The organism is Shewanella sp. YLB-07 (assembly GCF_009377275.1).
Window position 1 is genome coordinate 57672 of record NZ_VOQB01000015.1, and the last position, 57671, is coordinate 115342.

Genomic DNA, 57671 nt, shown 5'->3' on the forward strand with positions numbered 1-57671 from the left:
CTAGCTCAAACATCTTCCACCTTATTCCCTCAGGGTTTAGAGGTAAACGATAGTATTTATAGCGTTGAGAGTCTGGACGCAGCGCATCTTTTATTAGCGACCACCAATGGTCTGTTTGTGGTGAACAAAGCCTCTTTTACGGCCCAAAGGTTTGCACAGTGGACTCATGGCGAGAATTCACTGGAACATAAGATCGTTTATGCCACTTATGATGACCCCTTAATTCAAGGCCGTTGGTGGTTTATGACCTCCACAGGGCTATATTTCTGGGAGCCGGGGCTTTTTAATCCTCAACCCATGCCAGTTTTCATCGGCGGTCTCAACCCGAGAGTGGTAGATATCAAATCGGTTATCAGGGATGAGGCTGGAAAGCTGTGGCTAGGTGGCACCGAGCTATTTGGCTATCTGGATCATGAAGGCGAGTTCCATTCCAAACTCGACAAGTTTAGTGATGGCAGCAGTGAAACGGAAATCAACTATATCGAGCAAGTTGACTCGGATACATTTTGGTTGGGAACATCACCAAAAGGTTTGATCGAATACTCATTGAGTTCGGATGACGCCAGAGAATTAAATAAAGAATGGGAAATTGATTGTTCATCCGTCTATTTCATTCAGGATACTGCCGATCACAGGTTAATTGGCTGCCCAAAGTCGCTGCTGAGATATTCCAAATCGACACGGGATATCATGGTCCTGGGTCATGATGATGGCTTGTTAGGGGGTGAACTCAATGATGGTGCATTCTTCTATGCTCCCGGCGAGGGACTTTATGTCGGCACGCCTGATGGCGCTATGCTGCTCGATGTCGACAGTTTATCTAATCGAATTCAGCGCGACGGTGTATTTCTGGAGGCGGTATCTGTTTTCTATGATGAGGGAGTGCAAATTGATCTTATCCCACAAGATGAAACAATTATAAAACCCGGTGCAAGAATGCTCAGCTTTCAGATAACCAGCCTGGATTATCTCGATGGTACGCCCATGACTCTGCAGTATCGCCTGAAACGAAAAGGAGACATTACCCAAGCTAAATATTTACTTCTCGATGGCCAGTCTCAGCTCAATATCACTGGCTTAGAGTCTGGGAAATATACCTTAGAGATCCTGAGCCAGGAGAATGGGATCTGGTCTGCCAAACCGTATAGTTTTAGTTTTTCAGTGAAGCAATACTGGTGGCAGAGGACCTGGGTTAAGAGTCTGCTGTTAATAACCCTGTTGTGTATCTGCGTCGGAGTTATCTTGTATCGTCAGAGGCAAGTTAAGGCATTTAAACTGATCAACACGGCATTGGTCGAGAGCGAAGAGAGGCTCAGGCAGTCTCTGAAGGGCAGTGATTCTGAACTCTGGGAGTGGCGGCAGGATTCCCAGATGTTTAGCCTGGAGAATCAGCGGGCAGAGAAAGAAGATGATAGAGGCAATAGAATACTTAGGTTAGAGGATTTTCCCATTCATAGGGAAGATAGAGACAAGGTCGTGAATGCATGGGAGAGTATGCTTAAAGGCTCGAATGACCGTTTCGATGTTGAGTATCGCTATCGCCGTGAGGATAAGAGCTGGGGGTGGACCAGAGTCAGGGGGCGACCAGTCGAAGTGGATGCGGAGTCGGGCCGGATATTAAGGGTTGCGGGTATTTATTCAGATATCACCCTACAGCGTCAGCTCGAAGATGATGTAAAACTGCTGGCTCAGGCATTCGGTAACACCTCCGAAGGGGTGCTGATTATGGATGCGGCGGAGCGAATTAAGGTGTCTAATAAAGCCGCTCAAACCATAGTGGGTGCATCGGATAAGCTGCTAAATGGTAAGTTTTTCTCTGAGCTAATCTTAGCTAAAGAGGGGAGAACGGATGAAATTGTTTACCTTTTGCAGCAAGGCGTCACCTGGACAGGTGAGAGAGAGTTTCTATGTGAACAAGGCGGCTCATGCCCGGTCTGGCTTAACGTCTCGGCGATGTTGGGAAGCAAGGGCAACATCACCCACTATGTTGCCGTATTTTCCGACATAACCGAGCGTAAACGCACCGAGGCAGATCTCAGGCGCCTGGCAAATTATGATGTGCTAACGGGTCTTCCAAACCGCTCTCTATTTTCAACTCGGTTGGCTCAGTCGATACATCGTGCAGAGCACAGTGGTGAAAAATTAGCACTGATATTCCTCGACCTGGATAGATTTAAACACGTCAATGACTCATATGGTCATAGCATGGGAGATGCCTTGCTGGTCGAGGCTGCCAATCGTCTACAGTCGTGTATCACTGAAGAGCACACCTTATGTCGTTTTGGCGGCGATGAATTTGTTATCTTATTAAGAGATGCCTCAAATTTAGATACGATAAATCATATCTGTGCTCAATTACTCGAGCAGATCGAGACTCCTTTTGAGCTCTATGGTCGTGAGTTTTTTATATCTACCAGCATAGGGGTGAGCTTATGGCCCGATGATGCCAGACAAGCTGAGGTGCTGATCAAAAATGCCGATCAGGCCATGTATCACGCCAAAGATGAAGGCCGTGGTAACTTTCAGTACTTCTCTTCCGAACGTAATTTAGAGGCCTTGTATCATCTTAGATTAGAAGCCGAGCTTCGTAAGGCAATAGAGAGAGATGAGTTTGAGCTTCATTACCAGCCTCAGGTCGATATTCTCAAGGGAGATAAGTTGATCGGTATGGAGGCGCTATTGAGATGGCGTCACCATAAAGATGGCCTGGTCCGCACCGATATCTTTATCAAGGTGGCAGAGTCTTGTGGCTTGATTGTCGATATCGATCGTTGGGTGTTACATCAGGCCTGCATACAAGGTGCAATCTGGTCCCAGTCCTATGATGAGCCCTTTAAATTATCTGTGAACATCTCGGCGGTCCATTTTCGTCAGCCTGATTTTATCGAAGGTGTTAAAAAAATCTTAAAAGAGACCGGGCTAGATCCACACTTGCTAGGTTTTGAAATTACCGAAGGCGTGTTGATGAAGGAGTTGGATATTGCTAAGGAGCATCTATTAGAGCTCAGAGCGCTTGGGATAGATGTGGCTATCGATGATTTCGGTACAGGTTACTCCTCATTAGCCTATTTACGCCATTTCGATGTGGATACCTTAAAAATTGATCGCTCATTCCTTATCGATATCGCGACCAATGAAGCTGACCAAGCCATAGCCAGCAGTATTATAGAGCTTGCCAGGAACCTAAAGTTAAATGTTGTTGCCGAAGGTGTGGAGACTAAGGAGCAGCTTGAACAGGTCTTTAGTCGCGGTTGCTATGTGATCCAGGGATATTATTTTTCCAAGCCCTTAACTGTGACCGAGATGGAGTCTTATATGGATAACTCGAGCCTATTTTCCGATAAAAACTCATCTGCAGATTGATAGAATTACTAAGCTGAAACGCCTTTGATTTGCACTTAAACTTTTTGCTAAGTTTTTGTTAGAATAACTGCGCCAAGTGTAACCAATAATTAAAGAAAATGAATATGATACGTTTACTCACCTTATTTCTCATGCTCTCTCTAAGTTTTTCGGTATTCTCCGACGAGGTGCGTCCTAAAATTGGCCTGGTTCTCAGTGGTGGAGGGGCTAAAGGTGCCGCACATATTGGTGTACTTAAAATATTGGAAGAGAATCGTATTCCTGTCGACTATATTGCCGGAACCAGCATAGGAGCCTATGTCGCCGGTATGTATGCTCTTGGTTATAGCGCCACAGAAATTGAGAAGATCATGCTCAATGAGACCTGGTCGGATGGTTATTCAGATACCATTCCAAGGCAGTCTTTGAGTTACCGTAACAAGCAGCAGAGAGATAGGTTTAACCTTCCGCTAAACATGGGTTATAGCGATGATGAAGTTAAAGTGCCTAATGGGCTGTTGCGAGGGCAAACCATGTCGCAGTTGTTGCAACGTTCAACTGGCTTAGTGAATCAATTTGGCCATTTCGATGAGCTTGCCATTCCCTATCGCGCCGTGGCGACAGATCTGGAAACAAGCAATGCTGTGGTTATTGCAAATGGCAGCATAGTCAAGGCGATGCAGGCATCGGCGACTGTACCCGGTGCGCTTCAGCCTGTGGAATATGAGGGAAAACTACTAATAGATGGCGGTATTGGCAATAACATGCCCGTGGATGTCGTCAAAGCCATGGGGGCGGACATCATCATTGCCGTGGATATAGGTTCATCCTTGGTGAAGAAAGAGGAGTTAACCAGTACTATTGCCGTGCTCAATCAGCTCTCAACCATGCTGACTAATGCCAGTACCGATAGACAAAAGCTGTTATTGACGCAAGACGATATTCTTATCCGTCCCGATGTTGGGGATATGAGTACCACAGACTTTACCATTATGCCTGAGGCTTTCTCATTAGGTAAACAGGCGGCGCTTGAGCATTTGATAAGTCTACAAGGCTTGAGTATCGGTGAAGAGGAGTTTGAAGCTTATTTAGCCAGAAAGAAGCAGTTGAGCCGTCAATGGCTCGATGATATCGATCATCCCATAGTTAATATTGTGTTCGACAATGAGTCGAAAGTCAGTGAGTCTCTATTGAGAGAGACCTTAGATATTGAAGAGGGAGATGTTGTCACTCAAGAGAGACTGGCAGAGGGAATCGCCGCTATTTACTCGTTGGATAAATTTGAGCGCGTCAATGCAGAGTTTATCGATACCGACCAAGGCAGAGTATTGACCCTCAATACCCATGCTAAATCATGGGGGCCAAATTATTTCCAGTTGGGCTTTAGCTGGGAAGATGATTTTTCTCTGGACTCGGCCGTCTCATTCGATCTGGCTTATACCTTGACCGATTTGACCGATACCGGCGGTGAATGGCGCAATGAACTTAAGTTAGGTTATGAAAAGCTGATCTCAACCGAATTTTATCAACCTCTGGATTACGATCAGGCCTTCTATAGCCGGGCCAAAGTGGGCTATGAGATTAAAGACTGGGAGTTCTTCGATGCCAACTCCAGAATACTGCAACTTAAACAGAAGCAGTACCGCGCCGATATCGGAATTGGGTATAACTATGTCAAAGAGGGCATGATTGAACTTGGGATTACCGGTGAAACAGGTGATTTGGAGAATGGATTATTTTTTGAGGATTTAGAATACAATTCCTATGGTGGGTATTTTAAGTTTGGTTATGACGATTTAGATAGCATCAACTTCCCTACATCGGGTAATCGCTTTACTTTTGATGCCTACTATCGAAAAGAAAATAACCCAAATATTTCCTTTTCGGAGTTAGGTGGACACGAAGAGTATTCTATTCAACTTGAATTGGATTGGCGCGGGGCATTGAGTTTGGGTAACCATGCATTTGTTGGTATTGCTTCACTGGCCACTGTGGATATGGAGCAAGGCTTTAGCCTACATGTGTCTGAACTCGGTGGATTCTTGAATCTTTCCGGTTACCATAAAAATGCCTTGGTTGGACCCCATAAGATTTTCGGTGCATTCGTGTATCAATATGATCTAGGCAGGGATGTGCTGGGCATGACAGATTACCCTCTCTATTTGGGAGCGAGTATCGAGGCGGGTAATGTCTGGAAGTTAAGAGAACATGTGGATCTGGATGACCTCATCTATTCCGGTAGCCTGTATTTTGGAACCGATACCAGCATGGGGCCAGCGGCAATTGGTTTCGGTTGGGCGGATGATGGCGAGAAGGCCATATTCCTGTTTATAGGTAAGAATTGGTAAATAGTGCGTTAATACCAGATTACAAATATTGGCTGTTGCGTTAAATCCTACGATGATAGGGTGTCATGGGATAATTTATAGCAGGCTTGAAGATAGCAGGCCACTATTCTCAAAAGGATAAATCGGGGATGAAAATGAAGAGAGTAAGTAAATTGGCAGTAGGCATAGCCTTAAGCTTAGGCCTGGCAGCATGTAGTAGTAACGAACCTACGACACCTGTAGTACAACAAGCAGCCAAGGTATCAGGTGTAGAGAAGGCAAATTTCGATAGCTCAGTTCGTCATCAAGATGACTTCTACTATAGCGTTAACGGACATTGGCTTGCCAACACTCCTATCCCTGCGGATAAATCCAATTACGGTGCCTTCTCTGTGCTTTATGAGCGGAGCCAAAATGCGTTGAAGAAAATTATCGATGAAACTGCGGCTAAGCCGAATAAAGCCGAAGGCTCCAGTGAGCAGAAAGTCGGTGACTTTTATGCCAGCTACATGAACACCGATGTCATCGAAAAACTAGGGATCAGCCCCCTAAGCAATCAGCTTGGGGATATCGCGCTGGCAAAAGATCATGACGATATCGCCAGCCTGATGGGAAGCTTGCTTGTCAGTGGTGTGCAGATTCCTTTTGGTTTCTACGTTAACAATGATGCTAAAAATTCGACTCAGTATGCGGTCTATTTGTATCAATCGGGTCTGACTCTGCCGGATCGTGATTATTACCTTAAAGATGATGATAAGTTTGTCGCGAATCGAGCCGCCTTGAATGCCTATGTTATAGATATCATGGTCCAAGCTGGTAGCAAAGATGCTGAGCGAGTCGCAGACAGTGTCGCCCAAATTGAGATGTTTATTGCTCAGAGTCAGTGGAGTCGTGTCGAGTCCCGTGATGCCAATAAGAGCTATAACAAGATGGATAGAGCCGAGCTGCAGTCTAAGGTTACTAACTTCGACTTTGTGCAGTTTGCTGCCAGTGCCAATATAGCTAAAGTTACCGAAGTGATCGTGCGTCAGCCTTCCTATTTTGAGAAGTTCGGTGCCGAGTTTACTCATTTCTCAGTGGCCCAGTGGCAGGACTACCTGGCTTTTCATCTGGTAGACAGCTATGCCGAACTACTGAGTAAAAACTTCGTCGATCTTTACTTCGATTTTCATAGTAAAACCCTGATGGGCATCGAAGAGCAGAAGCCGCGCTGGAAGAGGGCTGTGGATGCATCCGATCAAGTGATCGGAGAGCTCGTGGGTAAAGAGTACGTTAAGCAGTACTTTAAGCCTGAAGCTAAACAGAGAATGGAAGGTTTGATTAAAGACTTGATTAAAGGCTTCGAGGTCAGCATCAATGAACTCGAATGGATGTCTCCCGAGACCAAGGTTGCGGCTCAAGAGAAACTCGCTAAGTTTACCTATAAGATAGGTTACCCGGATAAGTGGAAAGACTACACAGATCTCAAGATAAAAGCGGATCAGCTGGTGGGTAACTATCAAGGCTATGCTGAGTTCGAGTATAAGACCATGCTCGATAAACTGGGTAAGCCTATCGATCGCACCGAGTGGCACATGACACCGCAGACGGTAAATGCTTACTATAATCCTGTGATGAATGAGATCGTATTCCCAGCAGCTATCCTACAGCCTCCTTTTTTCAATATGGATGCCGATGATGCGGTGAATTTCGGCGGCATAGGTGCAGTTATCGGTCATGAGATCAGTCATGGTTTCGATGATCAAGGTGCTAAGTATGATGGGGATGGCAATCTGAGAGATTGGTGGACCGATGCCGATCGCGCCGAATTCCAGAAACGTGCTGCCCAACTTTCGGCCCAATATGCGGGTTATGAGGCACTGCCGGGGAAAAACGTAAATGGTGACTTAACTCTGGGTGAGAATATTGGCGATCTGGGTGGTTTGACCGTTGCGGCTCGTGCTTATCATCTGAGCCTAAATGGAAAACCGTCACCGGTTATCGATGGCTTAACTGGCGAGCAGCGCTTATTCATTGGTTGGTCTCAGGTGTGGCGTCGTAACTATCGTGACGAGGAGTTGGGTCGTCGCCTGATGACAGATTCTCACTCACCGAGTCACTTCCGCGCCATGGGCACACCGCGTAACATTCCAGCATTCTATCAGGCCTTCGATGTGAAAGAGGGTGATAAGATGTTCTTAGTACCGGAAGATCGCGTCAAGATCTGGTAATAGATCTGCTACGCACTCTATTGATACCACTTCGTGGTTTGAGAGGGAGCAGAGTCTGAAAATTTTTAGCCCGCCAATTTGGTGGGCTTTTTATTTATACGCTAGGAACTAGCACCTAGGTATTCCGGCAATTCTGTCAGGTCTCTGAGCTGCTGGTGGGCGATGATCCATTTGGGCTCATCTTGTTGTTCTACAGCCGGTATTGCTATGGTCTGCATATTGGCGGCCCTCGCGGCAACCAGGCCATTGAAGGAGTCTTCTATGGCGACACAAGTCATAGGCTCAAGACCTAGGGCCTTGGCACACTTCAGGTACACTTCTGGATGAGGTTTGCCATAGGCAAGATGCTCGGCGGACTCTATAGCATCGAAATAGTGAGCTATGTTGAGCTTGTTTAAAACAGCCTCTATGATTGGGCTCGACGAGGAGGTGGCTAAACCTATCTTATAGTCATTATCCCGGCAATATACGAGTGCACTCTCTACACCTGTCATGGCTTGGCCACTAGTCGTAATCGCGCTCACAACCTGATTGACTATGGTGTTAGCCGTGTGTTTATTGTCATAATTATCCCAGGGGAATCTCTGATACCAGTAGCCGACGACCTGATCGATTCTCAACCCCGTCGTTTGAAGTGTGTCCTCATAACATATAGGTAGCCCTAAGAGTTTCATGGTCTGAAATTCAGCTTCTTGCCAGCTGGGTTCAGAATCGATCAAGATGCCATCCATGTCGAAAATGATGGCTTTTAACTTAGGTGAGGTCATAGTGCTCCAATATATTCGTTATAACTAGCATGAATAGTACCCCTATTTTTCGTCAGTTTCTTGGGAAATCATCTATAATTTATTGAGTGTTTTTTACCTTAAAACCCAATGTGTGGGGAGATAGATACTGTTAGGTCTTTATTTAACCTTATAAGGTTCAATGTGTTAGCTTTTTTGTGTTGGGGCTTACTGATGTTATTCGCGGTATTTATAGATTAACTAAGCTAGTAACCATGGTATGGGCATGGTTATTTGGTTCGGTGATGACTGATAAGAGTGTGATCTGATTCAAACTTTTGCTTAGCTATAGTATAATAATCACCAGAAAAAAGTCGTGAGAAAAAGGTCGAGCCTGCAGGACTGTCAGCTTTCAATATCAGGAAGTGCAGTTTCGTTGTTAGAACGCCAAACAAAGAGGAATGTTGCCGTGCTAGAAGCATATCGTAAACACGTCGCAGAACGTGCTTCAGAGGGCGTAGTCCCTAAGCCATTAGATGCCCATCAAGTGGCCGAGTTAGTTGAAATCTTCAAGAACCCACCTGCGGGAGAAGAGGCATTTATCCTCGACCTGCTTGAGAACAGAATTCCACCGGGAGTAGATGAAGCCGCCTATGTTAAAGCCGGGTTCCTGGATGCTGTGGCCAAAGGTGAAGTTACATCGCCAATTCTGACATCGGCACACGCCGTTGAACTGCTTGGTACCATGCAGGGTGGTTATAACATCGAGCCCTTGATTGATCAGCTAGATGTTGAAGCACTGGCGCCACTTGCTGTTAAAGCTTTATCAAAAACTTTGCTTATGTTTGATTCTTTTCACGATGTGGTTGAGAAGATGCAAGCAGGCAATGAGTTTGCTAAGCAGGTCGTTCATGCATGGGCCGATGCCGATTGGTTCCTGAATCGTCCTAAGCTTGAAGAGAAGATCTCTCTCACCGTGTTTAAAGTCACAGGTGAAACTAACACCGATGACTTGTCTCCGGCCCCGGATGCCTGGTCTCGCCCCGATATTCCTTTGCATGCATTAGCTATGCTAAAGAATGCGCGTGACGGTATCGTACCCGATGAGGCTGGCACTATCGGTCCAATCAAGGAGATCGAACAACTTAAGACTAAAGGTTTCCCACTCGTCTATGTGGGTGATGTTGTCGGTACAGGGTCTTCACGTAAGTCGGCAACTAACTCAGTGCTATGGTTTATGGGTGATGATATCCCTAATGTGCCTAACAAGCGCGCTGGTGGTTTCTGTCTGGGTGGTAAGATTGCTCCTATTTTCTTCAATACCATGGAAGATGCCGGCGCTCTACCGATAGAGCTAGATGTGACCAAGATGGACATGGGCGATGTTATCGATATCTACCCATACCAAGGCCTAGTTAAGCGTCACGATAGCGATGAAGTTATCTCCGAGTTTAGTCTCAAAACTGCTGTCTTGATGGATGAAGTTCGCGCTGGTGGCCGCATTCCATTGATCATCGGACGTGGTCTTACAGCTCGTGCTCGTGAAGTGCTTAAGCTTGAGGACTCAACAGTCTTCGTATTACCAAAAGACGTGGCCGATACGGGCAAAGGTTATACGCTTGCTCAGAAGATGGTTGGTAAAGCCTGTGGTGTTGCCGGTATTCGTCCGGGCCAATACTGTGAGCCTAAGATGACTTCTGTGGGTTCGCAAGATACTACCGGTCCTATGACTCGTGATGAGCTTAAAGATCTGGCTTGTCTTGGTTTCAGTGCCGATCTGACCATGCAGTCTTTCTGTCACACGGCGGCTTATCCTAAGCCTGTCGACGTGAACACTCACCATACGCTTCCTGATTTCATCATGAACCGTGGCGGTGTGTCTCTTCGTCCTGGTGATGGAGTAATTCACTCTTGGTTAAATCGTATGTTGCTGCCTGATACCGTAGGTACAGGTGGTGATTCGCATACTCGCTTCCCAATTGGTATCTCTTTCCCTGCGGGTTCAGGTCTGGTGGCTTTCGCCGCGGCGACAGGCGTTATGCCTCTGGATATGCCTGAGTCCGTCTTAGTTCGTTTCAAAGGTGAAATGCAACCGGGTATCACACTACGTGATCTGGTACACGCAATTCCGCTTAAAGCTATCGATATGGGTCTCTTGACCGTAGAGAAGCAAGGTAAAGTTAACTTCTTCTCCGGCCGAGTGCTTGAGATTGAAGGTCTTGAAAGTTTGAAGGTTGAGCAGGCATTTGAATTGTCTGACGCTTCAGCCGAGCGTAGTGCTGCAGGTTGTAGCATCAAGCTGGACAAAGAGCCTATCATCGAATATCTAAACTCCAACATAGTGATGTTGAAGTGGATGATTGCCGAAGGTTATGGGGATCGTCGTACTATCGAGCGTCGTATTATCGCGATGCAAGATTGGTTAGCTAACCCTGAGTTGCTGGCAGCCGATGCCGATGCCGAATATGCGGCAGTTATCGAAATTGACTTGAGCGACATTAAAGAGCCAATTCTTTGTGCTCCAAACGATCCTGATGATGCGGTACTGCTATCAGACGTTAAGGACACTAAGATTGACGAAGTCTTCGTCGGTTCTTGTATGACCAACATTGGCCACTTCCGTGCTACGGGTAAGATGCTGGATAAGTTTGCCACTACCTTGCCGACACGTCTATGGATTGCGCCACCGACTAAGATGGATCGTGACCAGCTTACCGAAGAGGGCTACTACGCCATCTTCGGTCGTGTAGGCGCTCGCATCGAGATCCCAGGTTGTTCTCTATGTATGGGTAACCAGGCTCGTGTTGCCGAAGGTGCCACAGTTGTTTCGACTTCAACGCGTAACTTCCCTAACCGTCTAGGTACTGGTGCTAATGTTTACCTGGCTTCTGCCGAACTGGCTGCCGTTGCGGCTCTGCTGGGTCGTCTGCCTTCTGCCGATGAATATCAGACTTATGCGAAAGAGTTGGACGCGACTGCGGCCGATACCTATCGTTACCTGAACTTCGATAAGATGCAGTCTTATACTGAAAAAGCGGCTGAAGTCATCTTTCAGTCGGCAGTATAAACTCACCACTGACCTAGTGCTCTTGAGCGCTAGGCTCAGTGAGAGTATTTGGTCCTGCTAAGACCTTTCGCTGCAAGAAATAGTGAAAGCTTAAATAAAAAAGCTAGATTCATTAATATGAATCTAGCTTTTTTATGCGTGTTGTTTTCGACTTAACACTAATTATGATACTTAACTGCCATATCAATTAAGGGCTCACGACTGGCTTTTTCTGCTCTGAGTCTGGCTAGGTATTGTTCCCACAAATCGACCTGATGAGTGGCGAGGTCATATAACACCTTCCAGGAAAATAGGCCTGTGTTATGACCATCGTCGAAGGTTATCTTGACCGCGTAGTTTCCCACGGGATCCAGGGCCTTGATATTGACGTTTTTCTTGTGGGTGACGAGTACCGGATTGCCATGGCCGTGGACTTCGGCTGAGGGAGAATAGACACGTAGCATCTCACAACTTAGCTGATAGATCTTGCCGTCATCGAACGTCACCTCTAACAGGCGAGATTTTCGTTTAAGCTTGAGGGCGGTAACGACCGGATTATAGTCTGGAGAAGTCATAATATTGGCCTGTGGTATAAAAAAAGTCAGGGCCTAGGTTTGAGTGCCTAAGCCCTATAAGCACATTATAGAATAAAGCGGCTTAGATCTTCATCTTGTACCAGCTCATCGAGATGGTCTTTGACGTATTTTTCATCGATCACAGACTCAGTGCCAGACTTATCGGAGGCGCCATAGGATAGCTCTTCCATCAAGCGTTCCATTACAGTATGTAATCGACGAGCACCGATATTCTCTGTGCGTTCGTTGACCTGCCATGCTGCCTGGGCAATAGCATCGATACCGTCTTTGGTAAACTCGATTTTTACGCCTTCGGTTGCCATCAAGGCAACGTATTGCTCAGTCAATGACGCGTGCGGCTCAGTTAAGATACGTTTGAAGTCATCGGCTGTCAGAGCTTGCAGCTCGACACGGATAGGTAAGCGGCCCTGAAGCTCAGGGATCAGATCCGATGGTTTAGACATCTGGAATGCACCAGAGGCGATGAACAAGATATGGTCGGTTTTAACCATGCCGTGTTTAGTGTTAACCGTACAACCTTCTACCAGTGGCAGCAGATCACGTTGAACACCTTCTCGTGAGACATCTGGACCCGAGCTTTCGCCGCGCCTACAGATCTTATCGATCTCATCGAGGAAGACGATGCCGTGCTGCTCAACGAGTTCGATAGCCTGATCTTTCAGATCTTCTTGGTTAACGAGTTTAGCCGCTTCCTCTTCGATCATTAGCTTGTAAGCTTCCTTGATCGGCATCTTGCGACGCTTACTGGCACCGGGCCCCATATTTTGGAACATGCTTTGCAGCTGATTAGTCATCTCTTCCATGCCTGGAGGTGACATTATCTCTATGCCAACCTGAGGTGCGGAAACATCTATCTCTATCTCTTTATCGTCCAGCTGACCTTCACGCAGTTTCTTGCGAAAGATCTGGCGTGTGCCTGAGTCATCTTTAGTTTCACTGTCCCAATCCTCTTTAGGCTTGGGCAGTAAAGCATCCAGAATTCGCTCTTCGGCGGCTTCTTCGGCCCTGAACTTACACTTTTTCATATGTTCTTCACGAGTCAGCTTGATGGCTGAATCGGTGAGATCACGGATAATCTGCTCAACTTCTTTGCCTACGTAGCCCACTTCGGTGAACTTGGTGGCTTCAACCTTGATAAAAGGTGCCTTCGCTAGCTTAGCGAGTCGGCGAGCAATTTCAGTTTTACCGACACCAGTCGGGCCGATCATCAAGATATTTTTTGGGGTCACTTCCTGGCGCAGATCGGCATCGAGTTGCATACGACGCCAGCGGTTACGCAGTGCGATAGCCACGGCGCGCTTGGCATTCTGTTGGCCTATGATGTGACTGTCTAACTCATGGACAATCTCACGTGGAGTCATTTCAGACATATTTTTTCCTCATGCATCTCAGCATTTAATCTGGAGTCGTTACTTGTCATTGGTCATAGAAACTATGCGACTCGAGATCAGTAATTTAATTCTTCGATAGTTTTGAACTGGTTGGTGAACACACAGATACCACCAGCGATAGTGAGTGACTTCTCTGCTATCTCAGTTGCTGTCAGTTCGGTATTTTCAAGTAGAGCTGTGGCCGCCGATTGGGCAAATGGGCCACCCGAGCCGATAGCAATAAGATCATTTTCCGGCTGTATTACATCACCATTACCCGTGATGATCAGCGAGCACTCTGAATCGGCAACGGCCAAAAGAGCCTCTAATTTACGTAGCATCTTATCGCTACGCCAATCTTTTGCCATCTCAACGGCGGCTTTCATCAGATGTCCCTGATGCATCTCTAACTTGGCTTCGAAGCGTTCGAATAGGGTAAAAGCATCGGCGGTACCGCCAGCAAAACCTGCCAGGACTTTGTTATGATAAAGGCGACGAACTTTTCTGGCATTACCTTTCATCACGGTATTACCAAGTGATACTTGGCCATCTCCGGCTATGACGACTTGGTTATTACGGCGAACTGATACGATTGTGGTCACGAATGAATCCTCTTCTCAAACTGATGCTGCTATGGCATCAGCGGGTGATAGAGAATATATGGGGGGGAGTGAGTGAAATATCAAGGAGTAAGTATGGAAAAAGGAAAATAGCCTAGGTAACGTTCACCTTGTCAGTTTTGTCTGGTCGATAGCCTGACTTATAAATAGCCCGCGTATGTCGTCTTAGCATTTTCTGCCAAGTTTCATCTAGCTGCGGGCTGCATATTTATTAGGCTTGCTATTACTTCTTCACATACATCAAGAAACAGCCATTGATGCCAGCTTTCTGTAAGATGTGTCTATGTTTTTCGGCCTGACGCTTGCGCTCGTATGGACCTAGGCTGACCTTATACCAGTCACCCGTGGTACCTCTTACTTTAGAAATGTCGGATTCTAGTCCCTGGAAGGCGATGACCGCTTTCATCTGCTCAGCTTGAGCTTGGGTCCTGAAAGAGCCACATTGCATCTGATAGAGGTGAGTCTGGACAGCGGTCTCGGGAATATCGACTTCAACTTGCTTATTTACCAGTTCCTGTTGATAGGTCCATTTCTCTTCAGGCTTAGGAGGAAGAGCCTTAGGATCTTTCTTTTGAGTGAGCTTGATATCAGTTTGCTCAACCACAGGAGCCTTTTTTTCATCAAGCTCTTCAGCACTGTTGTTGATGGTCCAGAGGAAGTAACCGAAGCCTGTGATTAGGCCTAGGGTCACCAGCAACAAAACCAGCGGAAAGCGTCTGGGCGCAGGCGCCTGACTCTTTCTACGTATCGTTTTGGGTTTTGCCTTACCTTTCCTGGCTGGCTTTCTATTAGCGTAATCGCGATTTGTCATAGTATTGAAATACCGTCTGGTTACATGCGGTCTAAGGTTTCAATACCAAGTAGCTCGAGACCTTGTTTCAGTGTCTTAGCCGTAAGTTGTGCAATTAGCATGCGGCTCTTCTTCTGTTCTTCGGTTTCTGCAGCCAGAACCGGACAGGCTTCATAGAAGCTAGAGAAGGCACCGGCAAGTTCAAATAGGTAAGCGCACATGGCATGGGGTTGCCCCTTTGCTACCATACGAGACAGAACCTCACCAAATTGCGCGAGTTTATTGCCCAGATTTTTCTCTTTGTCGTGTGCCAATACGATCTTAGCATCGCTTAGGTCTATATCTGCAGCACGCTTAAAGATACCGGCTACACGAGTGTAAGCATAAAGCAGGTAAGGTGCGGTATTACCTTCGAAGCTTAGCATCTGCTCGAAGCTGAAAATGTAATCGCTGGTGCGGTTCTTAGATAGATCGGCATATTTGACTGAGCTTATTCCGACCACTTTGGCTATCTTTTCTAGTTCCGCCTGATCCATGTCTGGATTCTTGCTACGAACCAGTTCCAATGCACGGGTATCGGCTTCATTCAGAAGGTCGACTAATTTAACCACACCACCGGAGCGAGTCTTAAATGGACGTCCGTCTGCACCGTTCATGGTACCGAAGCCCATATGCTCTAGGCTGAGTTCCGGACGAACAAAGTTTGCCTTACGGGCTAATTTAAAGACTTGCTGGAAGTGTAGTGCCTGGCGTAGATCGACAAAGTAGAGCACCCGGTCTGCATTTAGCACGTTTGAGCGGTAACGCATCGCCGCCATATCACTGGTTGCATACAGGTAGCCACCGTCCGCTTTCTGTATAATAACGGGTAGGGGCTCGCCTTCTTTATTCTTAAACTCATCCTGAAAGACGACTTTAGCGCCATTACTTTCAGACAAGAGCCCTTGTGTATCTAATTCCTTAACTACTTCAGCCAGCTCTGCGTTGTAAGCACTCTCACCACGCACATCTTCACGGGTCAGGCTCACGCCCAAACGCGTATAAACGTCATGGCAATGTTTAAGGGAAATGTCGTTAAATTCACGCCACAGCTTGTTACAGTATTCATCGCCTGATTGCAGTGACACCACAAGTTTACGGGCACGAACGGCAAACTCTTCCGACTCGTCGAAACGTACTTTCGCGGCGCGATAGAAGGTTTCGAGATCGGAAAGCTCCATCTGAGCTTGCTCGCCATTTTTAGCGCGTAACTCTTCCATATAGGCCAGTAGCATGCCGAACTGAGTTCCCCAGTCACCCACATGGTTTTGACGTATCACCTTATGGCCTTGGAATTCCAGGGCACGTACCACACTGTCGCCTATGATGGTCGAACGTAGGTGGCCAACATGCATCTCTTTGGCCAAATTTGGCGAAGAGTAATCGACGACTATGGTTTGCTGCTCTGGTAGGCTGATGCCTAAGTGGTCATCCTTTAGTGCTGCCATCAGTTGATTCGCTAAGGCATCTTCATCGATGAAGAAGTTGATAAATCCAGGACCCGCGATCTCAACTTTTTCCACCTGGCTGTCTTGAGGCAAGCTGTCTATGATGAGCTGAGCTATCTCTCTTGGGTTCTTGCGGGCAATCTTAGTGAGCATCATTGCCAGGTTGGTAGCGAAATCACCATGGGTTTTATCTTTTGTTCGGTCCACCTGAATTCGAGCTTCGAAATCAGTAGGGATAATCCCCTGTTGTTTAAGGACGTCTAGGGCTTGGATGAGCAAAGATTGAATATGTGATTTCATTGGCGTTTAATTGCTACTTACTAATGATAAAAAGATTTAGGGATAACCGCATATTTTAGCCGCTACTGGTGGTCAATTGCTATCCTCTGAGGCAATTAAATTGCATTTTTTTATGTTAATTCAGGTTAATTTAGCCTACAGCAGATCTTGTGGATCTCTGTCTAAGCTCCATTTACAACGCTTAGCCAGCGGCAGAGCTTCAATTTGAGGCTGTGCATGTTCGAATGCCTGTTGCAGTTGGTTTCTTGATTTAGTCTGAAAAATCAGGTGTCTGCGGAATTTCCCGGCTTTTTTGTCCATAGGCGCTGGCATGGGACCTATAACTTCGGACTCATCGTTTTGGGGGAGAAATTGAGCCACTTGGGAAAGAAAGTTATCGGCATCTATGGCCTGATGGGCTTCGGCGCGTATCAACAGCATATGCCAGGCCGGTGGTAATAGTGCTTGTTTACGTTCATTAAGCTGTGCTCTGGCAAACTCGCCATAACCTTTATGCATGAGTTCACGTAAAATGGCGTTATTGGCCTGATGTGTCTGCATCAGGACTGTGCCTGGTTTTCTGGCACGTCCCGCTCGTCCTGAAACTTGGGTATAGAGTTGCCCGAAACGTTCCGGTGCTCTGAAGTCGGCACTAAACAGGGCGCCATCGACATCGAGCAAGCCGACTAAGGTGACGTCTGGGAAATGGTGGCCCTTAGCTAGCATCTGAGTACCCACCAGTATCTTATATTCCCCCTTATGGATAGCATTAAGGTGGGCCTCGAGTGCGCCTTTTCTGCTGGTGGTATCGCGATCGATGCGAACCACTGGATATTTAGGGAACTCTTTTTCCAATGCCTCGGCGAGCTGCTCAGTGCCGACACCTTGGCCCATCAACATGGTGCTGCCACACTTATGACATTGACGTGGAATGGCGTAATGATTGCCGCAATGATGGCAACGAATCTCACCCAGAGATTGATGTACGGTAAAGAAGGCGTCGCAGCGATCGCATTCATGGAGATGGCCACATTCATGGCATAGTAAGGCGGGTGCAAACCCTCTGCGATTGAGGAACAGGAGCACCTGGTTACCGGCATCTAAATGGATCCGCATCTCGTTGAGCAGAGCATGGGACAGACCTGTTTTCAGGGGCTGGTTGCTGATGTCGATAATGCCCTGACGGACTTTCTCGGCGTTGCCCGCTCGTTGGCCTAATTCGAGGTGCTTGTAGCGTCCGCTGAGTGCATTTTGCAGACTCTCCAGTGATGGCGTTGCAGTACCGAGTAAGACAGGGATCCTCTCCAGATGCCCACGCATGACTGCCAGGTCCCTAGCATGATAGCCGACACCTTCCTGTTGTTTAAAACTTGAATCGTGCTCCTCGTCTAAAATTATCGTCCCGGGATAAGCCATAGGGGTGAAGAGCGCCGAGCGTGTACCTATGATGATGGCGGCTTCGCCGGTTTTTGCCTGACGCCATGCCGCTAATCTTTGGTTGTCGGTTAATCCTGAATGGATGACCGCGACCTTAACTTTGAAGCGGCTCTTGAAGCGACTGATGGTTTGAGGTGTCAGGCCTATCTCAGGAACTAGTATTAGTGCCTGTTTTCCTTGTTTGAGTACAGATTCGAGTAAGGAGAGGTAAACTTCAGTTTTGCCTGAGCCTGTGATGCCTTCGAGCAAGGTGCAGTGGTAGCCTGATTGCTGATTGAGGGTCGCGACTGCTATTGCCTGCTCGGGGTTGAGCGTCAATGGCTCTTCCCCTAGCTCAAGATTGTCTCGCCAACTGAGATCTATCTGGTTCCTGCGCTCATCTTTAGCTATCCAGCCTTTATCTTGTAAGGCCTTAATTGCCGACTTACTCAGGGCTAAACTGGTGAGTTCTTCTTGAGTCATCTCAGCTGCGAGTAGCGCTTCCATCACCTTCTTCTGTGCCGGAGCTCGTTTTAGCGTGTCCAACGAGGCAGCCGTTCCTGCGGCAGTCATGGACCAAAATGTTGTGGTTTCAGCGCTAACTTCGGCGCCTTTACGGAGTGCGACGGGAAGGGCCTGAGACAGCATTTGGCCTAAACTACAGAAATAATATCTAGCCGCCCACGCAGTGAGTTTATAAAGAGAATCAGGCAGTAAAGGTTCGTCATCTAGCAGTTCAAGGATAGATTTTATTTGATTAGGTGCTAAGTTACATGTATCGCTAGTTTTAGTGACTAGACCTATTAACTGCTGACGACCGAATGGAACTTTGACTCTCATGCCCTTTTTAGGCACAGATGTGACAGATTCAGGTACGTTATAACTGAAGGTTTGTCGCATAGGAACGGGAAGAGCAACCTCAACGAACAGGGGCATAGACAGACAGGCTTAATCAAAGAGCAAAGAATAAAACAGTGTACCTAGGCTGATCGATTAGGGCTACTGTTATATAATGCCAATAGGTATAGAAAAGGAATTAACTCAATGAAAATAATTATAAAAGTGACACTGTGCTTGATCCTTTTTATCACAGCTCCCTTCATCGGGGTTGGTTATGCTGATGCACAAATTTCCCACGTAAGTATCAATGAACAGCAATTTATTTTAGGTGGCTATCCAAAATTCAGATTAAATATCGTTTCTCAGGATGCCAGTTTGGACAAGATGCAGTTTGTTGTCCGCCAGACGAGTGGTGAAGAAAGGCTAATGGTTAAGCCTATCAATAATTTTCTCTTGTTGGTGACAGGTGTCGAAGACGTAGTGGATCCGAGCGCAACCTTAGTGATCAGAGAGTATCGGGTCAACAAATGGCGAGATGTGAAAGTATTTACCTTGTTTAAGGGGCAGCAGTTACCACAGGAACTTGCCGTCAAGTCTTCGGCCACTCACCTAAGTGTCGAGAACAGATCATCGAAAGCGCCGAGTTCAAGCTATAAGATCGCAACCATGAGTCAGATGTCGACTCAGCTTCCCACTACTCAGGGTAAAAAATCAGCACAATATCGGGATACATTGATCGATAAATCCTGCACACTCTCTTACACTCCTGAAATGACACTCTGGCGCATTGGGACTGAACATGGGAAAGAGTGGGGAATAAGCACCTACGGTGCCATGATTGCCATTTTTGAAGCAAACCCAAAGGCTTTCAACCAAGGTGAAATCGGTGGCCTGCGGGCAGATGCCTCATTGCGCTGTCCTTCGCATGGATTGAGGGACAAGTATTCGAACCCTAAGATGGCGAAGCAAACGTTTGAAGCGTTATAGACGTATAGAGCCGAGACGAACGCTAGGCTTTTAGAGCGGCTGCGCCTTCGAGGACGGCACTGCGTGCCTGCTGGTAATACAAGATTAGAGAAAAATCACATACATAGAATGCAATTGTGAAGCGGTTTGTTTTGCCTCTTGCATATTTTTTAAAACCCTGTAGTATTTTGCGCCTGAATATTCTATTAACCGCATGTGGTGTCCGACTTCGGGTTGGAAGAGCGACATGGCCTTCAACTTGAGGTAATCCAAATGAAAACAGGCATTCATCCTGATTATGCAGAAATCACTGCAACTTGTACTTGTGGTAACGTTATCAAGATAAATTCAACTGCAGGTAAGTCACTGCACTTGGACGTATGTGGTGCATGTCACCCATTCTACACTGGTACACAGAAAATTGTGGACACTGGTGGACGTATCGATAAGTTCAACAAGCGCTTCGGTGCTCTTGGTAAGAAGTAACTTTTACTTAAAAGTTCTTTTATATCGAACAAAAAAGGTGCCTATATGGTGCCTTTTTTGTTTTTAGTCTTATCTCTGCCTACTCCTGATTAATCTGTTATATTCCTCTAGTACTACGAATTAGTACTGCTAGGTTGCACCAATGCAAACGTGGCTCTGTTTGAGGGGATACTGTGATGATTAATTTAAGGCTGAGTCCGATTTTTCACAGAGCGCAGATCCAGCAGAGAATGGCGCCAATTGCTCTGTTTGTATTCATAACAATTCAATCGCTTTATATCCAAGATACTCTCGCATCAGAAAGCCTGTGTGTGCCACAAAGTTTTGATGAGCAAGTTGAGCTTGAATATGTCAACGATGGTGACACACTTACCTTGAAGGATGGTCGTTTGGTGCGTTTGATTGGTATCGATTCACCGGAGATAGACTTTCAATCCCCCGAACTGTCACAGCCCTATGCCCAAGAGGCGCGCCATTTTTTACAAAGAAAACTGCAACTAGGCCAAAGGCTCAATTTATTTTTCGATCGTAAGAAACTCGATCCTTTCGGGAGAACCTTAGCTTATGTCTATACGGAAACCGGGGAGCACTTACAGGAAATTTTGTTACAAATGGGATTGGCGAAGACTCATGTGTATCAGAATGACTATTTTTGGGAATGTTTCAACGATGTCGAACTGACAGCGCGAGATGAAAAGCTAGGCCTTTGGTCTCATCCAGATTATCGGGCTAGGTCAGTCGATGAGCTAACGCGTGATGATTTAAACCACTGGGGAGAGGTAAGAGGTGTTGTGACCGGTTTTGAAAGAAAGGGTCAGCATTTATGGTTAATTTTGGATAACAAATTCTATATTGGTATACCTAGAGAAGATTCTAGTAAGTTTAGCAACATTTTGAACCTGAAACTGCTTGAAACCTCAGTTATTGCCCGTGGTACGTTGTATTATTCCTACAAAAAATGGCAGTTGATCGCCTCCCATCCATCACAGATAAGTTTGCAAAACAGACCTTAGAGCGACAATTGCAGGCTTCAGTTGAATTTTACTAATATCTTGTTTAAAAAGTGTGACATTTAAAGTATCGTACCCACTTTAGCCCCTTAGGTGAGCACCAAATAAGGTGGACCTGATTTCTTGCTAAAATAGACCTCATAGATAAGTTAACCCGACGCATTTTCAGGATTAAAAAAATGTCAGATCTTCGCCAACAAGCCCTCGATTACCATGAGTTCCCCGTACCAGGAAAAACTGCAGTTAGCCTGACGAAACCCGCCGAAACTAGTTTAGATCTCTCCCTGGCTTATAGCCCGGGTGTTGCTGAGCCTGTGCGGGAAATCGCCGCGAACCCGGATAATGCTTATCGCTATACAGCCAAAGGCAATACCGTCGCTGTGATTACCAATGGTACGGCTATCTTAGGTCTAGGTAACTTAGGCCCATTGGCTTCTAAGCCTGTGATGGAAGGTAAGGCGCTGCTGTTCAAGCATTTTGCGAACATAGATGCGACAGATATTGAAGTTAAGCATCGTACAACAGAAGAGTTTATCAATACGGTTGAAGCGATTGCCGATACATTCGGTGGAATTAACCTGGAAGATATCAAGGCGCCAGAGTGCTTCGAGATCGAGAAGGCGCTTATTGAGCGCTGTAGTGTCCCCGTTTTTCACGACGATCAGCACGGTACGGCAATTGTGACCACCGCAGGTATGATCAACGCCTTAGAGATCCAGGGTAAGTCTATCGAAGAAGCTGTCATTGTTTGTATGGGTGCCGGTGCGGCAGCAATTGCTTGTATGACCATGATGGTTAAGTGTGGCGTGCAGCGTGAAAATGTTTATATGCTCGACAGAAAAGGCGTTATCCACACTCGCCGTGAAGATATTAATGAGTATAAGGCATTATTTGCTAATAATACTGACAAGCGTACTCTGCAAGACGTGATTAAGGGCGCCGATGCCTTCTTAGGCCTATCGGGTCCCGATGTGCTGGGCGCTGAAGACGTCGCCATGATGGCTGAAAAGCCGGTAATCTTCGCTTGTTCAAACCCGGACCCCGAAATCAGACCAGAAATAGCTCATAATGTTCGTAATGATTTGATCATGGGTACGGGACGTAGTGACTACCCTAACCAAGTGAACAATGTACTCTGTTTCCCATTTATCTTCCGCGGTGCATTGGATGTGCGTGCATCGAAAATCAATGATGAAATGAAGATTGCAGCTGTACACGCCATTGCAGCCTTAGCGAGAGAAGAGGTTCCAGCATCTGTACTCGCTGCGTATCCGGATGTGACGTCCTTGAGCTTCGGTCCTGACTATGTGATCCCTAAGCCTATGGATCCTCGTCTACTCTCGAATGTGGCTAAAGCCGTGGCCCAAGCGGCAATCGATTCGGGTGTTGCTGTGATTACTGAATTACCGGAAAACTACATGAGCTAAGCTTGTTTGGGTAGTATTTAAAGGGCCATTGGGCCCTTTTTTGTTTTTGTAATCTTAGGCCATTCAATTTGATCTTCTGCTTGAAAATCATTCAAAGATTGTAGCGAGGGGGATTTGTTTGTATTGTGGAATTTTAGATAGAGCTCATTTTCTGGTTTTATATGCTGATTTTATACATTAGTGTTAAACGACTTTCTAAACGATGAATCGAATTCAGTTGTCATAAGCTTAGGCTCGCTTTCGATTTTAATAAGAATAATAAATTCTGCAGGAAGCGGATAATGAAACTGACACGACTTTTAACTAATAAATTGACCAGCTTTTGGCTACTTTCTTTGGCAGCCGTTGCATTTATATTTTTGCTTGTTGCCCTAGTCAGCTTCACGCAATTGACCTATAAATTTCAACAGCAGAAGGTAACTGAACTCGAGTCTATGCTCATTCATCATTATGAGCATGAGAACAATAAAGCACTCTCTACCTGGCTCCCCTCCATCTTAACCGCGTATAACACTGTGAGTTTGACCTTGCGCGCCGAAGGTCAAATACTCTACGAGTATGGACCTGAAAAACTTGGTGCAGGGATGATCACCTATGAGAGGCAGCTGCTCAAGGCTGACAATCTCATCTTAGTGATCACCTTACCTCAGCCATTTAAAATGTACTCACTTTCCTGGTATGAATTCTCCATCTTAGTTATTGGCTTACTTTCTATCTCTGTGTTTGTTTTCTTCGGCCACAGATGGTTATCGATACAGCTACAGGGCATAGAAGATCTGGCAGTGCGCAGTAAACTGATTCTAGAGAATGAATATGATAAGGCCTTAGCCGAGAGAGGAGATGGCAGGCCGAGAATGATAAATCGTGCCCTGACACATCTATTATTAGAGCTAGATGATGCAGAGAAGCATAGAGCTAGATTCGATCAATTTATCCGCTCAAATACGTTTTTGGATCCGGAAACTGGGATAGGAAATCGGCTATTTCTCAAGAATCGTCTCGACGCCTTGAGTAACGATAAAGGTATGATGGCTCCTGGTGTGCTGTTTTTACTCGAGATGGAAGATATGGATCTGCTGCAGCAAGAGCTTGGTGATGACTCTATAGATGAGATGTTGCATCAGACGATTAGCGATATTAATCAGATCTTGGACAGTCAGGCTAACAGTATTTTTTCTCGTCGTTCTTTCAATCAGTTCGCCATCGTCGTTCCTCAAATCTCTTTAAAAGACGTTGAAAAATTAGCCGCTAAATTACTCAAGGTGTGCTTGAGTCAAAACGTACCCGAGACAGAGAACAGCGAAGATTTTTTCCACATAGGTGCAGCCTACTTTAAAGTCGGTGACAGTAAGGAGCAGTTACTCGATGAGTCAGAGAGAGCCCTTAGGGCGGCTCAGTTTCAGGGAACCAGTGGCTGGTTTATGTATGATAAAGGGGCCGTGGATGAGGAGTTGGCGAAGGGGTCTGTTAGGTGGCGCAGCTTTCTCGAGTATGCTCTGGTAAATAGACGTTTAGTGGTCTTTTCCCAGCCTGTGGTCGACAGTGATATGGAAATTCACCACTTAGAGATATCCAGTCGAATACGTGACAATAAAAACAACCTGGTTAGAGCAACGCTGTATATACCTATGGCGATAAAATGTGGTCTGACACCTCAATTTGAACGTCAGGTTATTGAGACCGTGTTGTTCGATCTCCTCTGTGATCCTAAGGGCAGAACCACTAAGTTCAGCATCAATCTCAGCTTAGACACCCTGATGAGTAGGGCATTTATCCGCTGGCTTAAAACGACCCTGTTAGAGTATCGACATCTCACTCCCTGGCTGATTTTCGAGATCAATGAGGATATAGTCGTGCATCATAAGGAGCAGCTAAAATCCAGACTCGATATGATTAAGAAAATGGGCGCAAGCTTATGCGTCGACCGCGTGGGGCAGCAGGTAGTCAGTACTCAATACATCAAAGAGTGTCATTTCGATCTGATCAAACTGGATCGTTCAATCGTGACTCAAATACATCTTCGTCAAGAAAATCAGTTGTTTGTGAGAAGTCTTATCGGTGGTTTATATAGAACTGATGTTCAGGTCTTTGCCGAAGGAATAGAGTCTTTCGAGGAGTGGCAGACCCTGAAAATTTTAGGTGTTAGTGCCGGACAGGGAAACTTGTTCAGTGAGCCAGTTGAAGAAATATAAACCAAGGTACAAAATATTGACTTGGCCAAAAATCAAACTCCCCCTCAGTCAACTTGTTTAACAAATGTTTCATGTTTAGCTTGGGGAGTGTGAAATTTCAGCTTAGATGATACAAATCACTCGGTGAACGTTTCATTCTGTGTTTTTTCTATAAAATTAGCAGATTAGCCGCTACAATGAGTGTAAGTATTTTGACGCTTGCTTGGTTTGTTGATTATTGATGGGCACCATCTTGTCACTTCGCGAATATAGCTCAAGTTTTATGGATTCCAATACTTTAAATCTAAGGTATGAGTTGGCATATGATAAATGAGATTATGGACATTTTTTAAATGGAAAAAAGTCTTTTAACTAGATTGGCTTTCTGGCAAAACAAGCAGTCGAAACTCGAGCTTGGCATCTACGTTTGTCAGGATAAGCTTGTCGTGTACCAAGCTAAGCACCCTGATGTCATCTCGTCTATCGAAACCGAACCTCATGTCGGCGAGGGCGTTGAAACCGAAAGTATTACTCACGAATTTGCGTTTAATGGTTCAAATTGGTCCGGTGTGTTTGCCTCGATTGCTAAGCAATTCAAACCCGCCAAGCTGCACATCACCTTGAGTTCTTCATTTTATCAATTGTTAATTGTCGACAAACCCAACGTAGAGCCCAGTGAGATGTCTCAGGCATTACTTTGGTCGGTCAAAGATATGGTGACTCACGCAGTAACCGATATCCATATTGATTACTTTGATTCACCCTTGCCCAATAGTGCTAAGTTAAGTGTTGTCGTTGCCGAGAAGGCAAGATTATCCGCTATGGTATTAGCAGCTCAAGAGCATCATATGCAAGTTTTAGGCATAAGCATCGAAGAGATGGCTGTTACCAGCCTCTTTGCCAAAGATAATCAAGCCAAGTTGGTTTTGTGTCATACCCCCGGGCAGGAATTATTGCTGACCGTAGTAAAACAGGGGCAGCTTTATATGCAGCGACGCGTGCGGGGCTTTGACAAGTTAGATACCGTTAGCGTCGATGATTTAGCCATGGGGATGGCCGATAGTTTAAGTTTAGAACTACAGCGTTCTATGGATTATTTCGAGAGTCAACTGCGTCAGGCGCCTGTGGTTTCGATTGAACTATTGATTAATGGTCAAGTCGATAAACTCTCTGAATTAGTGAGTGCCAATTTTGACCAGAAGGTCAATGCGATTCCTGTTGATACCGTTGAGGCTAAGATTGCCCTGCTGACCTGTGGTGAGTTTCACCGTGACGAGTCCAGAGAATCAGGAGTGCAGGTATGACGTTGAAGACGAGAGTCAATCTGTATTCAGATACCTTGTTGCCTCCGGTGCAAAGGCTTAGCTTTAAGCGTTTGGCTCAGGTATTGGTTTTTATGCTTGTTCTGTTTGCTATGGCAAGCTCAGCGAGCTACATCTTAGTGTCAGGGCTCGAGGCCGATAAGCTTGTACTTGCTAAGCAAAAATCTAACCTGGATAAGCAGAAAAAATCCCTCGAAGCGGCAATGGCAAAACGTGCACCCGATGCCGAACTCGTGGACCAAGTGGAACTTCTCACTCAGCAAATTGAACTCAAGCAGATGCTCATAGGTGAGCTGAGTCAGCGAGAAGCGCTTACGAGTCATGGATACTCTATGTTATTTAAAGATCTCGCTCGTGTAGCTAATAGCAATATCTGGCTCAACCGCATCAGAGTTGAAAATAATGAATTCATCTTCGAGGGTTTTAGCTCGGCGCCCAATAGCGTTCCTCTGTGGGTTGAACGCCTAAAGTCGACAGAAACTCTGAAAGGTCACGCATTTGCGGCGATGGCAATGAGTCGGGGTGAGGGTAAACCGTTAGCATTTACCTTGACCAGCAAGGCGGAAACCGAGGAGGCCAAGTGAAGCAGCAATGGAATGAATGGGCCGCTCGATTTGATGTACTGACCCAAAGAGAAAGAGTCATGGTGGCGAGTGCGGCCTTGATTGTGATAGGTATGCTGTGCTACCTCCCGTTAGAGTCATTATTGTTAGAGCATCAGTCTCTTGCTAGGCAGAATAAAGCTATCGCCAGTGAGAATAAGATTTCATTGCAGCAGATTGATCTGTATCAGCAGCGATTAGCGCAAAATCCTAATGATGAATATAACAAGCGTTTGAAGGTGTTGAAGCGGCAAGATGCCGATTTAGATGATCAGCTATCTTTTCAGATGGTAGATATGGTTCCCGCTAATCATATGCCTGCGTTATTGAGTGAATTGCTGGGGAAAGTCACTGGCATCACACTGCACGAATTCAAATCGATAGCACCCACTCCCTTGCTCGCCATTGGGGATGATAAGAAGATGAATCTATACAGTCATGGGATCCGTCTGACTCTGGAGGGAGATTACTTTTCGGTGCTTAAGTTTATCGAAGCCGTAGAGGGAATGCCCAGCAAGCTGTATTGGAAAGAAATAGATTATAAGGTCGATGAGTATCCCATTGCGAGTGTCGTGCTGGAACTTTATACCTTAAGCATAAATAAGGACTTTATCAGTGTCGCTACTCAAGGTTAGCCCGCTCATTGCATTGCTGATGTTGCTTGTGACTAGCACTCAGGCTGAGACATTAAGGGATCCGACAAGGCCGGGTTATGGGGCACTGGTTATCGCGTCTGTAGCTTCGAGTCATAGCAGTGACTTGATACTCAATAGTGTGATCAAGGCTGGACCTGTATCCCGCGCTGTGATTAATAATGAAATCTTCGAAGTCGGGGATCGGGTACAAGGGGTGAATATCACTGCTATTGAGATTAATTCAGTTTCATTATCAGATGGTCGTAAACTCACCATGTTCCAAGTGATAACAGAGTCAAAGGAAAATTAAATACAAATGAATGCGCTAAAAATTATTACGCCTCTGTTAACTCTGTTATTGGTTGCGTGTCAAACAACCAATAGACCAGAGCCGGTGGCCGCTAAAGAGGCACTGGCTGAGTCGGTACAAACAGAATCTAGTAAACAGGGCACGCCTCCTCCAGCGAAAATGCCTGAGTCTATTCAGAAGGAACTCGCTTCTGCTGAGTTACTTGCAGGATTAGCACCGAGCCGGAAAGCCGAGCGCCGTTTCGATGTGTCTGCTCATGACGTTGATGCTAAGGTATTTTTCCCCAGTTTGGTACAAGGTACACCCTTGAGTGTTGCCGTGCATCCTGATGTGAGCGGTAATATCTCTTTGTCGTTAAAAGGGGTCACATTGAGCGAGGCGCTACAAGTCGTCGAAGATATCTACGGCTATGAAGTCAGTCGTGTGGGGCGAATTTTACGTATCTATCCCGCCGGTATGCGCACCGAGACATTCCCATTGAATTACCTGTACATGGAGCGCCATGGTCTGTCTTTGACGTCGGTGAACTCGGGACGTATTTCAGATAATAATAACAATTCGAGTTCGGGTAGCAACAATAGCAACAGCAACAGTAATAACAGTAATAGCTCGTCCAATAACAGTTCTGGTTCGAGTAGTAATAGTAGTAATGAAACGACTAATGGTACCTTCATTCGCTCGACGACTAAGAGTGATTTCTGGGGAGAGCTAAAAAAGACCTTGGTATCGATTGTGGGCAACACTGGTGGTGGGCGTCAGGTCGTTATTACTCCCCAAGCAGGGTTAGTTACTGTTCGAGCATATCCAAATGAGTTGAGGCAGGTACGCACCTTCTTGAAAACTGCCGAGACTCATCTACAGCGGCAGGTGATCATAGAGGCTAAGATCTTAGAAGTCACTTTATCTGATGGCTATCAGCAAGGGATCAATTGGCAGAATGTCTTAGGCCATGTGGGTGATACCGATATTAAATTTGATACATCGGAACCTGCTGGAGAAGGTTTATCGGATCAGATCACCAGCGTGATTGGCGGGGTGACTTCACTCAAGCTATCGGGTACCAATTTTACCGCCATGATCAGTCTGCTCGATACCCAAGGTGATGTAGATGTACTATCGAGTCCTCGTGTTACGGCATTAAATAATCAAAAGGCCGTTATTAAGGTGGGCACCGATGAGTATTTTGTGACCGATGTATCGTCAACTACTGTTGCTGGCACTACACCAATAACGACACCTGAAGTCGAATTGACGCCCTTTTTCTCCGGTATCGCTCTGGATGTGACGCCACAGATCGATGGGGAGGGTAATGTATTACTGCATATTCACCCATCGGTTATCGATATCAAGGAGCAGACTAAAACGATTAAAATCTCTAATAGCACATTGGAGCTACCTTTGGCACAGAGTGATATTCGTGAATCGGATACCGTTATCATGGCCAGAAGTGGTGATGTGGTGGTGATTGGTGGCTTGATGAAGAGTGAGAACATAGAATTGGTCTCCAAGGTTCCATTGTTAGGCGATATTCCTCTGCTTGGTGAACTGTTTACGAACCGTGTTAAATCATTGAAAAAAACGGAACTGGTTATCTTATTAAAACCTACCGTAGTGGGTGCCGATACCTGGAAGAAGGAGCTACAGCGCTCTAAAGAACTGTTAGATCGTTGGTATCCAGAAGCGCAAGATGAAACAGAACAAGGGCAGTAAATTTTGTACCTGCAACATTTTGGGTTAGCGGAAACGCCTTTCTCACTTACCCCAAATACCGAGTTTTTCTTTGGGCTCGCGCCTCATGTCGAGGCGTTGCAGGTATTACAGACTGCGTTGCAGACGGGTGAAGGCTTTATCAAGGTGACCGGCGAGGTTGGTACGGGAAAAACCCTCATCTGCCGCAAGTTGATCAATGAGCTACCACAGCGCTTTCATTGTGCTTATCTACCTAACCCCTATCTATCTCCGGCGGAATTGCGTTGGGCCGTTGCGCTAGAACTGGGGCTTAAATATTCCGCCGATATCGATCAGATACAACTTACCGGACTTATACAGCAACAATTGCTTGCTCTGTGCGCCCATGGCCATTCAATTGTACTGGTTTTGGATGAGGCTCAGGCCCTTCCCGATGAGAGCCTGGAAGCACTGCGCCTGTTCACAAACTTAGAGACCGAGAGTCGCAAGTTGCTACAGGTGGTGCTGTTTGCTCAGCCTGAGTTGGATGAAAGATTAAATCAACACAGTTTTAGGCAGTTGAGACAGAGGATCACCTTCAGTTACTGCCTGCGCCCACTGACCTTGGATGAAGCCGATGCCTATGTTCAGCACAGGCTATCAGTCGCAGGTAGTGTGGGTCAGCCATTATTTGACCATAAAAATACGCGAGTGTTGGCAACTGCATCGAAAGGGATCCCCAGATTGATAAATATTTTAGCTCACAAGGCCCTGTTATTGAGTTTTGGTGAGGGTGCCAAGCGAGTCGAATACCGTCACGTTAAAGGCGCCATCATTGACACTCAAGATACTAAACTTAGCTATAGGGCTAGATGGTTTTGGTTTATGAGCTTGAGCCTCATATCTGTGACTAGCGGGCTAGGGGTACACCTATTTTATGGAGCCAGTGTATGAGCGTTATCAATTCTATGCTTAAAGATCTGGATAAACGTCAGCAATCCCATGATCTGGAAAACCTAAACGTTGCCCCGGTACAATATCAGGCTAAGTCTGCCTCAAAGCTACCTTGGATATTGCTGGCGATTGTCTCCGTTATACTGCTATCTGGAATAGCGTATAGCTGGCAAGCCTTGTCTAATTCTCAGCAGGGGTCATCAAATGCCCTATCGAATGTCGCAGAATCTGATATTACTTCAATTACAGAAGTTCAGAGTAGCGAATCAGATGCTCAACTGGAGCAGGCTAAAGTCGTTGCGGTAGATGCTCCTTCATCTTCAATGCAAGATGAAACGAGGGTTAGTAAGCTAGCTAGCCAAGTTGAGATTGAGTCGGTTCAAGCGGTAACATCAGGCGATGGATCAGTATCTTCGATAGAAGGATCGGAAGAGCCTTTATCAGCAAATCTGAAAGTGGTCGATAGTGATGTAAAACTAGTGAGAACAACCGCTCCAGAGGATATAATTAAGCCTGTTATTCAACCTGATACCACCGAAAATCCTACACTCGTTAGAGTTTCCCCCGTTGCATCTAAGCCCAGTTCGATGGCAGTCACTGAAGTGCAAGTTTCCAATGAACAGCTTGCTCTGAGAAGGTATCGTCTGGCGACAGAAGCTGAGAATCAGGGCTTGCTAAGCGATGCCATCGTCTATTACAGCGAAGTATTGGCGTTAACTCCAGTGATGCACAAGGCTAGACGAAAGCTCGCGGCTCTTTATTACGGTCAGGGTCGTCTCGACTCAGCCAGTGACATGCTGATAAAAGGCATGGCTCTTTTCCCCGAGGAATACGATTACCCCTTCTTGCTCGCCAGAGTACAGCAAGCCTCTGGTGATATTAAGTTGGCCATGTCCAGTCTGGAGCAGATCCCAGATGCAAGCCAACGGGCCAAGCAAAAATGGACCATGCAATCTAGCTTGGCACAGAAGAGCGACAACTATCAATTGGCCGAAGAAAGCTACCGAAAATTATTACGCATAGAGGCCGGTCAGGCTAGATGGTGGATGGGGCTTGGCTATGCCTTGGATTCACAGCAGAAATATGATTCAGCCAAGCAGGCCTACAGACAAGCCTTGTCAGCAGACGGCTTATCTAAGCAGGCGAGCGAATATATTGAAAATAGACTAGTCCAGTTAGGAGAGAGCGAGTGAAACCGAAGTTAAAGATGCGTCTGGGTGATCTTCTGGTTCTGGAACAGATCATAGGTGAGGCTCAGCTACTGGAAGCGTTAGCCGAGCAGAGAAGTAGTGGCAAAAAATTGGGCCGCACACTGATCGACCTTAACTCTATCACTGAAGAGCAACTGCTACGATTTCTCTCTCAACAGCTGAATATTCCATTTATCGATATCAGTAAGCGCCCCATTTCCAACGAAGTCGTCACCTTGCTGCCAGAAGTTCAAGCGAGACGTTACCGTGCGCTGGTCGTCGAAGATAATGGCGATAGTGTCTTGGTTGCCATGAGCGACCCGGCCGACTTACAGGCCATGGATAACCTTGAGGTGCAGTTGCTGCCTAAGTTATTGAAGATTGCCGTGGTGACCGAGAGTCAACTGCTGGACGCCTTCGATAATCTCTATAGGCGTACCGATGAGATAGCACAGATTGCGGGTAAGCTCGAAGAGGAATATGCCGCCGATGATCAGTTTGATCTTGCCAGCTTCACCGAGGGTGACAGTGATAATGAAACCACTGTCGTCAAGCTACTTCAGTCCATCTTCGAAGATGCAGTGCAGATGCGGGCCTCGGATATCCATATCGAACCTGGTGAGAAGGTACTACGTATCAGGCAACGTATCGATGGCCAATTACATGAGAATATTTTGCCAGAAGTGAGTATTGCCGCGGCTTTAGTTCTGAGGCTAAAACTGATGGCTGGCCTGGATATCTCCGAGAAACGTCTGCCGCAGGATGGCCGATTTCATATGGAGATTAAAGGACATCAGATCGATGTGCGTATGTCGACCATGCCTATTTACCATGGTGAATCTGTGGTGATGCGTCTGCTCGATCAATCCGCTGGCTTACTGACTCTGAATGAAACGGGTATGCCGCCGGAGATTTTAGCGCGAATTCGAAAGCAGATTAAGCGCCCGCACGGTATGTTATTGGTGACCGGGCCAACGGGTAGCGGTAAGACCACCACCCTGTACGGCATATTGAGTGAGCTCAACACCGCAGACAGAAAAATTATCACAGTTGAAGACCCGGTTGAATATCAGCTACCGCGTATTAACCAAGTTCAGGTCAATCATAAAATTGGCTTAGACTTCTCCCATGTGCTGCGCACCACACTACGTCAAGATCCAGATATCATCATGGTGGGTGAGATGCGAGATCAGGAGACAGTTGAGATAGGCCTTCGAGGCGCCTTAACCGGTCACTTCGTGTTGTCGACCTTACACACCAATGATGCGGTAACGAGTGCGCTGCGTCTGCTCGATATGGGCGCGGCGAGCTACTTAGTTGCGAGTGCCTTAAGGGTCATCATTGCTCAACGATTGGTGAGACGAGTGTGCCAGAATTGCTCCGTTGATTATCAGCTAACGGCGCAAGACAGTGTCTGGTTAAACTCGGTCAGTCATTTGGACTTCTCACAGGCTAAATTAAAGATTGGCTCGGGTTGCCAGAGCTGTAATGGCAGTGGTTACCGTGGCCGTATCGGTGTGTTCGAGATCCTTGAATTAGATGAGCCTATGGTAGAAGCCATGCGGTCCGGTAACCCACAAGATTTTGCCAATGCGGCCAAAGAGAGTCCTAATTTCACTCCTTTAGCAGAATCTGCACTTAAATACCTGGCAGAGGGGATGACTACTATCGAAGAGGTAGCCAAGCTAGTCGAAGATGTGACCGAGTCTCAAATTCCATTGTCGGTAGATATGGTTAATCAATAGTGTAAGAAATGACCTGAATAATCATGATGGCAAATATTAGTGGCAGTCTTATCCGTAGTGTAAGAAATGACTTGAATAATCATGATGGCAAATATTAGTGGCAGTCTTATCCGTAGTGTAAGAAATGACTTGAATAATGATGGTGGCAATTAATTAATGGCAGTCTATAAATACCGAGGGCGTGACGCCCAGGGACAACAAGTTACAGGAGTGGTTGATGCCACCTCTGAGAGTGCTGCTGCAGATCAGCTAATGTCTCGCTCGGTTATTCCATTAGAGCTCACTGAGACTAAGGAGAAGCAAGACTTCTCTCTGACGGAACTGTTTAAAGCTAAGGTGAGTCTCTCCGAGCTACAGATTTTTAGCAGACAGATGTATTCTTTAACCCGTTCCGGCATTCCTATTTTGCGCGCCATCGCTGGCCTGTCAGAAACGACCCATTCTCAACGTATGCGTGATGCCCTCGATGATATTTCTGAGCAGTTAACTGCCGGGCGGCCCTTGTCATCGGCAATGAATCATCATCAGGATGTGTTCGATGCGCTGTTTGTCTCCATGGTTCATGTAGGGGAGAACACAGGTAAACTCGAAGATGCTTTTATGCAGTTAGCGGGTTATATCGAACGTGAGCAGGAGACCCGGCGCCGGATTAAGGCCGCGATGCGTTATCCAATATTTGTCTTGATTGCCATCACCATAGCTATGGTGATCTTGAACATCATGGTGATCCCCAAATTTGCCGATATGTTTTCTCGTTTCGGTGCAGAGTTACCTTGGGCAACTAAGCTATTAATCGGTACATCTAGCCTATTTGTAAACTATTGGCCGGCCATGCTGGTTGGTGCCATAGGGGCATTTATCGGTATTCGCTACTGGCACAATTCTGAGAAAGGTGAGAAACAATGGGATAGGTGGAAGCTACATATTCCCGCCGTAGGTAGCATTATTGAGCGTTCTACCTTATCCCGGTATTGTCGTAGTTTTTCCATGATGCTCAGTGCCGGAGTCCCCATGACGCAGGCGTTAAGCCTGGTTGCCGATGCCGTAGATAACGCCTACATGCACGATCGAATTGTTGCCATGCGCCGGGGCATAGAATCCGGTGATTCTATGCTACGGGTATCGAATCATAGCGAATTGTTCACTCCTCTTGTGCTACAGATGGTTGCAGTCGGCGAAGAAACAGGTCAGATAGATCAGTTGCTTAACGACGCCGCAGACTTTTATGAGGGTGAAGTGGATTACGACCTTAAAAATCTCACCGCTAAACTTGAACCTATCTTAATTGGCTTCGTCGCGGGCATCGTATTGATATTGGCACTAGGTATATATCTTCCCATGTGGGATATGCTCAATGTGGTCAAAGGTGGAAGGTAAACTTTGGGCTAGCAGGTATATATCTAACCATATGGTGGGATATGGTCAACGTGGTCAAAGGCGGAAGGTAACTTCTGTTGCTAGTTTAAACCGGTATATACCTAGCTTTTTATGATGGGACATGCTCAGTGTGGTCAAAGGTGGAGGGTAACTTCTGTTGCTAGTTTAAAGCAGGTATATATCTAGCCATATGGTGGAATATGCTCAGTGTGGTCAAAGGTGGAAGGTAGATTTTGTTGCCAGTTTAAAGCAGGTATTTACCTAGCTCTTTGGCGGGTTATGTTCAGCGTGGTAAAAGGCGGGAAGTAGATGAAATTAGATAATTGTCTGGATAAGGCAGGAAAAACCTAATGCTAAGCCAGCAGAAAGCCGATGGAGAGTTATTGGAACTATATGGCAAGATGATAGCAATTGTCTTGTTGCTCGCCTTACTAGGCGTATTAGGTTTTAGGTATTTTGGTTCGGTGAATAATATAGCTGCTCAGGGCTTGCGGATCGATCATACTCGTTTTTTAAATGTGTTGGGTATGATCAAGGCACAATGGTTAGCTCAAGGTCGACCCAAAGAGATGAGGCTGGATTGGGATACTGGTAGCGTAATAAGCGTTAATAATCAGGTGACTGAATTGGAAGAGATGAATCTTGTTAAAATGAGCTCAGGAGGCTGGCCATTACCTAATAAGTTGGATTCTGCAGGTTGTGAACAACTTTGGTATCGCTTACTAGGTTTGGATACCGCGTCACAACAAGTTGTATCTTCGCTTAGTCAGGGGGGAGATGTTTGTAGCTACGTTGCTAACAACTTGGATCGTCTTGGTTATCAGCTGACAACCGGGCGCGTAATTTTTTTGACGAATGACAAAGAATAGAGAAAATAGAGTCGTTTCATAGGTTTCTAAAATTCACCGAACTGTTAGAATTGTAAAATATGCTATGGGGGCTTATATGGATAAGCAGGTCAGTTATCAAATGAGAATTCAAATGAAAGAGCAATGTAATAAAGGGCTAACTATGACTAACTCTCGAAGCCGTCAGCAAGGTTTCTCTTTAATAGAGCTTGTGATTGTAATAGTGATCCTCGGTTTGCTCGCCGCAACCGCTATCCCACGTTTTCTCAATGTCACTGATGACGCTGAAGATGCCAGTTTAGATGGTGTTGCTGGTGGTCTTGCTACCGCTGTCGGTTTTGTGCGTGCGCAGTGGGAAGTCGATGGTCGTAATAACAATACGGTGATCTTAGATGGCACGAGTGTGTCTCTTGATACACGTTTTGGTTTCCCTACAGGAACTGGTGCCAATGGCACAGACGTAACGGCTATGAATGATAATCGTTGTCAGCAAGTGTTTAACAGCATTCTTCAGAGTGCACCGCGAAATGTACAATACACAGATGATGCCCGTAATCAGCGTTACACAGTACGCTTCTTAGACGGAGTCGGTGGAAATGCAATAGATCTTAATGGTGATACTGTAAATAGTATCGATTTATGTGTTTATCATCAGGTCGCTTCTTTAGCGTTAGATCAATCAACTGGGGTTGCAACACCCACTCCCGATTTGAATGTGGGTAAAGGGATCACCTATAACCCAGGTACGGGCACGGTAGTTAGTTTTACTAACTAAAATTAGTATGTAGCTCTTGATGGCTAAAGAGCTAATTTAAGAATTAATGTTCGCTGCTGAAAGTGGCGATTAAAAGAGTAGGAAAAGGTAGTAGATAGATGAAAAAACAAAATGGTTTTACGCTAATCGAATTAGTGGTCGTTATTATCATCTTAGGTATTCTTGCTGTAACAGCTGCACCTAAGTTTATTAACTTACAAGGTGATGCACGTGAATCTTCACTACAAGGTATGAAGGGAGCCATTCAGGGGGCAAACAGTTTAGTTTTTTCTAAAGCTGCTATTTCTGGTGGTGAGAAGAGAGCTAAGGCATATTGGACTGGTGATGCTACGGATTCAGCAGATGAAAAGGGAGGAGTTGATATCGGTACAGGTACCAAGGCAAAAACTAACTTTGGTTATCTGCAAGGCTTACAAGCGGAACTTGAAAATGCAATAGATGTAGATTTTAACATCGGGACTTCTGCAACGGATCCTACAATTGCGACAGATAATAATGCTGATTGGATTATTTTTGTTGATTCAGGCGTTGCAACTATTTGGCAGACAGGGGCTCCAGCGACCTGTAGATTCAACTATACAGAGTCTACAGCTGAAGGGGCTATTCCTCAATTCTCAGCTATGCCAGAAGCTTCAAGCTGTTAATGTATTTTACTTATTATAAGCTAAGTGGATGATCGAATGAAAAGACAAAATGGTTTTACTCTTATAGAGCTAGTCGTAGTTATTATTATCTTGGGGATCCTTGCCGTTACGGCTGCACCTAAGTTTATAAACCTTCAAAGCGATGCACGTAAGTCTACGCTAGATGGGATGAAGGGGGCTCTCCAAGGAGCTAATTCTCTTATTTTTTCAAAAGCAGCTATATCAGCTGAAGAGAAAAAAGGTTCAGCAGATGCTTCAACAACAGGCTCGGTTGATATTGGAACGGGAACTCCTGCTGCAACAAACTATGGTTACTTACAATCAACAGCTACTCAATTAACAAATGCTATGGATCTGAGTATCAGTAACGATGAAGATGATACTGTTGATTGGTATATTGCTGAAGGTGATGATGGCGCGAAATCTGCGCAACTTTATCAAGCTGGTTCTGCTCGTTTTGGTAACACAACAACGACGACTAATAGATGTTATGTGACTTATACACCAACAACATCAACTACAGCTGCTCCTACCTATGTAGTGACAGATGATGATTGTTAAATAGAATGTATAATCTTAAAGGCCTGCTAAGCAGGCCTTTTTTGTGCCTATTGGTTTTGGCTGAATAACCTTAATCTGCTTAGCTTTTCTCTCCGCCTGATAACCCTCTAATTTACTTCCAATAACTATCCATATCGTTTCAATGTGTTGCTTTATTGTTAACGATGGTATTATTTGACTAGAATTAATAGATATTGCATGGATGCGTAGACTAGAGGAATATGCGGTATGAATAAGATTAAGCAGCAAGGTTTTACCTTAATTGAATTGGTAGTGGTGATCATTATCTTAGGTATTTTAGCGGTTACGGCAGCTCCTAAGTTTATTAATCTTCAGTCTGATGCCAGAGAATCGACCCTTAGCGGTATGCAGGCTGCACTCCAAGGAGCGAACTCCCTCGTTTTCTCGAAAGCTGCAATTGCGGGGGTTGAAACAGAAAATAATCAAGATGTTGAGCTTGCAACTGGCGTGACGATAGAGCTTGATTATGGCTATATCAAAAGCTTTGGTGCTGAGGTTACTACGATTTTGAACCTTGAAATAGCATTGGATATGCAATTTGAAGAGATAACTGCTGCCGGTACAGCAGCTACAGAAGACTGGGGGGTTCGTTCAACTGGGTCTACCATTACGTTCGTACCTAAAGGCAAAACCCCAAATGGTGACTGCCGTTTAGACTATACAGAAGCATCAGAAACTAATGATGTGATTACTTTACCTACTTATAATCTTGTTGGTACTGATTGTTAGACGATAACCTTAACAATAGATTTAGTGCATAAAATTGAACCTCTGGCTAAAACTGGAGGTTTTCTTGTTTATAGCTTCCAAAATAAACACTCTTTAGCAAAACACCAATTTTTAAGTCGATAGATATTATATACATATAAAATATCACAGTTTTTTGTCATACTTAGCGGTAAGTGTTTTGTGGTACCCAATTCAAACTTTCGGTATAAAGATGAGAAAAAATGCGGGCTTTACTCTAGTAGAGCTAGTCACCACTATCATGCTCATTGCCATTCTCTCTGTGGTGGTCTTGCCACGTCTAATGACTAGCTCTAGTTACAGTGCCTTTACCCTGCGTGACGAGTTTATCAGTGAGTTACGCAAAGCTCAGCTGTTGGCGATGAATAATCAAGACCGCTGTTATCGAGTCGATGTCGATGCCGACGGTTATCAGTTGCGCCGTTTTGATAATAATACCTGTACCGGAACCAGCCGCACGGAAGCTAAACAAGCATTTTCGGGAGGTGCTAGCTTGATGCGCGCCTCAGATGACAATAACACCTTCAATGTTAGCTTTAATATCTCTGGCATCTCTAATATGGGGTGTAGTGGCACATGTATCAATGTTATTGCCGACGAGACCTTGACCATCAATATCGAGAGTCAGGGGTATATTCATGGGCGTTAACTCTTTTATGAAATTATCAAAACTTTCAGCACCATCTTATAAGTCTAAAGGGTTTACTTTAATCGAGCTGGTTGTTGGCATTGTAGTATTGAGCATCGCCTTAGTCTTGCTAACCAGTATGTTATTCCCTCAAGCCGATCGTGCTGCAGAGACCTTGCACAGGGTGCGCTCCGCCGAGCTGGCTCACTCTATTCTTAATGAGATTTGGAGCAAACGTTATGATCAAAACACCAATGCCAATGGCGGCGTACCCGCTTGTGGTGCGGCTGTAAGGCCTGTGCTAGGTTTACCCGCAGGGCTTGCGTGCACGCTTGCTGCCAATTTGGGGCCTGATCCCGGAGAGAACCGAAACAACTTTAATGATGTTGACGATTATCATGGCTTAACCCAAGCGAGTTTAATGCTTAACTCGGTTAATACCTATGGCAGTGAATATCCTAATTATCAGCTTAACGTAACAGTTGCTTATCCTAATGCTTCCGATATGGATACCAAGATAATCACCATAGCCGTGACTACGCCGAATAATGAGGTGATAATTTACAATGCGGTTCGGAGTAATTACTGATGCGTTCTTTAAGGAGATCTAAGTCATCTGGGTTTACACTAGTTGAGATGGTGATGGTGATCATTATCCTTGGTGTTATGGTGCTTGGAATCAGTAGTTTTGTCATCCTAGGTACACGCATCTTCGTAGAGTCGACCTCAGTCGATCAGGTGCTTAGTCAGAGTCGCTTTGTTATGGAACGTATGACTCGTGAACTTCGCAATGCAGTACCGAATAGTCTACGTGTAACTATTAATCCAGCAACGTTTCAATGTATCGAATTCGTGCCGATTCAGGCCAGTGCTTCATATCTGGATATCCCCATTTCTCCTGGCGCTGCTAGTGAGACCGGGATAGTAATGACACCATCTCAAGGTATTAATGCTACTCATCGAATGCTGGTTTATCCTTTACAGCCTGGGCATATCTACTCTGCTACACCTACAGGGGCGCAAAGCCGCTTGCTTGATATCACTAGTTTTGTTCCAGATATTGCTCCAAATACGGGAACCGTCACTTTCGACCGTTTAGTGCGTTTTAGTGAGGCCTCGCCACGAAGTCGTTACTTTTTGGTGGATAATGCGGTGAGTTACTGCTTTTTTGTCAATGGCGATATCAGACGTTACCAAGGTTATAATATGTTTAATGCGACTCAGCCAACTCCTGTTCAAATGGGAGGCGACGCTAGTAGTGCATTAATGGCGGAGAATGTAGTGATAAATGGTGCTTGGCCTATTTCCTATACCCCAGGTACCTTAGCTAACAGCGCGGTGGTGCAGTTAACACCGCAGTTTGAGGTCAATGGTCAAGCGTTCCAATATCAACATCAAGTGCAGGTGGTCAATGTCCCCTAATATGAATCGACGTACTCAAATATCATTTCAAGGGTTTGCAACTACTAGTCCAGCTAAGCAGCAGGGCAGTGCCTTGGTGATTGGTATTTTTGTGATTACTGTGATGTTTTTAATGGCGTCAGCTTTGATTAATGTTCTTGAGGATGCCGATGAACAGGTAAATCTGGAAGTATGGGGAACCCGCGCGTTAGCGGCGGCTAACTCAGGCGCAGATAGTGCCCTTGCACAACTGTTCCCTTTAGATGCATCTACTGCAATTTGTGCTGCTACCAGTGACTGGGCGGTACCGGATGTGCCGGGTTTTCATGCCTGTAGAGTCGCTTTGACCTGTAACGCTATGCTAGTAGATACGGTAAATCACTATCGGATAACCAGTAGCGCAACCTGTGAAACAGGAGATTGTGACAATGATAATGGCAACTGTTTGAGAGTAAACCGCCAGGTGGAGGTAGAAGCCCGTGATTAATACAATTAAGCATCCATTTGCAGTCGTGTTACTGTTTATTTTTTCAGGAGCAATTGCCACTGCTGAAGCCACTGACTGGAGTCTGACTTTTATTGAAGGTGCCAACTCTTTCGATAAGGATGGGGAGATCAAGTTTGAAAATTCTGCGAGGCTTAATAATGCGCCACAAAATGGCCAACTCCCAGCGCCTAAAGTTGATGACAGTGGTAAGGCTTGTTACCCCAATGGCGGTAATGCTAAAAAGTGTAAAAAGTCGAATCAGTTGGCCCAACTTCCAGCAGAAAGAGTGAACTTCTCTCAGTGTAAATCCAATAGTAATAACAATATAGGCCCGCCTAGTAATGGCAACCCTACCATCGATGTTCCAGAAGGGGAGTATGGCGATGTAAAGTTGGAAGGCGGCTCTAATAGAACCATACGTTTTACTACTGTCGATGGTATATACAAGCTAAAAACATTGCAGGCTAAGAGTGGTCGCCTAGAGTTATCTTCGGGTCAGTATTGGATTGGAAATTTAGAAATTAATCAAGGTGTTACAATTGTCTTCCCCTCTACAGGTACGGTAAGCTTTTTTATTGATGGGGGCTACGACATAGTAAATGATGACTCCCCTGCAGATCCTACTCGTTTTTTAATTTATTCCTATGATGATATCAAACTCATGGGAGGCCTTAACCTTAATGCATACCTTGTAGGTGAGGACGATGTTTTATTGGAGGGAAGTTCAACGCTTAACGGTGCAGTTACGAGTGAAGAGATTGAATTAAAAGGTGGCGCAGTTATTAATTTTATCAATCGAACTGGTGAAATTAATGTTATTCCAGATTGTAATGCAGAGCCTGTATTACCGGTTGTGCCATTGCAATGCCCAGCAGAACAAGCTGGAGTTGCTGGGATAACTTATCGTACTTATGACGCGACAAACTGGAAGCCTGGGCAATATACCAGTCCGGTCGATCACGATGACTTTAATGACCTTGTTGCTACGGTTAAAACCACGATCAACCAGCTAGGTGAATCTATAGAGTCACGAATTGAAGGATATGGTGTCAACATCAGTCCCCATTCTAATCAGGGTGATAACTATGCAGGCATCTTTGAAGGTTACTTAGATGTGCCTGAAACGGGTAATTATACCTTTGGCATTGATGGTGATGATTCGATAGAGCTCTTGATTGACGATCAAGTTGTGGTCGGGTTTTATGGTCTACATGGCCAATGTGGTTGGCCGTGTCGAACCGGAGATATTGCATTAGCTCAGGGAACACATAAAATCGAGATGCGTTTTCATGAAGCTACTGGTGCTGAGGCGTATCACCTGTATTGGCAGCCACCTTCGGCATCAAGTCCAGTAAAAGTACCCGAGTCGGCATATCTAACCTGCCCATTTCCTCAATTTGAATTTGGTCGGGTCAGCTTGGGCAGCGGAAGCGCTGTCATTAATTTTGAAAATAGCTATGCAACAGCACCTGTGGTAATGCTGATGCCTACCATTGATGGAGAAACTCCCACCAACGATGGCCCTTCTAGCGTAAGGCTAGTTTCGAGTAGTGCTACTACTGCGAATATCTCTCAAAATGACCCTCCGGGTAACCGAGTATCGGCCGATGATATGCCTGAGGTGGATTATTTTGTGATGGAGTCTGGTTATCGTTTCTTAGCTCGGGGCAAGGCGCTGCAAGCGGGAAAGATAGAGACGGAAAAGTATCAAGGTAAGCGACTGCCTTCTTCAGGAAGAGGATATGAAGATGTTAGTTTCTGGCATAAGTTTGGCGCTAAGCCTGCTATGGTCGGACAAACGTTAACACGAGAAAATAATCGATTTATTACCACTGTGATAAATAATGTGAGTTCACAAGGTGACGAATTTGATATTGCCATCGAAGCATCAGAGGTGAATGGTTCGATAACTCAAGATGAAACCTTAGGTTATGTTGCCGGGTTAGGTTCAGGCTCCTTGCAGGTCAATGGCGAGGTCATCTTGTACGAGTTTGACTATGCACTCAATCACAGTGCGGGGGGCAGTACTCGCACACTGACGCAGCAATGTGCTTATTCGACGAACTATGAAAATACCTACCCAAGTCAACCTTACCTAATCGCAAATAAGAATTCTCGTCGTGGAGGCGATGGTGGTTGGATCAGACGCTGCCGCCAGGAAAATTTTGCTAACTCTGTTAGCTTTGTGGTTGATGAAGATCAACTGTTGGATGCAGAGCGCAATCACCTTGCTGAAGATATTGGTTACTTTGCCTTTGAAGCTGTTGCAGAGCCACCAGCGACAAACCATTACCGTATAGAATTCTCATCTGGCGCAATTAGCTGCGCGGCAAAGGATATACTTATTCGTGCTTGTGCTAATACTGATTGTACTGCTGAAACTTCAGTTTTATCCACTGTTGACTTGACCAAAAATGGTGGCGTCTACAGTACGATTAACTTTACTGGACATACAATACCTCCCACATCGCTCTGGCATACTGACGGTGGAGTTGTAGTCGTAGGTCTTGGTGCTACAGCTCCGTCCGGTTCTTATCGTTGTTTTATAGATGGCACAGAGGTGTTAGATATTGATCAATGTAAATTAGTTTATGAAGATACTGGTTTTTACTTTGATGTGCCTAATACTAGCTCTTGCAAAGATACTGCTAGCTTTGAATTGTTTGCAGTGAAAAAGGACTCTCAGACACAAGAATGTGTCCCCCTTTTCAGTAATCAAACTAAAGCAATAGATTTTAACTTTGAGTACAAAAAACCTAGCTCTGTTAGTAATGAGGCTTCATTGATACTTAGTAGTTTGCATGTGCCAACAGCTATTGTAAGCATTGATGGTGGTGATACAAAGAGTTTAAATGTGAGCTTTGATACGAATGGTAAAGCCGAGTTAAAGGCAAATTACCCAGAAGCTGGGGTGGTCACGTTAAAAGCATCTCATATTCATAGTGTGAACACTCCTAATGGTACCGAAGAGCTGCTACTTGAATATTCAGATGATTTTACCGCTGCTCCTGCTGGTTTTCATTTCTTTAATATAAGTAGTAATAAGACTTGTATTGGCGGCGACCCATACGGTGCCAACTGTGAGGTGTTCGCTAAAGCTGGTGAAGATTTTAATATGGGAATGAAGGCTGTTTGTTGGGAGTCTGATGGCGACACAGACTTTAGTAATAATACTGCACTACAAAACTTTCAGTTGGACAATATAGGAATTACAGCAAAAGTAGATCAGCCATCTACAGGTAGTGATGGTAGTTTTGGAGATACTTCAATTAACTTTGATCTTATTACTGGGGAGACTTCGGAAACTATAGTTCAAAGTTGGAGTGAGGTGGGAACAGTGACTGCCTCACTCAGTCAAGATTTAAATTATGAAGGGGTTACCATTACCCAAGATAAGTCGAGTAGCGAAGTCTTTGGTCGTTTTACGCCTGCATATTTGGAAATAATTGGAAATACCCCAGAAATTTCGCACGCATGTGGTAGCTTTACATATATAGATCAGCCTTTTAGCTTCTTATCTGGAACAGAACCTAAGATACAAGCCATTGGGAAGTCTACCTCTTCAAGTGTGACCAGTAATTACCAAATAGATCCATGGTGGCGCTATAAAGACAAAGACTCTTCTGAACAGAACCGATGGTCGGGTCGTAGTTATAGCGATAATAGCAGCATTGCAACGGTTGATGACAGAGATGAACCAGCTCTTTCTGGCACAGTGATGTTTTCGAGTGAACCTGCTGCCTACCTTGCTGGTGCTCAGGTTAATTATTTAAGAACTGCTTCGGCTGTTGCACCATTCAATGCTTTATTTAATTTGAATTTACTTGCCTTAGATGTGACTGATGATGATGGAATTTGTTTCCAATCTGATGCTAATTCGCAATGTATTGGCTTTACCTTTACCGATATTGGTAAAGATAAAAGCATGCAACAACGCTATGGCCGTATGATTCTTGAAAATGGCTATGGACCTGAGTCTGAAAGCCTGCGCTTGCCAATACGAACTGAATATGTGGGCTCAGTAGCCGAGAGTGTTCCGACTTGGGTAGTCAATGATGAGGATCAGTGTTCTATTTATAATACTGCTTCTTCATCGGATAATGGGGAAACGGTAACTACAGGTATGAATATGCAGTTTCCTACAGGCTTCCCATCGATTACGGCGCATAGTAATGATGAACTAACTTTACAAAGCGGCATAATACAAAGTGGTATTAATCAAATATATTTCACTGTTCCAAATGCTACTGGTGTAGTACCACTTAAGCAACATGTTGCACCTTGGCTTAAATGGTATTGGAATTACGATGCCAGTAATGTTAATGGTTTATACGATCCAAGAGCCAGTGCTTTCTTCGGTACTTATCGAGGTCATGACAAGGTGATCTACTGGCGGGAAGTTAACTAACGTTAGATTAAGATTGCGTTAAAGAGCGGCTTCGAGATCTTATCCCCATCTCTTAGTCAACTCATAGGTTCACTCGAAATCCTTCTTTATTACATTAGAGGAGGATGTTCATTCTCTTAGGACAAAGGCCAATTTTTTCCTCTTTTTCCATGATATTTAAAAATAAAACGCTTCATTAGCAAATGTTAACCTCATCGCCCTTGTGTCATAGGGGTGTCGTTGTTAAAGTTAGCTGATTTTTTATTTTTCGGACTCGACTGAGACAGGCTGGTTACATGTTCAAGAAGCTGCGTGGCATTTTTTCTAACGATCTTTCGATCGATTTGGGTACGGCTAACACCTTAATTTACGTTCGCGATGAAGGGATAGTACTTAACGAACCTTCAGTTGTGGCTATTCGTAGTGAACGAGGGAATAGCGGACAGAAGTCCGTGGCGGCTGTAGGTACAGAAGCTAAGCAGATGTTGGGGCGTACTCCGGGTAATATCCAGGCTATACGTCCGATGAAAGACGGCGTGATTGCCGACTTCTATGTGACTGAGAAGATGTTGCAACATTTTATCAAGCAAGTGCACAACAACAGTGTGTTCCGCCCAAGCCCTAGAGTCTTGGTTTGTGTACCTGTTGGTGCGACACAGGTCGAACGCCGTGCGATTCGTGAATCTGCTATGGGCGCAGGCGCTCGTGAAGTTTACTTGATCGAAGAGCCTATGGCGGCTGCGATAGGTGCGGGCCTTCCTGTTTCTGAAGCGACGGGTTCTATGGTTGTCGATATCGGTGGTGGTACTACCGAAGTTGCAATCATCTCACTCAATGGTGTGGTGTATTCATCTTCTGTTCGCATCGGTGGTGACAAGTTTGATGATGCAATCATCAACTATGTGCGTCGTAACTACGGTAGTCTGATCGGTGAGGCAACAGCCGAACGCATCAAGCACACCATAGGTACCGCGTATCCAGGTGATGAAGTATTAGAGATCGAAGTTCGCGGCCGTAATTTAGCCGAAGGCGTACCTCGTAGCTTTACCCTGAACAGCAACGAAATTTTAGAAGCATTGCAAGAGCCTTTGTCTGGCATTGTTAGTGCTGTGATGGTTGCACTAGAGCAATCTCCACCGGAATTAGCCTCAGATATCTCTGAGCGTGGCATGGTATTAACGGGGGGGGGCGCATTAATCCGCGATCTGGACCGTTTACTCATGCAGGAAACGGGTATTCCGGTCATGGTTGCCGATGACCCATTAACCTGTGTTGCTCGAGGTGGTGGCAAGGCGCTAGAGATGATCGATATGCATGGCGGTGATCTCTTCTCCGAAGAAACCTAATTAGGGTCGAATGAGGCGGTGTTAAACCGCCTTTTTTATTCTGTTCCTCATTATCGCCACAGGGTATAAAAGCCTGATATTATTTTTATGATCCCATGAATACTAATTAGTATTTCGTAACCATTTATAGTTTTTTATGAAGCCCATTTTTGCACGTGGTATTTCAAACCAGTTTAGATTAACACTGGCTATTATTTTGTCGGTGATCCTCATTGTGGCCAACGGCCGGCTCGATCCTGTTCGTAAATCTATCTCTTCTGTTCTAAGCCCACTTCAATACGTTGCTAATGTCCCCGGCGCTCTGCTCGATTGGTCTGCCGAGAGCCTTGCGACTCGCAACATGCTCGCTAAACAAAACAAAGAGCTATTGCGTCAACAGCTACTGATGAGTGAACGCCTGCAGCGTTTCGAACAACTAAGACAGGAAAACGATCGTCTGCGTGGTTTGTTGGGTTCTCCGGTACACATGGATTCCAAGAAAGTGGTTGCCGAGGTGATGGAAGTCGCCAGCGATCCCTATCATCAATATGTTGTGTTAAACCAAGGGGCGAGAACCGGCGTTTTTGTCGGCCAGCCTGTGGTAGATGCACAGGGTGTCGTAGGCCAAGTCGTGCAAATCAGCGAGTTAACCAGTCGAGTGCTGCTTATCTCGGATGTCACTCACGGTATACCTGTGCGTATAACACGTAATGATGTACGTCTGGTGGTGAATGGCACAGGTGTTCTCGATGAGCTTGAACTTAAATTTGTGTCAAAGAGCACAGATATTCGTGTTGGCGATCTGCTGGTGTCCTCTGGGCTAGGTAATCGTTTTCCCGAAGGTTATCCTGTAGCCCGGGTGATGAGAGTGATTAAAGATGATGGCCAGAGTTACGCCACTGTTACGGCTCAACCATTGGCGGCATTAGATCGTATTCGATACCTGCTGCTGATTTGGCCCGATGAACCAGAACACGGCCAAGATCATAATGACATTCCGGTACAAGAATCCAGTGATGTTAAGCCTGAAGCTAAGCAAGAGGTGAGCGGATGAGCATGCATATAGCCAATGGCCGTTGGGTGGTGTGGTTAAGCCTTCTTGGTGCCATGTTATTACAGATCATGCCCTTGCCGGACATAGTTGAAGCTTGGCGTCCCGACTGGTTATTACTGGTTATCATCTATTGGGCTATGGCGTTACCCCACAGATACAATATTTTATCAGCCTTTGCATTAGGGGTGATGTTAGATATCTTGCTGGGTGCTCACTTAGGTATTCGTGCGCTATCTATGTCATTAGTCGTCTATGTAGTCGTACTTCATTTTCAGCGCTTGCGTAACTTCCCTATGTGGCAGCAGGCCTTGATGATTTCAAGTTTAGTCTGCCTGCATCATCTGGTGGTGTTTTGGGTTCAGTTTGTGGTGTCGACAGTCACATTTGATGAGAACCTGTTTTTACCCGCTATTTCCAGTTTGATTATCTGGCCTTGGGTATTTTGGATGTTACGTCGCTTACGACGTTTATATAAGGTGAGATAGAAATGCCATTTTCCGGTCCACTCGTTTTGGCTTCGGCCTCCCCGCGTAGAAAAGAGATACTGACTCAGTTAGGTTTTTCACGTGCCGACTTTAGTTTTACGACCTTGGCAGCGGATATCGATGAGAGTCATATATCCGGAGAGACGCCTCAAGTGTTCGTGTCTCGTCTGGCAGTAGAAAAGGCTCTTGCCGGGCTGGACTTGTGTCGAGTCGAGGGAGCCCCAGTTGTACTTGGCTCAGATACCATAGTGCTATTAGGCGATAAAATTTTAGGTAAACCAATCGATGAAGCCGATGCCCTGAAGATACTATCCCAGCTATCGGGTGAGGTTCATAGTGTCATGACGGCTGTCGCTTTAACGGATGGGAACAAGACAGTGACGCGCCTCGTTGAGACCAAGGTACAATTTTGCCGGTTAACCGAGCAGGATATTTTGGCCTATATAGCTACTGGCGAACCCATGGATAAAGCCGGAGCCTATGGTATTCAAGCGTTAGGTGGCAGCTTTGTCGAGCGCATTGATGGCAGTTATTCTGCTGTAGTGGGCTTGCCCATGGTAGAGACCCGGGAACTATTACAAGAGATGAACATTTTATAAAGTTATCTAGGCCCTAGAATCTGGAAACTGAAACCCTACTAAAAGTGAGTGTAAATATGAGTCGCATAGTCAAAAACAGAGTACAGAGAAAGATTGGTTCTGAACTATTGATCAATGTGACTCCCACGGAAGCCAGAGTCGCCTTGGTTGAACATGGTGTGTTGCAGGAAGTCCATATAGAGAGGCGGATGAAGCGTGGCCTAGTGGGCAATATTTACAAGGGCAAGGTGAGTCGTGTCTTACCGGGAATGCAGGCGGCATTTGTGGATATCGGCCTGGATAAGGCGGCCTTCTTACATGCCTCTGATATCGTACCCCACACCGAGTGTGTTGCCGATGTAGAGAAGGGTAACTTTGTGGTACGCGATATCGCTCAGCTGGTCAGGCAAGGGCAAGATATCATGGTACAAGTGGTGAAAGACCCCTTAGGTACCAAAGGTGCTCGCCTGACTACGGATATTACCTTACCCTCTCGCTACCTGGTGTTTATGCCTGGGTCGAGTCATATCGGGGTTTCTCAGCGTATCGAGTCTGAAGAGGTTCGTGCTCGTTTGAAAGGCTTAACTCAGCCTTTCGTCGATGAAGATGGCGGCTTTATCATTCGCACCGCGGCAGAGAGTGCCGGTGAGCAAGAGTTAGTCCAGGATGCCGCATTTCTTCGTCGTGTGTGGGCGAAAGTCAGTGAACGACGTAAGCGTCCGGGTGTGTCTCTGTTGTATCAAGATCTGGCACTGCCTGTACGCATCGTTCGTGATTTTGTCGGTACCGAGCTGGATCAGATCCAGGTTGATTCAAGCAAGACCTTCGATGAGCTACAGACATTCACCCAAGAGTTTATGCCTGAGATTGCCGACAAGATTGAGCATTATTCAGGCCCTGTACCTATTTTCGATCTCTATGATGTTGAAAACGAAGTGCAGAGAGCATTGGGGAGAAAAGTTGAGTTGAAATCGGGTGGCTACCTGATCATAGATCAGACCGAAGCCATGACGACGGTGGATATCAACACAGGTGCTTTCGTCGGCCATCGCAATCTCGAAGATACCATCTTCAATACCAACCTCGAAGCGACTCAAGCCATTGCACGTCAGTTGAGGCTGCGTAATCTTGGCGGCATCATCATCATAGATTTTATCGACATGTTGGATGCTGAGCATCAAAAACGTGTGCTTAATAGCCTGGAACTGGCACTATCTCTGGATAGGGTTAAAACTAATATTAGTGGTTTCTCCGGTTTAGGTTTAGTGGAGATGACTCGTAAACGTACTCGAGAGAGTTTAGAGCATGTTTTATGTGGAGAGTGCCCAGTGTGTCTAGGTACGGGTAGCTTGAAGACGGTTGAGACTGTGTCTTATGAGATCTTCAGAGAGATCATCAGGCTCAACCGCAGCTATGATGCAGATGAGTTTTTAGTGTACTGCTCGCCTGCGGTTCATGGCAGTTTGACGGGTGAAGAGAGCCATCTAGTCGCCGAGCTTGGCGTCTATATTGGTAAACAAGTTAAGCTTAAAAATGAGCCCATGTATGCTCAAAATAAGTTCGATGTGGTAATAATGTAGTGTCCGGTAAATTTTGTCCCCGAAAGTTCAGCCGGTTTTGCTGGCAAATTTTAGCGATCATTCTGGTGTTATTTGCGCTGGTGGTGAGCCTATTTCGTGGACTCTTGCCTCAGCTCGATGAAGTCAGAACTGAGTTAGTAAAGTATGTCGAACAGCAATACCAGGTTCGGGTCAATGTTGGCCTGCTGAGTGCCGAATGGCAGGCTTTTGGGCCAGCCTTAACGGTAAGCAAACTCGTCATCCCTCCCCAAGAGAGCCTGCCATTTACCTTAGTGGTGAACGATGTTCATATTAAATTAGATTTCTGGGAAAGCCTGTTCACTGCATCACCACAAATTGAGAATGTGATCTTCGATGGTGTCTATGTTGCCCTAGACTTAGATAAGCTCAATGAGGGCAGCGATACCACGAGTGCTCGGGAGATGGATACCGACTGGTTGTATCGCCTCTTATTAGAACAGTTGGAACGTTTTTCGATTAAACAGGCTAGCCTGCAACTTCTGAGCAAGAAGCATGATTACCGACCGATATTTGTAAAAGATCTTAAGTGGTCTAACTCTCCAAATCGTCATCGCGGTCAAGGTAAACTCTATCTCGACCAAGATGCGTCAGAGGTGGAATTATTGTCACTGCAATTAGATATTCGTGGTAGTGGTAATAAGCCTGATGGGCTTAAAGGGCAAGTCTACTTAGCCGCTCAGTCATTAGATTTGGGGGAATGGGCTTCGAGACAGAAAAATCCTTATGATGATAAGGCTAAGCTGGAGTTAGAGGGGGTTATTAACCTTCAAGCCTGGATGAGCTTAGCTAACCGCACGGTTGAATCCAGTATTATCGAATTCTCTCCTAGCTGGCTCGAATGGGATCTCAATGATCGAAAGCAACATTTCGAGATCAAGGGGGGCCAGCTCGAGTGGTTGCCGACACAAACCGGTTGGCGCTTCACGAGTCGCGATCTAGCTTTCGAGTCTAATCAACAAGCTTGGCCTGACTTTAACTTCGTTGCCGAGAAGCGAGAGCAGGGATTATTCACCTATCTCAATCGACTCGATACCGGCTCACTATTGCCTCTGTTGCCCCTAGTGCCGGGAATGGAATTAGCAGGTCTTAAAAATTGGCAGAAGTTGGATCCTCAAGGTGCAATCGAGTCCATCAAACTGACTAAGCTGAAGGACCAAGATCCTCAGCTGTCTTTATCCGTAAATCAGCTGACTTGGTCACAAGATGGCGGGATCCCGGGAAGTGACCCCATAGATTTTCAGCTTGGTTGGGGAAATGAGTCGCTCTATATCTCGGCGCCGAAGCAAGATTATCGATTAGATTTTGGCAGCGGGTTGAAACAGCCCTTATCTCTCTCGGGGGAAGCCTTCGAGGCAAAGTATGATCTCGCCGCTCAGGCGATAATCCTTCCACAACTGATGCTGAGTAATCAGGACATAGCTATCGATGCTGCAATGAAGTTAGAGTTGGGGGAGCAGGTCCATCTGGCTTTACTGTCAACATTGAAGGTTAATGATGTCGCCAACGTGGGCAATTACCTGCCACTGGACGGTATGAGTCAAGGTCTGATCGATTACCTCAACGTCGGATTAGTCGCAGGACGTATTCAAGACGGTGTAGTGGTTTGGAATGGCGCCTTAAGTGATTACCCATATCTGGACCATTCTGGAGTATTCAATGCCAATTTTACTCTGGAAGATGCAGAGTTTAAGTTTCAGCCCGATTGGCCGGCTGTGACCGATTTGAATCTAATGGCGCAGTTTGAAAATGAAGCTATGATACTCACCATCGAGCGAGGCCATTTATTAGATGTGGTTGTCGATGGCGCTAAGGTGAGTATTCCTCAGCTAGGACCGAGATCACTCCTGAAGGTTAAGGCTGATTTGAAAACCTCGGGTAAAGCCGCGACCCGAGTCATACAGGCCTCTCCACTAGTGGATTCCGTTGGCTCGACCTTAGCCGTAGTACAGATAAATGGTGATGTGTCGGCGTCATTGGATCTCGACATTCCTCTGTATGAGGCAGAGGCTGGGGAGTTTGTCGAAGAAGATATTCGCGGTTTAATCACTTTTGATAAGACGCTAGTTTATATCACTGAGCCGGGTGTATTACTCGATGAAGTGACCGGGCAGGTGAGTTTCGTTAACGACATCGTTAAAGGGAGCGATATTTCAGCCTTACTGTATCAACAACCCATCTCTTTGACGTTCGACACGGGTAATGTCGGCAGAAATTATGGCCTCAATCTGGATATGAAGGGAGCATGGTCACTCGCTGACTTGCCAGAAGAGCTAAACAACCCACTGCAAGATTTCTATTCCGGTGACGTTAGCTGGAAGGGGGCCATGACTTTAGTTTTCGACCCATCTGGCTATCGCATACAGGCTCAGGTCGAGACGGATCTATTAGGTGCCGAGTTGGCACTGCCAGCGCCATTTGCCAAGGCGAAAGATGAGTCAAGAAAGCTGACGGCCGAGCTGATTGGCGATAACAAACAATCGTCTCTAGGCATTAAGCTGGGTAAACAGATGGAGTTCTGGGGTGGATTCGATCAAGAATCGGGCAATCAACTCGCGCATTATGATCTACTATTGGGCCGCTTGTTTAAGCCTGGAGATCAACTGAAAAAAAATCAAGGGCATCTGCAGTTAGACATAGCGCATACCGAATTAGCCCCTTGGCTACCCATAATCAATAAGTTTACCGCCGGGGATAAGGTGAGCGACGCGACTAAGGTTATTGAGGAAGCTGGACTTATTGGCGTTGAGCCTGGCTCAGAAGTTCAGGCCAATATTGCGAATGCAGCACCTGAAGAGCTGAGTACACAGGAATCGTTTTTCCCGCCATTGATAAGCCTGGATGCAGACATTGCCGACTTTAATTTGATGGGGCAAACCTTATCAGATCTGAAGATGACAGCCTATCCCACCCCTGACAGTTGGCGTTTCGAGGCGAGTTCGAATGAGTTTGACGGTAGAGTCGACTTCTATCCGGACTGGGCGACCCAGGGACTCAAATTGGTCGCGACTAAGTTTCATCTAGCACCCAATGTTAAGGCACCGGAAGATGCTGACTTTAAAACTGATACCGTGTTGGACAACCTGCCTCCTTTAGCCGTGGATGTGGATGAATTTTCTTTCTATGGCAGTCCTCTCGGACATCTGGTTCTGCAAGGCTCCCCTAAGGGCGATAGCTACCAAATTCAGACCCTGTCGCTGACCACACCTGAGGTCAAGTTAAGGGGGAAAGGCGTTTGGCAGAATGATAATAACGAGAACTTAACTCAATTTGATGTGAAATTAACGGCGACAAAATTTGATGCCATATCGGCGATTGTCGGCATGGACCCAGGTTTAAAGGATGCGCCAGTTGAGGTCAATGCTGAAATATCATGGCAAGGCGCACCATATCAGTTCTCGCTAGAAAGCCTCAATGGCCTGGTGAATTTCGAGTTAGGTAAGGGACACCTTTCCGAAGTTAGCGATAAAGGTGCCAGAATCTTCTCCCTGTTTAGCCTGGACTCGTTACTGAGAAAGCTGTCTCTGGATTTCTCAGATGTATTTGGCAAAGGTTTATATTTTAATTCCTTTACCGGCACCTTGAATATCGATAATGGCGTGGTTAAAACCCATGATACCGAGATGGACGCGGTAGCGGGGAATATGAAGGTTAGAGGCTATACGGACCTGATGACTGAAAGCCTGAACTATGATATTCGATTTGTGCCTCAATTAGCATCGAGTGTGCCTACGGTTGTTCTCTTGACCACAGGTGGCTGGACATTCGGCCTGGGTGCGTTCGCGCTAACTAAGGTATTAGAGCCTGTGATCGAAGTGATTACTGAGATACGTTTTCAACTAACCGGTACCATGGCTGAACCTAAGTTGGAAGAGATAGGACGTAAGAGTAAAGAGATAGAGATCCCTGAATCTGTGCTGCCTCGTGTTAAGGAGCCTCAGCCTGACGAAAATTCTCAGCAAAATGAATCATCTCAGAAGAAACAACAGTCTAAAGAGTTAGATTCAGGTGTCGAAATACCGGCAACGAACGTAATAGAGATGCCTACCTTTAAAGAAAGTAAGCGTATAGATAAGGAGCCAGAAGATGCAGATCAACCTACTTCAGTGCCAAAGCAGTCAAGACGTATCCAAGAATCTGGAGTATATCGAATCGCAGCTTAGCCAACTCCCTAGAGTTCAAGGTGAAGCGCAACTCGTGGTCCTGCCAGAGTGTTGCCTCCTGTTTGGTGGTCACGAAAGCCAGCAACTCGAGTATGCCGGCGATAACCAATCGAATCCTTTTAAAACGGTACTTGCAGATCTGGCGCGTCGTTATGATATTTATCTGGTGGCTGGGAGTATTCCTGTAGCCGTCGGCGATGGCCGAGTCTATAACCGTACTTATCTGTTTGATAACCAAGGCCTGGTCTTGGGCGAATACGATAAAATACACCTGTTCGATGTCGATGTTTCCGATGGGACTAAGGAGTATCGTGAGAGCGATACCTTCTGCGCCGGAGATAAAATTAGTGTAATCGACACTCCCTTTGGTAAGTTAGGGTTAGCGATATGTTACGATCTGCGTTTCCCGGATCTATTCAGAGCCATGAGATTAGCCGGAGCCGAACTGATTGCCCTACCGGCAGCCTTCACTAAGGTGACGGGAGAGGCCCATTGGCAAACCTTGATCCAGGCCAGAGCGATTGAGAATCAGTGTTTTATTCTCGCGGCGGCTCAATGGGGACAGCATAATCAGGGAGGCCGGGAAACCTGGGGTCAGAGTATGGTTGTTGACCCATGGGGACGAATTAACGCCCAGAAGATGACAGGTTGCGGTTGGGTTCAGTCGAAGCTGGATAGAGATGAAATGATAAAAATTAGGCAACAGATGCCAATAGCCAGTAATAACCGATTTGCTGAGCCAAAGTTACAACACAAAGATGCTAATCCATAGAAAGTTGATGTCAGTGTCTTATAAAAATTATGCACAAAGAGAGAGTAATTAATGCCATTTTTAACCCAAGTTGAGCAGAGCCTTTTACAAGATGGACTATCGCTGGATGACCTGCAGGGTTATCTCAAGCTAATCCATCAACATGATGTCGACTTTTCTGATCTCTATTTTCAGGGCAGCCGTCATGAGTCTTGGGTACTAGAAGATGGCATAGTGAAAGAGGGCAGCTTTCATATCGAGAGAGGCGTGGGTGTTCGGGCCATCACAGGTGAGAAAACGGGCTTCGCTTATGCCGATGAGATCACTCCTGCTGCATTAACTGCATCGGCCGAGGCGGCTCGCAGTATCGCAGCCCATGGCGGAGAGAGCGCTTCGGTACAAGCCTGGAAGCGTAAAGAGATGAAGGCCCTATACCAGAGTGCCGATCCAATCGCGGCGATGGAAGAGGCCAAGAAGATCGCGCTGCTTAAGCAGGCCGATGCTTATATTCGTAGTCTAGATAGCCGTATTATTCAGGTGGTCATCAGCCTCTCAGGTGTACACGAAGAGATACTTATTGTCGCGAGCGATGGCACCTTGGCGGCAGATATTCGTCCATTGGTTCGCTTTAATTGCAGCGTGATCCTGGAAGAAAATGGCAAACGCGAACGCGGTGCCAGTGGCGGCGGTGGACGTCACGACTATCAGGTGATGATGGAGACAGATGATGCAGGTCTGCCGGTTTGTTTCGATTTCGCTCGAGAAGCGGTAAGACAAGCCTCGGTTAATTTGCACGCGGTAGATGCACCAGCCGGCGAAATGCCGGTGATCTTAGGCCCTGGTTGGCCTGGTGTATTACTTCATGAGGCGGTTGGCCATGGCTTGGAAGGTGACTTCAACCGTAAGGGCAGCAGTGCATTCAGTGGTAAGGTAGGCCAGCAGGTCGCCTCTAAGCTGGTGACTGTGGTCGATGACGGCACCATGGTAAACAGACGCGGCTCTTTGAGTATCGATGATGAAGGTGTGCAGACTCAGAAGACTGTGCTGATCCAAGATGGGATCTTGAAAGGCTATATGCAGGATAAATTAAATGCGCGCCTTATGGGTGAGCAGTCCACGGGTAATGGGCGTCGTGAATCTTATGCACACTTGCCTATGCCGAGAATGACTAACACTTATATGGAAGCTGGCGAGTCGGATCCGGCTGAGATGATCAAGTCAGTTAAGAATGGCATCTATGCGCCTAACTTCGGTGGTGGTCAGGTCGACATTACTTCCGGTAAGTTTGTGTTCTCGGCTTCAGAAGCCTATTTGATTGAGAATGGTGAAGTGACTCAGGCGATTAAAGGTGCAACCCTTATCGGCAATGGTCCGGAAGCCATGGGTCAGATCTCTATGGTGGGTAACGATCTGGCATTAGACCAAGGTGTCGGCGTCTGTGGTAAGGATGGTCAGAGCGTTCCAGTCGGTGTTGGCCAGCCTACACTCAAGATAGATAAATTAACCGTAGGTGGAACGGCGTAAGAAAAAGTTAGAAGGAGCTAGGCCGCAGGTTTAGCTCCTTCTATTCAACTTCAATGAATGCTAAGATTGACCAAGGAATTAGAGTAAACACTCTAGGTTGTGCACACCAAGGTGCAGAGGAAAGGGGATGAAGTTTTCAAAGTTAGCTCTAGTGTCGTTTTTGGCATTGGGCTCTTTTACTGCACAGGCATCGAACCTGGGCTTCGAACAAGCCTGGAAGCAGTTGCTAACCGTCAGCGATAAACTACAGGCCAGCGCACAGGAAGTACGACGTGCAGAGGCCAAGCATGAAGCGGGGAAAGATCTCAACCTTCCCTCAATTAGCCTCAATGGCAGCTACACCAGATTAGAGAAACCTATCGAGATGGATCTGAGGGATCTTAACCCTTTGGCATCTATGGATCCCGCTTCGCTTCCTCCTGCACTTGGTGGTGCACTAGCGGCCATTCCAGGCTCCATGTTTATCACTCCCTTTACCGAGCAAGATATCTTTCGCTCCAGCCTTCAGGCTATGTGGCCCATCTATACTGGTGGCAAGATTACCGCAGCCCAGGGTATTCATGCGGCTCAAGTGGCTGAGAAAGAGCAGCAGTTTCAACTGACCACACGAGATCTCTTCATTCAACTGGTGGATCGTTATTACGGCGTCGCAGTGAGCCAAGCCATGGCCCGTACTCGAGGTGAGCTTGTTGTCTCTCTTGAAGAACATTCGGAGCATGCGGTTAAGCTGGAAGAGCAAGGTCAGATAGCGAAAGTTGAGCGATTAAATGCTCAAGTTGCATT

Annotated in this window: 44 protein-coding genes (2 of these 44 cut by a window edge); 37 read left to right on the forward strand and 7 right to left on the reverse strand. The window is 45.9% G+C overall.

Going from position 1 to position 57671, the window contains the following annotated elements; translation table 11 throughout:
* From FS373_RS25620 to FS373_RS25630, 3 genes are all read left to right on the forward strand, one after another.
* Positions 1 to 3363, forward strand: the 3' portion of a protein-coding gene (locus FS373_RS25620) for a bifunctional diguanylate cyclase/phosphodiesterase (protein ID WP_152830888.1). 1116 nt of this gene lie to the left of the window's left edge; only the last 3363 of its 4479 coding nucleotides appear in the window; its start codon lies beyond the left edge, outside the window; its stop codon occupies positions 3361 to 3363.
* Positions 3364 to 3467: 104 nt separating this feature from the next.
* Positions 3468 to 5690, forward strand: a complete 2223-nt coding sequence (locus FS373_RS25625; protein ID WP_144044582.1) for a patatin-like phospholipase family protein — start codon at positions 3468 to 3470, stop codon at positions 5688 to 5690.
* Positions 5691 to 5824: 134 nt separating this feature from the next.
* A complete protein-coding gene (locus FS373_RS25630; protein ID WP_152830889.1) occupies positions 5825 to 7879 on the forward strand; it encodes a M13 family metallopeptidase in 2055 nt (684 codons plus the stop codon).
* A gap of 101 nt (positions 7880 to 7980) precedes the next feature.
* On the opposite strand, the gene hxpB is transcribed toward FS373_RS25630, so the two are convergent.
* Positions 7981 to 8646, reverse strand: coding sequence for a hexitol phosphatase HxpB (gene hxpB / locus FS373_RS25635; RefSeq protein WP_152830890.1), 666 nt, complete (start codon positions 8644 to 8646; stop codon positions 7981 to 7983).
* 427 nt (positions 8647 to 9073) lie between these two features.
* Between hxpB and acnB the strand changes: the two genes are divergently transcribed.
* Positions 9074 to 11671 carry a bifunctional aconitate hydratase 2/2-methylisocitrate dehydratase gene (acnB, locus tag FS373_RS25640; protein WP_144044585.1) on the forward strand — a complete coding sequence of 866 codons (2598 nt, stop codon included), beginning with the start codon at positions 9074 to 9076 and terminating at the stop codon, positions 11669 to 11671.
* Between the two features lie 158 nt (positions 11672 to 11829).
* Here acnB and FS373_RS25645 read toward each other — a convergent pair whose 3' ends face one another.
* The 6 genes from FS373_RS25645 to priA form a co-directional block, all read right to left on the reverse strand.
* Complete coding sequence (locus tag FS373_RS25645; RefSeq protein ID WP_152830892.1) at positions 11830 to 12225, reverse strand: gamma-butyrobetaine hydroxylase-like domain-containing protein; 396 nt, start codon at positions 12223 to 12225, stop codon at positions 11830 to 11832.
* 65 nt (positions 12226 to 12290) lie between these two features.
* A complete protein-coding gene (gene hslU / locus FS373_RS25650; RefSeq protein WP_144044587.1) occupies positions 12291 to 13616 on the reverse strand; it encodes an ATP-dependent protease ATPase subunit HslU in 1326 nt (441 codons plus the stop codon).
* A gap of 77 nt (positions 13617 to 13693) precedes the next feature.
* Positions 13694 to 14218: an ATP-dependent protease subunit HslV gene (hslV, locus tag FS373_RS25655; RefSeq protein WP_144044588.1), complete on the reverse strand. Its 525-nt coding sequence runs from the start codon at positions 14216 to 14218 to the stop codon at positions 13694 to 13696.
* A 241-nt stretch (positions 14219 to 14459) separates the two neighbouring features.
* On the reverse strand, positions 14460 to 15047 hold the full coding sequence (locus FS373_RS25660) for an SPOR domain-containing protein (protein ID WP_152830893.1): 588 nt from the start codon (positions 15045 to 15047) through the stop codon (positions 14460 to 14462).
* A gap of 20 nt (positions 15048 to 15067) precedes the next feature.
* Positions 15068 to 16813 (reverse strand): arginine--tRNA ligase, encoded by a 1746-nt coding sequence (gene argS / locus FS373_RS25665; protein ID WP_144044590.1) that lies wholly within the window; start codon positions 16811 to 16813, stop codon positions 15068 to 15070.
* A gap of 135 nt (positions 16814 to 16948) precedes the next feature.
* The gene (gene priA, locus FS373_RS25670) at positions 16949 to 19144 is read right to left on the reverse strand and encodes a primosomal protein N' (protein ID WP_152830894.1); all 2196 of its coding nucleotides are present in this window, start codon (positions 19142 to 19144) and stop codon (positions 16949 to 16951) included.
* Positions 19145 to 19252: 108 nt separating this feature from the next.
* Between priA and FS373_RS25675 the strand changes: the two genes are divergently transcribed.
* From FS373_RS25675 to FS373_RS25835, 33 genes are all read left to right on the forward strand, one after another.
* Entirely contained in the window at positions 19253 to 20035 is a 783-nt protein-coding gene (locus tag FS373_RS25675; protein ID WP_144044592.1) for a hypothetical protein, read from the forward strand.
* Between the two features lie 252 nt (positions 20036 to 20287).
* Complete coding sequence (rpmE, locus tag FS373_RS25680) at positions 20288 to 20500, forward strand: 50S ribosomal protein L31 (RefSeq protein ID WP_005500300.1); 213 nt, start codon at positions 20288 to 20290, stop codon at positions 20498 to 20500.
* Positions 20501 to 20676: 176 nt separating this feature from the next.
* Positions 20677 to 21513 (forward strand): thermonuclease family protein, encoded by an 837-nt coding sequence (locus FS373_RS25685; protein WP_152830915.1) that lies wholly within the window; start codon positions 20677 to 20679, stop codon positions 21511 to 21513.
* Between the two features lie 176 nt (positions 21514 to 21689).
* Positions 21690 to 22937, forward strand: a complete 1248-nt coding sequence (locus FS373_RS25690) for a malic enzyme-like NAD(P)-binding protein (protein WP_144044593.1) — start codon at positions 21690 to 21692, stop codon at positions 22935 to 22937.
* Between the two features lie 281 nt (positions 22938 to 23218).
* Positions 23219 to 25129, forward strand: a complete 1911-nt coding sequence (csrD, locus tag FS373_RS25695) for an RNase E specificity factor CsrD (RefSeq protein ID WP_152830895.1) — start codon at positions 23219 to 23221, stop codon at positions 25127 to 25129.
* A 332-nt stretch (positions 25130 to 25461) separates the two neighbouring features.
* A complete protein-coding gene (locus FS373_RS25700) occupies positions 25462 to 26412 on the forward strand; it encodes an MSHA biogenesis protein MshI (RefSeq protein WP_144044595.1) in 951 nt (316 codons plus the stop codon).
* Complete coding sequence (locus FS373_RS25705; RefSeq protein WP_144044596.1) at positions 26409 to 27014, forward strand: PilN domain-containing protein; 606 nt, start codon at positions 26409 to 26411, stop codon at positions 27012 to 27014. Before FS373_RS25700 ends, FS373_RS25705 begins: the two co-directional genes overlap by 4 nt.
* Positions 27011 to 27667: an MSHA biogenesis protein MshJ gene (locus FS373_RS25710; RefSeq protein WP_144044597.1), complete on the forward strand. Its 657-nt coding sequence runs from the start codon at positions 27011 to 27013 to the stop codon at positions 27665 to 27667. The genes FS373_RS25705 and FS373_RS25710 overlap by 4 nt, the downstream gene beginning before the upstream one ends.
* On the forward strand, positions 27648 to 27977 hold the full coding sequence (locus tag FS373_RS25715) for an MSHA biogenesis protein MshK (RefSeq protein ID WP_144044598.1): 330 nt from the start codon (positions 27648 to 27650) through the stop codon (positions 27975 to 27977). Before FS373_RS25710 ends, FS373_RS25715 begins: the two co-directional genes overlap by 20 nt.
* Positions 27978 to 27983: 6 nt before the next feature.
* Positions 27984 to 29687, forward strand: coding sequence for a pilus (MSHA type) biogenesis protein MshL (gene mshL, locus FS373_RS25720; RefSeq protein WP_144044599.1), 1704 nt, complete (start codon positions 27984 to 27986; stop codon positions 29685 to 29687).
* A gap of 3 nt (positions 29688 to 29690) precedes the next feature.
* Positions 29691 to 30599: an ExeA family protein gene (locus FS373_RS25725; protein ID WP_152830896.1), complete on the forward strand. Its 909-nt coding sequence runs from the start codon at positions 29691 to 29693 to the stop codon at positions 30597 to 30599.
* On the forward strand, positions 30596 to 31792 hold the full coding sequence (locus FS373_RS25730; protein ID WP_152830897.1) for a tetratricopeptide repeat protein: 1197 nt from the start codon (positions 30596 to 30598) through the stop codon (positions 31790 to 31792). Before FS373_RS25725 ends, FS373_RS25730 begins: the two co-directional genes overlap by 4 nt.
* A complete protein-coding gene (locus FS373_RS25735) occupies positions 31789 to 33534 on the forward strand; it encodes a GspE/PulE family protein (RefSeq protein WP_322619568.1) in 1746 nt (581 codons plus the stop codon). The genes FS373_RS25730 and FS373_RS25735 overlap by 4 nt, the downstream gene beginning before the upstream one ends.
* 156 nt (positions 33535 to 33690) lie before the next feature.
* A complete protein-coding gene (locus FS373_RS25740) occupies positions 33691 to 34911 on the forward strand; it encodes a type II secretion system F family protein (protein ID WP_144044603.1) in 1221 nt (406 codons plus the stop codon).
* Positions 34912 to 35261: 350 nt separating this feature from the next.
* Positions 35262 to 35780 (forward strand): hypothetical protein, encoded by a 519-nt coding sequence (locus FS373_RS25745; RefSeq protein WP_144044604.1) that lies wholly within the window; start codon positions 35262 to 35264, stop codon positions 35778 to 35780.
* Positions 35781 to 35922: 142 nt separating this feature from the next.
* On the forward strand, positions 35923 to 36534 hold the full coding sequence (locus tag FS373_RS25750) for a prepilin-type N-terminal cleavage/methylation domain-containing protein (protein ID WP_144044605.1): 612 nt from the start codon (positions 35923 to 35925) through the stop codon (positions 36532 to 36534).
* 98 nt (positions 36535 to 36632) lie between these two features.
* Positions 36633 to 37178 (forward strand): type II secretion system protein, encoded by a 546-nt coding sequence (locus FS373_RS25755; RefSeq protein WP_144044606.1) that lies wholly within the window; start codon positions 36633 to 36635, stop codon positions 37176 to 37178.
* Between the two features lie 36 nt (positions 37179 to 37214).
* Positions 37215 to 37739, forward strand: coding sequence for a prepilin-type N-terminal cleavage/methylation domain-containing protein (locus FS373_RS32630; RefSeq protein ID WP_144044607.1), 525 nt, complete (start codon positions 37215 to 37217; stop codon positions 37737 to 37739).
* 228 nt (positions 37740 to 37967) lie between these two features.
* Positions 37968 to 38489: a type II secretion system protein gene (locus tag FS373_RS25765; protein WP_152830898.1), complete on the forward strand. Its 522-nt coding sequence runs from the start codon at positions 37968 to 37970 to the stop codon at positions 38487 to 38489.
* A gap of 211 nt (positions 38490 to 38700) precedes the next feature.
* Positions 38701 to 39156: a pilus assembly FimT family protein gene (locus FS373_RS25770; RefSeq protein WP_144044609.1), complete on the forward strand. Its 456-nt coding sequence runs from the start codon at positions 38701 to 38703 to the stop codon at positions 39154 to 39156.
* Entirely contained in the window at positions 39146 to 39724 is a 579-nt protein-coding gene (locus tag FS373_RS25775; RefSeq protein WP_407695624.1) for a prepilin-type N-terminal cleavage/methylation domain-containing protein, read from the forward strand. Before FS373_RS25770 ends, FS373_RS25775 begins: the two co-directional genes overlap by 11 nt.
* Entirely contained in the window at positions 39724 to 40557 is an 834-nt protein-coding gene (locus FS373_RS25780; protein WP_144044611.1) for a PilW family protein, read from the forward strand. The genes FS373_RS25775 and FS373_RS25780 overlap by 1 nt, the downstream gene beginning before the upstream one ends.
* On the forward strand, positions 40547 to 41023 hold the full coding sequence (locus FS373_RS25785; protein ID WP_407695625.1) for an MSHA biogenesis protein MshP: 477 nt from the start codon (positions 40547 to 40549) through the stop codon (positions 41021 to 41023). The genes FS373_RS25780 and FS373_RS25785 overlap by 11 nt, the downstream gene beginning before the upstream one ends.
* On the forward strand, positions 41016 to 45431 hold the full coding sequence (locus tag FS373_RS25790) for a DUF6701 domain-containing protein (RefSeq protein WP_322619569.1): 4416 nt from the start codon (positions 41016 to 41018) through the stop codon (positions 45429 to 45431). The genes FS373_RS25785 and FS373_RS25790 overlap by 8 nt, the downstream gene beginning before the upstream one ends.
* Positions 45432 to 45706: 275 nt before the next feature.
* The gene (locus FS373_RS25795; protein WP_152830899.1) at positions 45707 to 46756 is read left to right on the forward strand and encodes a rod shape-determining protein; all 1050 of its coding nucleotides are present in this window, start codon (positions 45707 to 45709) and stop codon (positions 46754 to 46756) included.
* 136 nt (positions 46757 to 46892) lie between these two features.
* The gene (gene mreC / locus FS373_RS25800) at positions 46893 to 47789 is read left to right on the forward strand and encodes a rod shape-determining protein MreC (protein WP_144044612.1); all 897 of its coding nucleotides are present in this window, start codon (positions 46893 to 46895) and stop codon (positions 47787 to 47789) included.
* Positions 47786 to 48274: a rod shape-determining protein MreD gene (mreD, locus tag FS373_RS25805; RefSeq protein ID WP_144044613.1), complete on the forward strand. Its 489-nt coding sequence runs from the start codon at positions 47786 to 47788 to the stop codon at positions 48272 to 48274. Before mreC ends, mreD begins: the two co-directional genes overlap by 4 nt.
* A 2-nt stretch (positions 48275 to 48276) precedes the next feature.
* Complete coding sequence (locus FS373_RS25810; protein WP_144044614.1) at positions 48277 to 48873, forward strand: Maf family protein; 597 nt, start codon at positions 48277 to 48279, stop codon at positions 48871 to 48873.
* 56 nt (positions 48874 to 48929) lie between these two features.
* Positions 48930 to 50432, forward strand: coding sequence for a ribonuclease G (gene rng, locus FS373_RS25815; RefSeq protein ID WP_144044615.1), 1503 nt, complete (start codon positions 48930 to 48932; stop codon positions 50430 to 50432).
* Entirely contained in the window at positions 50432 to 54613 is a 4182-nt protein-coding gene (locus FS373_RS25820) for a YhdP family protein (protein ID WP_322619570.1), read from the forward strand. Before rng ends, FS373_RS25820 begins: the two co-directional genes overlap by 1 nt.
* Positions 54537 to 55385: a carbon-nitrogen hydrolase family protein gene (locus FS373_RS25825; RefSeq protein ID WP_144044617.1), complete on the forward strand. Its 849-nt coding sequence runs from the start codon at positions 54537 to 54539 to the stop codon at positions 55383 to 55385. Before FS373_RS25820 ends, FS373_RS25825 begins: the two co-directional genes overlap by 77 nt.
* Positions 55386 to 55436: 51 nt before the next feature.
* Positions 55437 to 56888 (forward strand): metalloprotease TldD, encoded by a 1452-nt coding sequence (gene tldD, locus FS373_RS25830; RefSeq protein ID WP_144044618.1) that lies wholly within the window; start codon positions 55437 to 55439, stop codon positions 56886 to 56888.
* A 127-nt stretch (positions 56889 to 57015) separates the two neighbouring features.
* Positions 57016 to 57671, forward strand: partial view of a TolC family protein gene (locus FS373_RS25835; RefSeq protein ID WP_144044619.1) — the 5' end (the start) only. Its footprint extends 760 nt past the window's final position; 656 of the gene's 1416 nt are visible here — the first part of the coding sequence; its start codon is at positions 57016 to 57018; the stop codon falls past the right edge of the window.

What these genes read in the sequence shown, in the direction of transcription:
- FS373_RS25765 (WP_152830898.1), top strand. Translation starts at nt 37,968, where the DNA reads ATGAATAAGATTAAGCAGCAAGGTTTTACCTTAATTGAATTGGTAGTG.
- hslU (WP_144044587.1), bottom strand. Translation starts at nt 13,616, where the DNA reads ATGTCTGAAATGACTCCACGTGAGATTGTCCATGAGTTAGACAGTCAC.
- FS373_RS25810 (WP_144044614.1), top strand. Translation starts at nt 48,277, where the DNA reads ATGCCATTTTCCGGTCCACTCGTTTTGGCTTCGGCCTCCCCGCGTAGA.
- priA (WP_152830894.1), bottom strand. Translation starts at nt 19,144, where the DNA reads ATGCCCCTGTTCGTTGAGGTTGCTCTTCCCGTTCCTATGCGACAAACC.
- FS373_RS25825 (WP_144044617.1), top strand. Translation starts at nt 54,537, where the DNA reads ATGCAGATCAACCTACTTCAGTGCCAAAGCAGTCAAGACGTATCCAAG.
- FS373_RS25755 (WP_144044606.1), top strand. Translation starts at nt 36,633, where the DNA reads ATGAAAAAACAAAATGGTTTTACGCTAATCGAATTAGTGGTCGTTATT.
- FS373_RS25690 (WP_144044593.1), top strand. Translation starts at nt 21,690, where the DNA reads ATGTCAGATCTTCGCCAACAAGCCCTCGATTACCATGAGTTCCCCGTA.
- hxpB (WP_152830890.1), bottom strand. Translation starts at nt 8,646, where the DNA reads ATGACCTCACCTAAGTTAAAAGCCATCATTTTCGACATGGATGGCATC.
- FS373_RS25685 (WP_152830915.1), top strand. Translation starts at nt 20,677, where the DNA reads ATGATTAATTTAAGGCTGAGTCCGATTTTTCACAGAGCGCAGATCCAG.
- csrD (WP_152830895.1), top strand. Translation starts at nt 23,219, where the DNA reads ATGAAACTGACACGACTTTTAACTAATAAATTGACCAGCTTTTGGCTA.
- FS373_RS25705 (WP_144044596.1), top strand. Translation starts at nt 26,409, where the DNA reads ATGACGTTGAAGACGAGAGTCAATCTGTATTCAGATACCTTGTTGCCT.
- FS373_RS25750 (WP_144044605.1), top strand. Translation starts at nt 35,923, where the DNA reads ATGACTAACTCTCGAAGCCGTCAGCAAGGTTTCTCTTTAATAGAGCTT.
- FS373_RS25645 (WP_152830892.1), bottom strand. Translation starts at nt 12,225, where the DNA reads ATGACTTCTCCAGACTATAATCCGGTCGTTACCGCCCTCAAGCTTAAA.
- rng (WP_144044615.1), top strand. Translation starts at nt 48,930, where the DNA reads ATGAGTCGCATAGTCAAAAACAGAGTACAGAGAAAGATTGGTTCTGAA.
- FS373_RS25740 (WP_144044603.1), top strand. Translation starts at nt 33,691, where the DNA reads ATGGCAGTCTATAAATACCGAGGGCGTGACGCCCAGGGACAACAAGTT.
- FS373_RS25780 (WP_144044611.1), top strand. Translation starts at nt 39,724, where the DNA reads ATGCGTTCTTTAAGGAGATCTAAGTCATCTGGGTTTACACTAGTTGAG.
- FS373_RS25770 (WP_144044609.1), top strand. Translation starts at nt 38,701, where the DNA reads ATGAGAAAAAATGCGGGCTTTACTCTAGTAGAGCTAGTCACCACTATC.
- FS373_RS25730 (WP_152830897.1), top strand. Translation starts at nt 30,596, where the DNA reads ATGAGCGTTATCAATTCTATGCTTAAAGATCTGGATAAACGTCAGCAA.
- FS373_RS32630 (WP_144044607.1), top strand. Translation starts at nt 37,215, where the DNA reads ATGAAAAGACAAAATGGTTTTACTCTTATAGAGCTAGTCGTAGTTATT.
- mshL (WP_144044599.1), top strand. Translation starts at nt 27,984, where the DNA reads ATGAATGCGCTAAAAATTATTACGCCTCTGTTAACTCTGTTATTGGTT.
- FS373_RS25625 (WP_144044582.1), top strand. Translation starts at nt 3,468, where the DNA reads ATGATACGTTTACTCACCTTATTTCTCATGCTCTCTCTAAGTTTTTCG.
- FS373_RS25775 (WP_407695624.1), top strand. Translation starts at nt 39,146, where the DNA reads ATGGGCGTTAACTCTTTTATGAAATTATCAAAACTTTCAGCACCATCT.
- mreC (WP_144044612.1), top strand. Translation starts at nt 46,893, where the DNA reads ATGAAGCCCATTTTTGCACGTGGTATTTCAAACCAGTTTAGATTAACA.
- FS373_RS25795 (WP_152830899.1), top strand. Translation starts at nt 45,707, where the DNA reads ATGTTCAAGAAGCTGCGTGGCATTTTTTCTAACGATCTTTCGATCGAT.
- mreD (WP_144044613.1), top strand. Translation starts at nt 47,786, where the DNA reads ATGAGCATGCATATAGCCAATGGCCGTTGGGTGGTGTGGTTAAGCCTT.
- FS373_RS25745 (WP_144044604.1), top strand. Translation starts at nt 35,262, where the DNA reads ATGCTAAGCCAGCAGAAAGCCGATGGAGAGTTATTGGAACTATATGGC.
- FS373_RS25630 (WP_152830889.1), top strand. Translation starts at nt 5,825, where the DNA reads ATGAAGAGAGTAAGTAAATTGGCAGTAGGCATAGCCTTAAGCTTAGGC.
- FS373_RS25675 (WP_144044592.1), top strand. Translation starts at nt 19,253, where the DNA reads ATGAAAATAATTATAAAAGTGACACTGTGCTTGATCCTTTTTATCACA.
- FS373_RS25660 (WP_152830893.1), bottom strand. Translation starts at nt 15,047, where the DNA reads ATGACAAATCGCGATTACGCTAATAGAAAGCCAGCCAGGAAAGGTAAG.
- rpmE (WP_005500300.1), top strand. Translation starts at nt 20,288, where the DNA reads ATGAAAACAGGCATTCATCCTGATTATGCAGAAATCACTGCAACTTGT.
- FS373_RS25700 (WP_144044595.1), top strand. Translation starts at nt 25,462, where the DNA reads ATGGAAAAAAGTCTTTTAACTAGATTGGCTTTCTGGCAAAACAAGCAG.
- FS373_RS25785 (WP_407695625.1), top strand. Translation starts at nt 40,547, where the DNA reads ATGTCCCCTAATATGAATCGACGTACTCAAATATCATTTCAAGGGTTT.
- tldD (WP_144044618.1), top strand. Translation starts at nt 55,437, where the DNA reads ATGCCATTTTTAACCCAAGTTGAGCAGAGCCTTTTACAAGATGGACTA.
- argS (WP_144044590.1), bottom strand. Translation starts at nt 16,813, where the DNA reads ATGAAATCACATATTCAATCTTTGCTCATCCAAGCCCTAGACGTCCTT.